The organism is Citrifermentans bremense, assembly GCF_014218275.1.
In the GTDB taxonomy this organism is placed as follows: Bacteria; Desulfobacterota; Desulfuromonadia; order Geobacterales; family Geobacteraceae; genus Geomonas; species Geomonas pelophila.
The window spans coordinates 3,942,844-3,998,264 of the sequence record NZ_AP023213.1 but is presented as its reverse complement, the minus strand read 5'-3'; the positions used below and the strand labels follow the sequence as shown (position 1 = coordinate 3,998,264).

At 62.7% G+C, this 55,421-nt stretch carries 54 protein-coding genes (2 of these 54 only partly in view); 32 read left to right on the top strand and 22 right to left on the bottom strand.

Annotation, left to right across the window (positions count from 1 at the left end; genetic code table 11):
• Both GEOBRER4_RS17715 and GEOBRER4_RS17710 read right to left on the bottom strand, forming a co-directional pair.
• Positions 1 to 1,588, bottom strand: the 5' portion of a protein-coding gene (locus GEOBRER4_RS17715) for a methyl-accepting chemotaxis protein (protein WP_185243369.1). It extends 53 nt beyond the left edge of the window; 1,588 of the gene's 1,641 nt are visible here — the first part of the coding sequence; its start codon is at positions 1,586 to 1,588; its stop codon lies beyond the left edge, outside the window.
• The gene (locus GEOBRER4_RS17710; protein ID WP_185243368.1) at positions 1,585 to 1,824 is read right to left on the bottom strand and encodes a hypothetical protein; all 240 of its coding nucleotides are present in this window, start codon (positions 1,822 to 1,824) and stop codon (positions 1,585 to 1,587) included. The genes GEOBRER4_RS17715 and GEOBRER4_RS17710 overlap by 4 nt, the downstream gene beginning before the upstream one ends.
• 203 nt (positions 1,825 to 2,027) lie before the next feature.
• On the opposite strand from GEOBRER4_RS17710, the gene GEOBRER4_RS17705 reads away from it, so the two are divergent.
• Both GEOBRER4_RS17705 and GEOBRER4_RS17700 read left to right on the top strand, forming a co-directional pair.
• Entirely contained in the window at positions 2,028 to 2,498 is a 471-nt protein-coding gene (locus GEOBRER4_RS17705) for a flavodoxin family protein (protein WP_085814926.1), read from the top strand.
• Between the two features lie 80 nt (positions 2,499 to 2,578).
• Positions 2,579 to 2,911 (top strand): DUF2845 domain-containing protein, encoded by a 333-nt coding sequence (locus GEOBRER4_RS17700; RefSeq protein WP_185243367.1) that lies wholly within the window; start codon positions 2,579 to 2,581, stop codon positions 2,909 to 2,911.
• Here GEOBRER4_RS17700 and GEOBRER4_RS17695 read toward each other — a convergent pair.
• Positions 2,908 to 4,176, bottom strand: coding sequence for a glycerate kinase type-2 family protein (locus GEOBRER4_RS17695; RefSeq protein ID WP_185243366.1), 1,269 nt, complete (start codon positions 4,174 to 4,176; stop codon positions 2,908 to 2,910). The genes GEOBRER4_RS17700 and GEOBRER4_RS17695 overlap by 4 nt on opposite strands.
• Before the next feature lie 107 nt (positions 4,177 to 4,283).
• Positions 4,284 to 4,682: a hypothetical protein gene (locus GEOBRER4_RS17690; protein WP_185243365.1), complete on the bottom strand. Its 399-nt coding sequence runs from the start codon at positions 4,680 to 4,682 to the stop codon at positions 4,284 to 4,286.
• Positions 4,683 to 5,050: 368 nt separating this feature from the next.
• Here GEOBRER4_RS17690 and GEOBRER4_RS20170 point away from each other — a divergent pair, with 368 nt between their 5' ends.
• The 4 genes from GEOBRER4_RS20170 to GEOBRER4_RS17670 all read left to right on the top strand — a co-directional run bounded on the left by GEOBRER4_RS20170 (position 5,051) and on the right by GEOBRER4_RS17670 (position 10,166).
• Positions 5,051 to 5,416, top strand: a complete 366-nt coding sequence (locus tag GEOBRER4_RS20170; protein WP_226377830.1) for an MCP four helix bundle domain-containing protein — start codon at positions 5,051 to 5,053, stop codon at positions 5,414 to 5,416.
• Between the two features lie 22 nt (positions 5,417 to 5,438).
• Positions 5,439 to 6,113, top strand: coding sequence for a heavy metal response regulator transcription factor (locus GEOBRER4_RS17680; protein ID WP_085814931.1), 675 nt, complete (start codon positions 5,439 to 5,441; stop codon positions 6,111 to 6,113).
• Positions 6,091 to 7,536 carry a heavy metal sensor histidine kinase gene (locus GEOBRER4_RS17675; RefSeq protein ID WP_185243364.1) on the top strand — a complete coding sequence of 482 codons (1,446 nt, stop codon included), beginning with the start codon at positions 6,091 to 6,093 and terminating at the stop codon, positions 7,534 to 7,536. Before GEOBRER4_RS17680 ends, GEOBRER4_RS17675 begins: the two co-directional genes overlap by 23 nt.
• Positions 7,537 to 7,628: 92 nt before the next feature.
• On the top strand, positions 7,629 to 10,166 hold the full coding sequence (locus GEOBRER4_RS17670; protein WP_185243363.1) for a PAS domain S-box protein: 2,538 nt from the start codon (positions 7,629 to 7,631) through the stop codon (positions 10,164 to 10,166).
• A gap of 172 nt (positions 10,167 to 10,338) precedes the next feature.
• Here GEOBRER4_RS17670 and aroF read toward each other — a convergent pair whose 3' ends face one another.
• Positions 10,339 to 11,364, bottom strand: a complete 1,026-nt coding sequence (gene aroF / locus GEOBRER4_RS17665; protein WP_185243362.1) for a 3-deoxy-7-phosphoheptulonate synthase — start codon at positions 11,362 to 11,364, stop codon at positions 10,339 to 10,341.
• Positions 11,365 to 11,713: 349 nt separating this feature from the next.
• Between aroF and GEOBRER4_RS17660 the strand changes: the two genes are divergently transcribed.
• The 12 genes from GEOBRER4_RS17660 to cobD all read left to right on the top strand — a co-directional run bounded on the left by GEOBRER4_RS17660 (position 11,714) and on the right by cobD (position 24,422).
• Positions 11,714 to 12,163, top strand: coding sequence for a YqaA family protein (locus tag GEOBRER4_RS17660; protein WP_085814935.1), 450 nt, complete (start codon positions 11,714 to 11,716; stop codon positions 12,161 to 12,163).
• 14 nt (positions 12,164 to 12,177) lie between these two features.
• Complete coding sequence (locus GEOBRER4_RS17655) at positions 12,178 to 13,494, top strand: M16 family metallopeptidase (RefSeq protein WP_185243361.1); 1,317 nt, start codon at positions 12,178 to 12,180, stop codon at positions 13,492 to 13,494.
• 16 nt (positions 13,495 to 13,510) lie between these two features.
• Positions 13,511 to 13,894, top strand: coding sequence for a sirohydrochlorin chelatase (locus GEOBRER4_RS17650; RefSeq protein WP_085814937.1), 384 nt, complete (start codon positions 13,511 to 13,513; stop codon positions 13,892 to 13,894).
• Entirely contained in the window at positions 13,894 to 14,544 is a 651-nt protein-coding gene (locus tag GEOBRER4_RS17645; RefSeq protein WP_185243360.1) for a precorrin-8X methylmutase, read from the top strand. Before GEOBRER4_RS17650 ends, GEOBRER4_RS17645 begins: the two co-directional genes overlap by 1 nt.
• An 88-nt stretch (positions 14,545 to 14,632) precedes the next feature.
• Complete coding sequence (gene cbiD, locus GEOBRER4_RS17640) at positions 14,633 to 15,703, top strand: cobalt-precorrin-5B (C(1))-methyltransferase CbiD (protein ID WP_185243359.1); 1,071 nt, start codon at positions 14,633 to 14,635, stop codon at positions 15,701 to 15,703.
• Between the two features lie 124 nt (positions 15,704 to 15,827).
• Positions 15,828 to 17,045: a precorrin-6y C5,15-methyltransferase (decarboxylating) subunit CbiE gene (gene cbiE / locus GEOBRER4_RS17635; protein WP_185243358.1), complete on the top strand. Its 1,218-nt coding sequence runs from the start codon at positions 15,828 to 15,830 to the stop codon at positions 17,043 to 17,045.
• Positions 17,045 to 17,755 (top strand): precorrin-2 C(20)-methyltransferase, encoded by a 711-nt coding sequence (cobI, locus tag GEOBRER4_RS17630; RefSeq protein WP_185243357.1) that lies wholly within the window; start codon positions 17,045 to 17,047, stop codon positions 17,753 to 17,755. The genes cbiE and cobI overlap by 1 nt, the downstream gene beginning before the upstream one ends.
• A gap of 184 nt (positions 17,756 to 17,939) precedes the next feature.
• Positions 17,940 to 18,725, top strand: a complete 786-nt coding sequence (gene cobM, locus GEOBRER4_RS17625; protein WP_185243356.1) for a precorrin-4 C(11)-methyltransferase — start codon at positions 17,940 to 17,942, stop codon at positions 18,723 to 18,725.
• A 15-nt stretch (positions 18,726 to 18,740) separates the two neighbouring features.
• Positions 18,741 to 19,841 (top strand): cobalt-precorrin 5A hydrolase, encoded by a 1,101-nt coding sequence (locus GEOBRER4_RS17620; RefSeq protein WP_185243355.1) that lies wholly within the window; start codon positions 18,741 to 18,743, stop codon positions 19,839 to 19,841.
• 125 nt (positions 19,842 to 19,966) lie between these two features.
• On the top strand, positions 19,967 to 22,282 hold the full coding sequence (locus GEOBRER4_RS17615; protein WP_185243354.1) for a cobyric acid synthase: 2,316 nt from the start codon (positions 19,967 to 19,969) through the stop codon (positions 22,280 to 22,282).
• Entirely contained in the window at positions 22,279 to 23,232 is a 954-nt protein-coding gene (gene cbiB / locus GEOBRER4_RS17610) for an adenosylcobinamide-phosphate synthase CbiB (protein WP_185243353.1), read from the top strand. The genes GEOBRER4_RS17615 and cbiB overlap by 4 nt, the downstream gene beginning before the upstream one ends.
• Before the next feature lie 119 nt (positions 23,233 to 23,351).
• A complete protein-coding gene (gene cobD, locus GEOBRER4_RS17605) occupies positions 23,352 to 24,422 on the top strand; it encodes a threonine-phosphate decarboxylase CobD (protein ID WP_185243352.1) in 1,071 nt (356 codons plus the stop codon).
• 93 nt (positions 24,423 to 24,515) lie between these two features.
• Here cobD and GEOBRER4_RS17600 read toward each other — a convergent pair whose 3' ends face one another.
• Positions 24,516 to 25,241, bottom strand: a complete 726-nt coding sequence (locus GEOBRER4_RS17600; RefSeq protein WP_185243351.1) for a PilZ-like domain-containing protein — start codon at positions 25,239 to 25,241, stop codon at positions 24,516 to 24,518.
• Between the two features lie 304 nt (positions 25,242 to 25,545).
• On the opposite strand from GEOBRER4_RS17600, the gene GEOBRER4_RS17595 reads away from it, so the two are divergent.
• The 5 genes from GEOBRER4_RS17595 (at position 25,546) to GEOBRER4_RS17575 (ending at position 29,895) form a co-directional block, all read left to right on the top strand.
• Positions 25,546 to 25,980 (top strand): Fur family transcriptional regulator, encoded by a 435-nt coding sequence (locus GEOBRER4_RS17595; RefSeq protein ID WP_185243350.1) that lies wholly within the window; start codon positions 25,546 to 25,548, stop codon positions 25,978 to 25,980.
• Positions 25,977 to 26,891 (top strand): metal ABC transporter substrate-binding protein, encoded by a 915-nt coding sequence (locus GEOBRER4_RS17590; protein WP_185243349.1) that lies wholly within the window; start codon positions 25,977 to 25,979, stop codon positions 26,889 to 26,891. The genes GEOBRER4_RS17595 and GEOBRER4_RS17590 overlap by 4 nt, the downstream gene beginning before the upstream one ends.
• Positions 26,888 to 27,640, top strand: a complete 753-nt coding sequence (locus GEOBRER4_RS17585; protein WP_185243348.1) for a metal ABC transporter ATP-binding protein — start codon at positions 26,888 to 26,890, stop codon at positions 27,638 to 27,640. The genes GEOBRER4_RS17590 and GEOBRER4_RS17585 overlap by 4 nt, the downstream gene beginning before the upstream one ends.
• A gap of 180 nt (positions 27,641 to 27,820) precedes the next feature.
• A complete protein-coding gene (locus GEOBRER4_RS17580) occupies positions 27,821 to 28,645 on the top strand; it encodes a metal ABC transporter permease (RefSeq protein WP_185243347.1) in 825 nt (274 codons plus the stop codon).
• Between the two features lie 92 nt (positions 28,646 to 28,737).
• Positions 28,738 to 29,895, top strand: a complete 1,158-nt coding sequence (locus GEOBRER4_RS17575; protein WP_185243346.1) for a GGDEF domain-containing protein — start codon at positions 28,738 to 28,740, stop codon at positions 29,893 to 29,895.
• On the opposite strand, the gene GEOBRER4_RS17570 is transcribed toward GEOBRER4_RS17575, so the two are convergent.
• Both GEOBRER4_RS17570 and GEOBRER4_RS17565 read right to left on the bottom strand, forming a co-directional pair.
• Positions 29,800 to 31,224: a phospholipase D-like domain-containing protein gene (locus GEOBRER4_RS17570; RefSeq protein ID WP_185243345.1), complete on the bottom strand. Its 1,425-nt coding sequence runs from the start codon at positions 31,222 to 31,224 to the stop codon at positions 29,800 to 29,802. The genes GEOBRER4_RS17575 and GEOBRER4_RS17570 overlap by 96 nt on opposite strands.
• Positions 31,225 to 31,350: 126 nt before the next feature.
• Complete coding sequence (locus GEOBRER4_RS17565; RefSeq protein WP_185243344.1) at positions 31,351 to 31,911, bottom strand: thioredoxin fold domain-containing protein; 561 nt, start codon at positions 31,909 to 31,911, stop codon at positions 31,351 to 31,353.
• A 154-nt stretch (positions 31,912 to 32,065) separates the two neighbouring features.
• Between GEOBRER4_RS17565 and rsmB the strand changes: the two genes are divergently transcribed.
• The 3 genes from rsmB (at position 32,066) to GEOBRER4_RS17550 (ending at position 34,748) form a co-directional block, all read left to right on the top strand.
• A complete protein-coding gene (gene rsmB, locus GEOBRER4_RS17560; RefSeq protein WP_185243343.1) occupies positions 32,066 to 33,412 on the top strand; it encodes a 16S rRNA (cytosine(967)-C(5))-methyltransferase RsmB in 1,347 nt (448 codons plus the stop codon).
• Positions 33,413 to 33,459: 47 nt separating this feature from the next.
• On the top strand, positions 33,460 to 34,125 hold the full coding sequence (gene rpe / locus GEOBRER4_RS17555) for a ribulose-phosphate 3-epimerase (RefSeq protein WP_185243342.1): 666 nt from the start codon (positions 33,460 to 33,462) through the stop codon (positions 34,123 to 34,125).
• Positions 34,126 to 34,196: 71 nt separating this feature from the next.
• A complete protein-coding gene (locus GEOBRER4_RS17550; protein WP_226377829.1) occupies positions 34,197 to 34,748 on the top strand; it encodes an NUDIX hydrolase in 552 nt (183 codons plus the stop codon).
• A gap of 41 nt (positions 34,749 to 34,789) precedes the next feature.
• Here GEOBRER4_RS17550 and GEOBRER4_RS17545 read toward each other — a convergent pair whose 3' ends face one another.
• The 6 genes from GEOBRER4_RS17545 to nadA all read right to left on the bottom strand — a co-directional run bounded on the left by GEOBRER4_RS17545 (position 34,790) and on the right by nadA (position 43,805).
• The gene (locus GEOBRER4_RS17545; RefSeq protein ID WP_185243341.1) at positions 34,790 to 36,694 is read right to left on the bottom strand and encodes a beta strand repeat-containing protein; all 1,905 of its coding nucleotides are present in this window, start codon (positions 36,692 to 36,694) and stop codon (positions 34,790 to 34,792) included.
• Positions 36,695 to 36,928: 234 nt separating this feature from the next.
• Entirely contained in the window at positions 36,929 to 40,126 is a 3,198-nt protein-coding gene (locus GEOBRER4_RS17540; protein ID WP_185243340.1) for a BTAD domain-containing putative transcriptional regulator, read from the bottom strand.
• 198 nt (positions 40,127 to 40,324) lie between these two features.
• The gene (locus tag GEOBRER4_RS17535; protein ID WP_185243339.1) at positions 40,325 to 41,551 is read right to left on the bottom strand and encodes a TraB/GumN family protein; all 1,227 of its coding nucleotides are present in this window, start codon (positions 41,549 to 41,551) and stop codon (positions 40,325 to 40,327) included.
• 31 nt (positions 41,552 to 41,582) lie between these two features.
• Positions 41,583 to 42,260, bottom strand: coding sequence for an endonuclease III domain-containing protein (locus GEOBRER4_RS17530; RefSeq protein ID WP_185245363.1), 678 nt, complete (start codon positions 42,258 to 42,260; stop codon positions 41,583 to 41,585).
• 48 nt (positions 42,261 to 42,308) lie between these two features.
• Positions 42,309 to 42,842 (bottom strand): gamma carbonic anhydrase family protein, encoded by a 534-nt coding sequence (locus tag GEOBRER4_RS17525; protein ID WP_085814959.1) that lies wholly within the window; start codon positions 42,840 to 42,842, stop codon positions 42,309 to 42,311.
• Positions 42,843 to 42,890: 48 nt separating this feature from the next.
• Positions 42,891 to 43,805, bottom strand: a complete 915-nt coding sequence (gene nadA, locus GEOBRER4_RS17520; RefSeq protein WP_085815208.1) for a quinolinate synthase NadA — start codon at positions 43,803 to 43,805, stop codon at positions 42,891 to 42,893.
• Positions 43,806 to 44,005: 200 nt separating this feature from the next.
• On the opposite strand from nadA, the gene tatB reads away from it, so the two are divergent.
• Both tatB and GEOBRER4_RS17510 read left to right on the top strand, forming a co-directional pair.
• Complete coding sequence (gene tatB / locus GEOBRER4_RS17515) at positions 44,006 to 44,338, top strand: Sec-independent protein translocase protein TatB (RefSeq protein ID WP_185243338.1); 333 nt, start codon at positions 44,006 to 44,008, stop codon at positions 44,336 to 44,338.
• 175 nt (positions 44,339 to 44,513) lie between these two features.
• Positions 44,514 to 44,933, top strand: a complete 420-nt coding sequence (locus tag GEOBRER4_RS17510; protein WP_185243337.1) for a hypothetical protein — start codon at positions 44,514 to 44,516, stop codon at positions 44,931 to 44,933.
• A gap of 32 nt (positions 44,934 to 44,965) precedes the next feature.
• Here the strand turns inward: GEOBRER4_RS17510 and GEOBRER4_RS17505 are convergent, their stop codons facing one another.
• The 8 genes from GEOBRER4_RS17505 to GEOBRER4_RS17470 all read right to left on the bottom strand — a co-directional run bounded on the left by GEOBRER4_RS17505 (position 44,966) and on the right by GEOBRER4_RS17470 (position 50,913).
• Positions 44,966 to 45,154 carry a hypothetical protein gene (locus tag GEOBRER4_RS17505; RefSeq protein ID WP_185243336.1) on the bottom strand — a complete coding sequence of 63 codons (189 nt, stop codon included), beginning with the start codon at positions 45,152 to 45,154 and terminating at the stop codon, positions 44,966 to 44,968.
• 105 nt (positions 45,155 to 45,259) lie between these two features.
• Positions 45,260 to 46,111, bottom strand: coding sequence for a tol-pal system protein YbgF (gene ybgF / locus GEOBRER4_RS17500; RefSeq protein WP_085814963.1), 852 nt, complete (start codon positions 46,109 to 46,111; stop codon positions 45,260 to 45,262).
• A gap of 74 nt (positions 46,112 to 46,185) precedes the next feature.
• On the bottom strand, positions 46,186 to 46,806 hold the full coding sequence (pal, locus tag GEOBRER4_RS17495; protein ID WP_085814964.1) for a peptidoglycan-associated lipoprotein Pal: 621 nt from the start codon (positions 46,804 to 46,806) through the stop codon (positions 46,186 to 46,188).
• Between the two features lie 120 nt (positions 46,807 to 46,926).
• Positions 46,927 to 48,150, bottom strand: coding sequence for a Tol-Pal system beta propeller repeat protein TolB (gene tolB / locus GEOBRER4_RS17490; RefSeq protein ID WP_185243335.1), 1,224 nt, complete (start codon positions 48,148 to 48,150; stop codon positions 46,927 to 46,929).
• Positions 48,147 to 48,917, bottom strand: coding sequence for an energy transducer TonB (locus tag GEOBRER4_RS17485; protein WP_185243334.1), 771 nt, complete (start codon positions 48,915 to 48,917; stop codon positions 48,147 to 48,149). The genes tolB and GEOBRER4_RS17485 overlap by 4 nt, the downstream gene beginning before the upstream one ends.
• A complete protein-coding gene (gene tolR, locus GEOBRER4_RS17480) occupies positions 48,914 to 49,333 on the bottom strand; it encodes a protein TolR (protein WP_085814967.1) in 420 nt (139 codons plus the stop codon). Before tolR ends, GEOBRER4_RS17485 begins: the two co-directional genes overlap by 4 nt.
• A gap of 3 nt (positions 49,334 to 49,336) precedes the next feature.
• Entirely contained in the window at positions 49,337 to 50,011 is a 675-nt protein-coding gene (gene tolQ, locus GEOBRER4_RS17475) for a protein TolQ (RefSeq protein WP_085814968.1), read from the bottom strand.
• Between the two features lie 122 nt (positions 50,012 to 50,133).
• A complete protein-coding gene (locus tag GEOBRER4_RS17470) occupies positions 50,134 to 50,913 on the bottom strand; it encodes a carbon-nitrogen family hydrolase (RefSeq protein ID WP_185243333.1) in 780 nt (259 codons plus the stop codon).
• 193 nt (positions 50,914 to 51,106) lie between these two features.
• On the opposite strand from GEOBRER4_RS17470, the gene hemW reads away from it, so the two are divergent.
• The 4 genes from hemW to dnaK form a co-directional block, all read left to right on the top strand.
• Positions 51,107 to 52,252, top strand: a complete 1,146-nt coding sequence (gene hemW, locus GEOBRER4_RS17465; protein ID WP_185243332.1) for a radical SAM family heme chaperone HemW — start codon at positions 51,107 to 51,109, stop codon at positions 52,250 to 52,252.
• Positions 52,253 to 52,362: 110 nt separating this feature from the next.
• On the top strand, positions 52,363 to 53,394 hold the full coding sequence (gene hrcA / locus GEOBRER4_RS17460; RefSeq protein ID WP_185243331.1) for a heat-inducible transcriptional repressor HrcA: 1,032 nt from the start codon (positions 52,363 to 52,365) through the stop codon (positions 53,392 to 53,394).
• A 24-nt stretch (positions 53,395 to 53,418) separates the two neighbouring features.
• Entirely contained in the window at positions 53,419 to 53,985 is a 567-nt protein-coding gene (grpE, locus tag GEOBRER4_RS17455) for a nucleotide exchange factor GrpE (RefSeq protein WP_185243330.1), read from the top strand.
• Between the two features lie 164 nt (positions 53,986 to 54,149).
• Positions 54,150 to 55,421, top strand: the 5' portion of a protein-coding gene (gene dnaK, locus GEOBRER4_RS17450) for a molecular chaperone DnaK (protein WP_185243329.1). 651 nt of this gene lie beyond the right edge of the window; only the first 1,272 of its 1,923 coding nucleotides appear in the window; it begins with the start codon at positions 54,150 to 54,152; its stop codon lies beyond the right edge, outside the window.

The following is a 55,421-nucleotide window of genomic DNA, read 5'->3' as shown; positions in this document are numbered from 1 at the left end:
CCCCGGTGGCGGCTTTGGCGGCCTCGTCGATGGCGCTGCTGTTCTGGTGAGCAAGCTCGTTCAGGCTCAGGACGTTGTGGCTGATTTCACGGGTGGTTGAGGTCTGCTCCTCTGCGGCAGTGGCGATCTGGCTTATCTGTTCGGTGACGGCGGTGATGATCTCCAAGATCTCCTGCAGGGACCTGCCGGAAGCGGCTGCGTGGCTGCTTCCCTGCTCCACCTCCACCACGCTCTCTTCCATCGTCTGCACCGCGTCTTTGGTTTCCTTCTGGATCGACTTTATCATCTCCCCTATCTCCTTGGTGGCGCGAGTGGTCCGCTCCGCAAGGGCCCGCACTTCGTCGGCGACCACAGCGAAGCCGCGCCCCTGCTCACCGGCACGGGCCGCTTCGATGGCGGCGTTCAGTGCCAGGAGGTTCGTCTGATCGGCGATGTCTTCAATGGTTCCCACGATGGCACCGATCTGGTCCGAGCGGCTCCCCAGCTGCCCCACGCTGTCGGCGGCGCTCTTGACGCGAGTGGCAATGGCCTGCATCACCGAGATCGACTGTCCGACGATCTCCGCCCCTGCCGAAGCCTTGCTCGACGCCCCTGCCGCGTTGTCGGCGGCGAGGTGGCAGTTGCCGGCGATGTCGGAAGAGGTGGCGGACATCTCCTCGCCGGCTGTCGCCAGAGAGGTCGATTGCGAGGAGAGCGTCGCGATGCTCTCCGACATCCCCCTGGAACTTGCCTGCAGTTCGACGGAAGACGAGGAGAGTTGAACGGCGCTGTCGGACACCTGCGAGATGACGCCGTGCAGCTTGCCGACGAAGGTGTTGAACCACCGGCACAGTTCGCCTATCTCGTTGTCGCCGTGGACGGGGAGGCGCTTGGTCAGATCTCCGTCCCCCTGTGCGATGTCCTTGATGCTGTCCACCACCTCCTTGATCGGCCCGGTGATGGTGCGCGAAACCATGAGGGCCAGCATGACCCCCAGGCCCAGGACCCCCAGCAGGCCGAGCCCGATCGCCAGCCGGACCCTCCCCATGTCTTCGTCCACCTTGTTGATGTAGATGCCGGTCCCGACCACCCATCCCCAGGGCTTGAAGAGCTTGGTGTAGCTCAGCTTCGGTTGCGGCTCGGACTCTTTCGGCTTGAGCTGGCGGTACTCGACGAAGCCGGCACCTTTATCCCCCGAAGCCGCCTTGGTGAACTCGCGGTAGATCAGTTTCCCGTCAGCGTCCTTGAACGAGCTCATGTCCTTCCCTTCGTTCTCGGGGCGGAGAGGGTGTGCTATCAGGCGGTTGTTGAGGTCGCTGATGAAGAAGTATTCCTTGCCGTCGTAGCGCAGGGCCTTGACGTCCAGGGCAGCCCGCTTCTGGGCTTCTTCCTGGGAAAGCGCACCGGCATCGACCTGTTTCTGGTAGTTGGTGAGGATGGTGGAAGCCTCTTCCACAAGGAACCGGACCGAGTCCTTTTTCTCGGTGATCAGCAGCTCCCTGATATAGGGAACCAGGACGAACGTGGCAGCCAGTGCCAGTACCACCCATGACAGCAGAGAAAGGCTCACGATCTTGGAAAATATCCCCCAGTCCTTATAGCTCTTCATGCACAACTCCTTACCCTTCGGTTTTCATTGACGTCAAAGTGTTCGAAACCTCTCTCATCGGAACCTTGCCTCAAAAGTTTAGTCTCAAAAAACAAAGTTGTACTGGGAACCGGCAGGGAAGCTTTGCAGGGATCCTCGGTGCAGGCTACCGCAGCGATTGAGGTCGCCTCCGCGATCTTTTCCTCTTCTTCGGGAGAGGTCTCGACCGTCCTCTCCGTCTTTTCGTCTGCGCTCATGACGCCTCCCGATGGTCGATGGCGGCAGCGAGGGGGGGGCAGCTCCCGTCCGGAACCGGCCGGCGCTGTAGAAGTAACGGCAAGTTACCGGTTACCCTCGCCGGCTCGGCTATCAAGGAAGTTTTGGCTTTTCTTGGGGGAGATTTGCAGGTAAAGTTAGCATCCGTTCAAATAACTATCTCTCGGCAAACAATGGAGGCGACATGAAAAAGGCGCTGGTGACGTACCATTCGCAGTCTGGGAACACGCGCAAGATGGCGCAGCTGATAGCCCACTACCTCCAGTCCCACGGCGTTCAGGCGGACCTGATCCCGGTTCAGGAGGTGGACATCGATACCTTACCCTCCTACGACGGCTTCGTGGTCGGATCTCCCAACTACTTCGGGACCATGGCGTGGCCGGTCAAGAAGTTCATCGACGACAGCATCAAATACTACAAGAAGCTCAACGGCAAGGCGGCGGCCGCCTTCACCTCGGAAGGGATGATCGGCGGCGGCGGCGACCTGGTGGTGCTGGACATCCTGAAGGCGTTCCTGATTCACGGCTGCGTGGTGCAGGGGTTGACCGGCGCCGGTCACTTCGGTCCGGTTTCGATCGGCGCGCCCGACGAGCGCATAGAGAAGGAAGTGGCGGTTTTGTGCGACGCCTTCAGTTCCTTGCTGAACAGGGTGTAACCCGTACACCTGGGCTCCGCGGCAAGCGGAGCCCTTTTCGCGGCCACGGGTGTGACCCAAGGCGAAGGAGGCCCCGATAGATGAGATTTTTCACCCTGATGGTGTTGTCCCTTCTGTTCACCGTCCCGGCATGGGGGACGGAAAACCCGACCATGATCTGCCCCAGCGGGATCGCCTCGATCGGCGACTACCAGGCGGAGGTGCTGGGGAAGTGCGGGGAGCCGGCGGTGAAGACGCAGAGGGAGGAACGGCGCTTCGAGAAGGTGCGCGAGGGGGGGAGGGAAAAGACGCTCTCCACCACGGTGACGGTGGACGAATGGACCTTCAACTTCGGGCCGCGTGAGTTCATGCAACTGGTGCTTTTCGAGAACGGCCGGGTAAAAAGGATCGAGAGTCTCGGCTACGGCTACTAAGTTTCGCCGGTAACGAGAAGGGCGCGGAAATCGTTGACGTTGGTAAAGGTGGGTCCGGTCACCAGGGAGTCCCCGAGCGTCTGGAAGAACCCGTGCCCGTCGTTGTCGTCCAGGGTGAGCTTCGGGTTCAACCCCGACTGCCACCCCCTTTGCAGGGAATCGGGCGCAAGAAAGGCGCCCGCTATCTCCTCCCGTCCGTCGACCCCGTCCGTGTCGGCGGCAAGCGCATGGATTCCCGCTGCGCCGTTCAACGCTATCCCCAGCGCCAGCAGGAACTCCACGTTGCGCCCACCCCGGCCGTTGCCGCGCACGGTCACCGTGGTCTCGCCGCCGGAAAGAAGAACGCAAGGGGTGGCAAAAGGCTCACCGCGCCCAGCCACCTGCAGGGCGATACCCGCCATGACCTTTGCCACTTCCCTCGCCTCCCCCTCGATGCGGTCGCTCAGTATGTGCGCCGCCACGCCATGCCCAGCCGCCACCTGAGCCGCCGCTTCCAGCGCCTTTTGCGGCGTCGCCACCAGCCGGTAATCCTCCTCGCAAAGCCTCGGGTCTCCGGGCTTAACCGATTCCCCCGTCCCGGAGGCAAGGGCCTCCAGCACATGCGCGGGAAGCGGTATCCCAAACCGGCGGACTATGGCGAGGGCGTCGGCGCAGGTGGTTAGGTCGGCGACGGTAGGGCCGGAGGCGATGTCGACGGGGGAGTCGCCGGGGACGTCCGAGATGGCGAGGGTGACCACCCGCGCCGGGTGGCAGGCCGCGGCGAGCCTTCCCCCCTTGATGGCGGAGAGGTGCCGGCGCACGCAGTTGATCTCGCTTATGCTCGCCCCCGAATCCAACAGCTTGCGGCTCAACTGCTGTTTTTGGGCAAGGGTGATGCCCGGAAGGGGAAGCGGTAGCAGCGCGGAGCCTCCGCCTGAGATGAGGGCTACAACCAGGTCCTCCGGCGCAAGCCCCGCGACCATTTCCAGCATCCGCGCTGCCGCGGCGCAACCGGCCGCGTCGGGAACGGGATGCGCCGCCTGCACGATCTCGATCCGGCGGCAGGGGACTTGGTACCCGTAGCGGGTGACCACGAGGCCAGCGTCGATCTCTGCAGGCCAGGCGTCCTCGAAGGCGCGGGCCATGGCGGCGGAGGCCTTTCCCGCTCCGATCACCACGGTCTTCCCTGCAGGGGGGGAGGGTAGGTGCCTGCGGATGCACTCTTCGGGGCAGGCCGAAGCGACGGCGGCTTCAAACATCTGCTGCAGCAGGGCACGGGGTTCCATGAATCTCCTCTTGTCGCGATCGGCAGCGCACGGGGGCAGGCACTTAAAAAGGGCCCCAGTTTAGCACCGTGAGCCCTCGTTGTTAAAGCTCGAAAAAGAAGCGCGTTTCAGTATCGCCCCTTCCTGATCCAGCCGTGCTTCTCCCCGGCATAGAAGTAGCCGTGGCAGAGGTAGGGGCCGCTGTTGTAGATGGTTACCGTCTGCACCTCGCCGCACTCGGGGCAGGGAAGGGTCGGGATTTCCCGCCGGACGGCCTCCTGCCTCAGGTTGTCGAGCTGGGCGTCGAGGGTCTCGATGCGCGCTACAAGTTCGCGGTCGAGCAGATGTTCCAGACACCCCCGCACCCCGCACTTCCGCTCCCCACCGTCCATGACCACCGGGTGTTCGCACTCGGTGCAGCTGCAGTCCATGTTGAGGTTGCCGCAAAGGGCGCAGCGGCTCTCCTTGAGCTCCGGCAATCCGAAGCATCCTGCAGGATAGATGTAGCTGAAGATCGATCGCGGCATCGCCTTTGCTCCTCTTAGGGAAGATGGTGTAGACACCTGAGCTCGGGGTGTTGAAGATAACGATTAAAATCCTGCCATAAAAAAAGAGCAATGCAAAACCCCGTCGTGCCTAAGCACACCCTCTTGCCGGCACCTTGCTCCGCAGACTCCCGCCCGCGAGGCGATGCAAGCGTCAGCAGTAGCCACTTCTGAAGTTCGGTTCAACGCTGCTTGTTAAAGCTAAAAAATATCGCTTCTCCATAAAGTAAATGATGAACCAACCGATATCCCTGTAACAAACAAACGGGACCATATTGGTCTTCGTCGCGGCTACGATACGCGCATCGCCTGCCATCTAGGTATCTCTCGCAAAAACGATTGAGGAAGTGATGTTCAAGAACTTGAGTATCGGAACGAAATTGCTGGTGGGATTTGTCGCGATAGCCATAATCAGCGCCGGAGTAGGTTCGGTGGGAGTGATAAAGATAGGGCACATAGCGGAAGACGACGCTGCCATGTACCGGGGGGTGACCGTGCCGCTGGCGGACCTGGCCAACATGTCGACCTACTTCCAGCGCCTTCTCGGTGAGCCCCACGTACGCGCGCGGGCCGTCGCCTCCCCGGAATTCACGGAAGAAGCTTGCGAAGGGGGAGAAGGCAAGCCGCTTGCCGCGGAGAGGGTCCGAGAGGGGGGCAATTTAAACTTCGCACTTGCCGCGTCGATACGTTATACTGCCGGGGCGTACCGCTCATGAAACCAAGCAGTTGAAGGAACACATGCGTATCCTGATCGTCGAGGACGAACAAAAGGCCGCCAACTACCTGAAGAAGGGGCTCACCGAAAACGGCTTCAGCGTCGACATCGCCAACGACGGCGAGGACGGGCTGCACCTCGCCCTGACCGAGGTGTACAGCCTGATCATCCTCGACGTGATGCTCCCGCTGCGCGGGGGGTGGTCTATCATCAAGGAACTGCGCGCGGCGGGAAACGACGTCCCGGTCATCTTCCTGTCGGCGCGCGACGAGGTGCATGACCGGGTGCACGGCCTTGAGCTTGGCGCCGACGACTACCTGGTGAAGCCCTACGCCTTCTCGGAGCTTCTGGCCCGCATCCGCATCATCCTGCGCCGCCACCCGCTGCAGCAGTCCGAGTCGCTGAGGCTTGCCGACCTGGAACTGGACCTGATCCGGCACAAGGCCCGGCGCGGCGGCCGATCGCTCGACCTCACCGTGAAGGAGTTCCAGCTTCTTGCCCTGATGCTGCGCCGGCGCGGCGAGGTCCTAAGCCGCACCACCATCTCCGAGCAGGTCTGGGGCATCAACTTCGACACCGACACCAACGTGGTGGACGTGGCGATAAGGAGGCTCAGGAAGAAGGTCGACGACCCCTTCCCGGTCAAGCTCATTCAGACCATCAGGGGGGTCGGCTATGTCCTCGACGAGACCGCCTGAGTTTCGCCGCGCCCCCTCCATCACCGCGCGCCTGGTCGCCTTCTACCTGGTCAGCACCCTGTTGATACTCCTTTGCACCAACTGGTTCCAGTTCAAGGCGCTCTCCAAGGACCTCGATTACGAGGACAACGACTTCGTGCTGGAGAGGATCAACTCGCTGCGCGACATCGTGGCGCGGCACCCGGACGCGCTGAGGGACCAGGTCCCGGTCGACAAGCCGGGGCAGCCCGCCAGGCACCTGATCCGGATCCAGGACGCCGAGGGGCATACCCTCTTGCAATCGCCGCAGATGTCGGCGCTTACGTTGGGGCTTTTCCCGCCGGCGGTGACGGCGGACGAGAAAATCGGGCGCAGCATCAAGTACCGCACCCCCGACCACAGGCACTACCTGCTGAACTCGGCCTGGGCAGGCAGGGGGGGCGACCCGCACTTCCGCCTGGTGCAGGTGGCGCTGGACATAACCGACGAGGATGCGCTGATGTCGAAGTACCTGCTGCGCACCTCGACCGCGGTGGCCATAGGGCTGCTGCTCGCCGCCGGGCTCGGGGTCGTCATCACACGGCGCGGGCTGAAGCCTTTGCAGGAGATGGCGGGGAAACTGGCCCAGATCAACGAGGCGGGCCTGCACCAGCGGGTCAGGAGTGCGGCGGTCTGGCCCCAAGAGCTGGACCAGTTGACGGCGGCGCTCGACGCCATGCTGGCCCGGCTGGAGGAGTCTTTTGCGCGCCTTTCCGAGTTCTCGGCGAACCTGGCCCACGAGCTGCGCACCCCGATCAACAACCTGCGCGGGGAGGCAGAGGTCGCCCTGTCGCGGGCGCGCTCCGAGGAGGAGTACCGCCACATCATCGAGTCGAGCATCGAGGAGTACGAGCGCCTGGCCCGCATGGTGGGGGACATCCTGTTCCTGGCGCGGCCGGACCGCCCCCGCGAGGCGCGGCTGATCGACGCGAGGCAGGCCCTGGAAACGCTGGCGGAGTACTACAGCAACGTGGCGGAGGAGCAGCAGACCTCGATCACGGTTGAGGGAGAGGGGAGCGTTTGCGTCGACCCCAACCTGTTCCAGCGCGCCGTGGGAAACCTCATCTCCAACGCGCTGCACTACACCCCGAAGCCGGGGCGCATCTCGCTGAAGATCGAGCCGGAGCTCGACGGCTCCGTCGCCGTCGCCGTCGCGGACAACGGCATGGGGGTGGAAGAATCCGAGCTGCCGCGCGTTTTCGACCGCTTCTACCGCTCGCCGCAGGCCCGGCTGGTGTACAACCAGGGGAGCGGGCTCGGGCTCGCCATCGTCCGCTCCATCATGACACTGCACGGCGGGAGCGTCTCGGTGGCCAGCACCCCGGGTGCGGGGACCACCGTCATGTTGCGTTTCCCCCCTCTGGCGCCGGACCCTCCCGACTCTCCGGCGACGGGAAAGAGCTGACGTCATACATCTTTTAACGAGACTTTTCATCAGAATTTGGCTAGCATAGCCCACTTCGGGCTGTGAAAAACGACCGTCAGCACAGGGAGAGCATGAAACAGGCGGACGCCAACAAAAGAAGGTTGGAGACGGCGAGGATCGTCGGCATCTACGCCGTTTTCGGTCTGGCCTGGATCTACGGCTCAGACCAGGTAGTGGACTGGATGTTCGAGGACCGCAAACTGCTGGTCCAGATCGCCGTCGCCAAAGGCTTTCTCTTCATATTCTGCACCGCGGCACTGCTCTACTTTCTGATCTCCCGCTATCTGGACAGGCTCGGCGCCGCCGAAACGGAGCGGCTCGAGATCCTGGACAATTACCGCACCATCTTCAACGCCACCAACGAAGCCATCTTCCTCCACGACATCGAGACAGGGCGCGTCCTCGACGTGAACCAGCGGGTGCTGGATATGTACGGCTATACCCGCGAGGAGGCCCTTTGCGGCGACCTGTCACTTTTTTCCTCCGGCCTTGCCCCCTATTCCCCGTCCGATGCGCTCGCCAAGGTGCGCCAGACGGTCAACGACGGACCGCAGGTCTTCCAATGGCTCGCCAGAAGGAAAAACGGCGAGCAGTTCTGGGCCGAGGTGTCGCTTAGGAGGATCACCACCCTGGGGAGGCTCGCCATCATCGCAGTGGTCAGGGACGTGACCGAACGCAAGAGGCAGGAAGACGCCATCAAGGAGAAAAACGCCCACCTGCGCTTTTTCTTCGAGTACGCGCCGGCTTCCCTGGCGATGTTCGACACGAAGATGCGCTACCTGCAGGTGAGCCGCCGCTGGCAGAGCATGTACGGACTTGGCGACCGCAACCTGATCGGGCTGTCGCACTACGACGTGTTCCCCGAGATGCCCGAGCGCTGGAAGGAGCTGCACCGGCGCGGCCTTGCGGGGGAGGTGCTCCGGGAGGAGGCGGACCGTTTCGTGCGTGCCGACGGCACCGTGCAGTGGGTGCGCTGGGAAATCCGCCCCTGGTACGAGGCGGTGGACCGGGTGGGGGGGATCGTCATCTTCACCGAGGACATAACCCAGAGAAAGCAGATCGAGGACGCGCTTTCCGCCAACGAGCGCTTCCTGCGCATGCTCACCGACCAGGTCCCCGGCATGGTGGGGTACTGGGACAGCGAGCTGCGCTGCGGCTTCGCCAACAAGGCCTACCAGGAGTGGTTCGGCAAGAGCACGGAGCAGATGATAGGCATCACCCTGCAGGATCTCTTGGGGGAAGAGCTATTCGCGCAGAACGAGCCGTACGTCCGGAAGGCCCTCTCGGGCGAGCCGCAGCGCTTCGAAAGGACCCTGGTGAAGCCCGGCGGAGAGGTCGGCTACACCTGGGCGCACTACATCCCGGACCGGGTGGGGGGCGTGACCAGGGGGTTCTACGTCCTGGTCTCCGACGTCACCGAATTGAAGCTGGCCGAGGCAGAGAAGGTCCGGCTGGAATCCCAGCTCCAGCAGGCGCAGAAACTGGAATCGGTGGGACGGCTGGCTGGGGGGGTGGCGCACGATTTCAACAACCTGCTGACCGTGATACTCGGGCTGGCGCAACTGGGGATGCGGGAACTGGATCCCCAGGACCCGGTCCGCAACCGGCTGGAGGGGATCCGCCAGGCGGCCGAGAAGTCCGCCGCGCTGACGCAGCAACTCCTTGGGTTCGCCAGGAAGCAGACCATAGCCCCGAAGGTGCTGGAGCTGAACCAGACCGTGGAGCAGATGCTGGGCATGCTCAGGCGCCTGGTGGGGGAGAACATCGAGGTGGTCTGGCGCCCGGCGCCGAAGTTGTGGGCCGTCAAGATGGACCCTTCCCAGCTGGATCAGGTCCTGGCCAACCTCTGCGTCAACGCCCGCGACGCGATCGCCGACGTCGGCAGGATCACCATAGAGACAGCAAACGCCAGGCTAGACAAGGATTACTGCGCCTCCCACTTCGGGTTCGTCCCCGGGGATTACGTGCAGCTGACGGTGAGCGACGACGGCTGCGGCATCGACAAGGAGACGATGGCGCGCATCTTCGAGCCTTTCTTCACCACCAAGGAACTCGGCAAGGGGACCGGGCTGGGGCTCGCCACCTTGTACGGCATCGTGAAGCAGAACAGCGGCTTCATCAACACCTACAGCGAGCCCGGCGCAGGGACCAGCTTCAAGATCTACCTCCCCCGCTACGACGCGGCGAGGGCCGACTCTTTGCCCGAACCTGAAGAAAAGCCCGCCTCCCGCGGCCACGAAACCATCCTCGTGGTGGAGGACGAGCCGACCATCCGGGAGGTGGCGATCTCCCTGCTGCAGCTGCAGGGGTACCGGGTGCTGGCGGCGGGGCTCCCCCGCGAGGCGATCGAGCTGGCCCGCGCGCACGCCGACGAGATCGACCTGCTGATGACCGACGTGGTGATGCCCGAGATGAACGGCAGGGAGCTTGCGCGGAGCCTCCTCGCCATCTGCCCCAGGATGAAGGCCCTCTTCATGTCGGGGTACACCGCCAACGTGATAGCGCACCACGGCGTGCTGGACGACGGGGTGAACTTCATCTCCAAACCCTTTTCCCTGACGGACCTGGCGGAAAAGGTGCGCGAGGCGCTGGACGAAAAGACGCGGTAACGCCGGTCGCGGCGGACGCCAAAGCCCATCGCCGAACTCCCAAACGAATCCCTGCGCAAAGCTCTTCCCGCATTTACTGGGACGACACTCCTCCCCGCCTTCAAGGAGGGGGACCGGGAGGGGATGTCCCCTCCCTCCCCCTTTTCCCTGCTTACCGTGCCGAAAGCTCCGGCTAGGCGCCGAGCGTCTTGTCGGCGGCTTCGGCGAAGAGCCGCAGCTTGTCCATCAACGCTTGGAACTTCTTCGGCTTGAGCGACTGCGGCCCGTCGGAAGATGCCTTTTCCGGATCCGGGTGCACCTCGATGATGAGGCCGTCGGCGCCGGCTGCAACCGCCGCGAAGGACATGGGCGCTATGTAGCGGTAATTGCCGGTGCCGTGGGAGGGGTCGATCACGACCGGAAGATGGGTCTTCGACTTTAGGACCGGAATCGCGGAGAGGTCGAGGGTGTTCCTGGTGGCGGTCTCGAAGGTCCGGATGCCGCGCTCGCAGAGGATGACCGACTGGTTCCCCTCGCTCATGATGTACTCGGCGCTCATCAGGAACTCCTGGATGGTCATGGACATGCCGCGCTTCAAAAGGATCGGCTTGTCGATCTGTCCGACCTTCTTCAAAAGGGCGAAGTTCTGGGAGTTGCGCGCCCCGATCTGGAGCATGTCGGAGTAGGAGGCGACGAGGTCCACGGAATCGGGATCGATGACCTCGGTGACGAAGGGAAGGCCGGTCGTCTCGCGGGCCTTGGCCAAAAGCTTCAGCCCCTCTTCCTCCAACCCCTGGAAGGAGTAGGGGGAGGTGCGCGGCTTGAAGGCGCCGCCGCGAAGCATCTGGGCGCCGGCCGCCTTGACGGCTATGGCCGACTCGATGATCTGCTCCTCGTTCTCCACGGAGCAGGGGCCCGCCATGACCACCAGCTCCTTGCCGCCGATGGCGAGGGTGTCGGAGATGCGCACGATGCTCGCCTCTTTCTTCACTTCCTTGGAGGCGAGCTTGTAGGGCTGCAGGATGGGGACGACGCTTTCCACCCCCTGCATCGACTCAAGCGTCTGCAAGACGCTCTTTCCACGCTCGTCACCCACGGCGCCGATCACGTCGCGGGTGGTGCCGTGGATGATGTGCGGGGTGTACCCGAGTTCCTTGATCCTCCTGGTTACCGCATCACGTTCCTTCTTCGCCGCTCCTGCCTTCATGACTACGATCATACTCGCTCTCCTTTTGGTCCCCGAAAGCGAAAGGGCCGGAAGGATTTCTCCCCCGGCCCTTGATGTATTCGTAGAATGCTGCTGCGAACCGTAAAGTAGGGGGAGGATCCAGTCCACCCCGGCTTTCGGTTCGAAATTTAGTACCAGCTACCTAAACTTACACCTCTACCCGGGGCGACGGCCTAAAATAGAAGCCGTACCAAAAGTAAAAGTTAGTAAAGGTAAAGTAGCCGGTGTTGATCATGTTTGCCTAAATGCCATCTCACGCCTTTAATGTCAAGAAAAAAGTTGGCTCGGTTGCGGCTCAAGTTATTTGACAATCCGCAGCCTTTCCGCTAATTTGACCGGAATGCACGACTGGCTGGTCCATTACGGGCTCTATTCCCTGTTTCTACTGAGCTTTCTCGCCTCGACCTTGTTGCCGCTGGGCTCCGAGTGGATGGTGGCGACCATGCTACTGGCAGGAAAAGATGCCTGGGCGGTCGTCGCCGTCGCCACGGCGGGCAACTACCTGGGAGCGCTCAGCACCTACTGGATCGGGCTCTACGGCGGGGACTTCCTCAAGCGGCGCGTGCTCCGCATGGACGACTCCAGCACGGAAAAGGCGGAGAGGTTCTACCAACGCTTCGGCTCCATCTCCCTTCTCTTCAGCTTCTTGCCTGTGATAGGCGATCCGCTCTGCCTGGTGGGGGGCGTGTTGAGGATAAGCTTCATCCGCTTCACCCTCCTGGTTGCCTCCGGCAAGCTGGCCCGCTACGCGGCGGTTGCCTGGCTTACCCAGAAGGGGGCGGCACTCTGACTAGCGGAGGTTTGATGCTCAGTTGCACCAAGAAGGTTCTCCCCAACGGATTGCGCCTAGTCTCCGTCGAGATGCCGCATCTGCACAGCGCGGAGATCGCCATCTACATCAAGGCCGGCGGCCGCAACGACACCCCTGGCAAAGCCGGCATCTCGCACTTCCTGGAGCACATGCTGTTTCGCGGTTCAAGCGAATTCGCCACGAGCCTTGAGCTCGAGATCGCCTTCGAAGCGATCGGCGGCAGCGTCAACGCCGCCACCGACGAAGAGACCACCTGCTACTTTTCCCGTGTGCACCCGGACCAGGTGCCGGAAGGGATCCGCCTTTTTTCTTCCATGCTCCTGACCCCGAGGCTCGAGGGGATCGAGATCGAGAAGCGGATCATCACCGAGGAGGCGCTGGAGGACATCAACGAGCGCGGCGAGGAGACCAACACCAGCAACCTCTGCTCGAAGCTCCTTTGGCCCGGGCATCCGCTGGGAACGCCGACCATCGGGTACCTGGAGAGCATCAAGGGGCTGACCGAGGAGGACCTGCGGGGGTACCTGTCGGATCATTACGTCCCGGGCAACGCGGTGATAGTCGCCGCCGGAAGGCACGACGCGCAAACCTTCTTCGCCGCCTGCGAGAAGCACTTCGCCGGGTGGGGAGGAGCTCAGCCCCCGGCGCCGGAGCCGGTGAGCGAGCTGCAGGAAGAGCCGCGCTCGGTTTTCGTCAAGGATTCGGACAGCCAGGTGAACCTGCAGATAGCCTTCCGCGGCTTCGCCAGGCAGGACAAAAGGATCATGGCGCTGAGACTGATGCGCCGCATCCTCTGCGGCGGCGGGAGTTCGAGGCTGCACCTCTCCCTGAGGGAAAAGCTCGGCATCGTCTACTCGGTAGACGCCTCCCTTTCCGCCTACGAGGAAACCGGCGCCTTCGCCATCGAACTCGCCACGGCGCCGGAGAACCTGGTGCTCGCGGTCTCCGAGGTGCTGCACGAGGTGAAGAGCCTCGCCTTCGAGGAGGTCGGGGAGGCGGAGCTCACCAGGGTGAAGGAAGGGTACTTCTACGACCTCGAGTACAGCTCCGATTCCACCTACGAGATGCAGGTCCGCTACGGCTGGGGCGAACTGATGACCCTGGTGCGGACCATCGACGAGGACCGGGCGGAGGTGGCCTCTATCGCCCCGGCGCAGATCAGGGAGACGGCGCAGGTCCTGTTCGACCCCTGCAACCTGACCCTGGCGGCCGTCGGCCCCTGGAAGGCCCCCTCCAAAAGGGTGGTGGAGAAGCTGATCCGGGAGTACCGGAAAGGGTGGGGGAAGGCTCCACCGCAACAAAGAGACTAGAACTTTCGGAGACACGATGAGCACAGCTTTATTGATCATGGCGCACGGCAGCAGGATCGCCGAGGCAAACGACGCGGTACACCAGATAGCGGCACGGGTGCAGAGGATGACCAAGTTCGACATCGTCGAGGTCTCTTTCCGCGAGCAGCATCTCCCCAACATCCAGCAGGGGGTGGACGCCTGCGTGGCCAAGGGGGCTGACCGCATCCTCCTGGTGCCGTACTTCCTCTACATGGGCGCCCACGTCCTTGAGGACCTCCCCGAGGAGCTGGACGAGGCGAGAAGGCGCCACCCCGGCATCGAGATGGTCCTGGGGAAGCACTTGGGGGTGCACGACAAGCTGGCCGAGGTGGTGGTGGAGAGGATAGCCGAGACCCTCACCGAGGAGAGGTGGCACTGATGTCGGTGCACATGCGCCCCGAGGAGATCGAGGCGGAGTCCTTCCGGATCATCGAAGAGGAGCTGGGGCCCCACGACTGGTCGGCGCAGGATTGGCCGCTGGTCAGGCGCGCCATCCACACCAGCGCCGACTTCGACTACGCCCGCAGCATGTTCATCGCCAAGGGGGCCGTTGACAGCGGCATCGCGGCCCTGAAGGCGGGGTGCGGCATCGTCACCGACACCACGATGATCATCTCCGGGATGAGCAAGGAGCGCCTGAAGCAGTTCGGCGTGCTGGTGTCGTGCTACGTTGCCGACCCGCAGGTCGCAAAAGACGCCAAGGCGCAGCTCATCACCCGCTCCATCGTCGCCATGCGCAAGGGGGCGCGGGATCCCAAAAACGGCATCTTCGTGATCGGCAACGCACCGACCGCCCTCTACGAGTTGATCCGCCTCATCCGCGAGGAAAGGGTGCGCCCCAAACTGATCGTGGCGCTTCCGGTCGGTTTCGTCGGCGCGGCCGAGAGCAAGGAAGCGCTGAAGGAGCTGGCCAAGGAGTTCCCGGACCTCCCCTTCATCACCAACACCGGCCGCAAAGGGGGCTCCAACGTCGCCGCGGCAGTGATGAACGCTATTTTGATCCAGGCGCAATCCTCTCCCGCCTTCTAGAAGGGGAGCCGACACGAGGTGTCGGCGTTGTGCTGTTCGTTTCTTTGAAATGAAATTAAATTCCACCCCGTGTTCCATTGGATGACGTATGAGCGGGAAAGAACTCAGATACGGTTTCACCACCGGTGCATGCGCCGCTGCGGCCGTCAAGGCGGCTGCGCAGATGCTGCGCGACCAGGGGATGGTTCGCGAGGTTGAACTGATGCTTCCCTGCGGCATCGGCGCGAAGTTCCAGGTGCACGGCGGGGTGCTGCGCGACAACACGGCTTCGTGCTATGTCGTCAAGGATGCCGGCGACGACCCGGACGTCACCAACGGAGCCGAGATCCACGTCACCGCCCGCGTCGAGTTCTTCTCCAAAAACCAGATCGTCATCGAGGGCGGGACCGGCATCGGCCGGGTCACCAAGCCTGGTCTCGCGGTCCCGGTGGGCGAGTGGGCGATAAATCCGGTGCCGCGCAGCATGATCCTCGAGGTGGTGAAGGAGGTGTTCGCGGTGCGCTGCATCCCGGCGACGCTCACCTTCACAATCAGCATCCCCAACGGAGAGGAGCTAGCGAAGAAGACCTTGAACGAGCGGCTCGGGATCGTCGGCGGGCTCTCAATACTTGGGACCACCGGCGTGGTGAAGCCGATCTCGGCCAAGGCGTGGACCGACACGGTTGACGCCTCGGTCGACGTGGCGCTTGCCTGCGGCGCGCGCACCGTTGTCCTTGCCACCGGGAGGAGTTCCGAGATCGTGGCGCAAAAGCACCTTTCCCTGAGCGAGGAGGCCTTCGTCATGATGGGGGACCACTTCGGCTACGCGATGAGGAGTTGCGCTACCAAGGAGGTGCCGGAAGTCGTGGTCGCCGGGCAGTTCGCCAAACTGGTGAAGATCGCCTGCGGTCACGAGCAGACCCACGTGACCTCGTCCCAGATGGACCTGGACGCGCTCGCCTGGTGGCTAAGGGAGTCGCCGGCCACGTCGCACCTGGAGCAGATGGCGCGGGAGGCGAACACCGCGCGGCACCTGCTGGAGGCTTCCGGGTACCACCCGCCTCTCATGGAGCTGGTCTGCTCCCGGGTGCTCAAGGTCTGCGCCGAGGTGGCGCCCTGGGTGAAGACGCGGGTCATGCTGGCGGGTTACCACGGCGAGCTCCTGTACTTCACCCCGTAGCGTGCTGCGCTCATTGAGAAAGGGAGCAAACTGCAAATCCCCCTAAATCCCCCTTCGCAAAGGGGGACTTCTGGATGTTTTTTATTCGCCATTTATCGCGTGCATTGATCAAAAGGAGCGGGCCATGCCACAACAAAAGATCTACCTTGTCGGGGCGGGAATAGAGGGATGGGAAGGTTTCGGGAAGCAGGCGCTCGAGGTGATCGAAAGCGCCCAGGTCCTGATCGGGCACAAGCGGCTCCTGGACATCTTCCCCGAGTTCAAGGGTGAGAAGCGCCAGTTGGACGACCTCTCCATCACGCTCGAATACCTGAAGACCACCGACAAGAGGGCCGTTGTCCTCGGCTCGGGCGACCCCAACTTCTTCGGGATCGCCCGCTTCCTGCTGCGCAACCTCCCCAAAGACCGGGTCGAGATCTACCCCAACGTCACCAGCGTCCAGTATGCCTTTGCCCGCATCAAGGAGCCCTGGGACGACGCCACCTTCGTTTCGGTGCACGGCCGCGGGATCAAGCCGGCGCTGGACCGCATCATCGCCTCCGAGAAAATCGCCATCCTCACCGACAGCGTCAACACCCCGGCGGTACTTGCCCGCGAACTGATCGCACGCGGCGCCGAAGGTTACGAAGCCTGGGTCTGCGAGGACCTGGGGCTATCCTCCGAGAAGTTCACCAAGACCGACGTGAAGGGGCTTGCCGAGCTTTCCTGCTCGCCGCTCAACATCCTGATCCTGATCAAGACCTGGGAGCCGAACCTGCAGAACTACCCGATGATCGGCATCCGCGACGAGGAGTTCGCCACCGCCAAGAAGCTGATCACCAAGGAAGAGGTCCGGGCCATAACCCTTGGCAAGCTGCAGTTGCAGGACGACCTGGTGATGTGGGACATCGGCGCCGGCAGCGGTTCCGTCTCCATCGAGGCCGCGAACCTGATGCCCAACGGGCGCATCTTCGCGCTGGAGAAGAACCCGCAGTACCTGGTCTTTCTAAAGGAGAACCTGAAGAAGTTCGCCGCCCGCAACGTGCTGGTGGTCGAGACCTTCGCTCCCGAGGGGCTGGAGGAGCTTCCGGACGCGGACCGCGTCTTCATAGGGGGCTCAGGCGGGATGCTTGAGGAGATCATCGACGCGGTCGACAAGCGCCTGAAACCCGACGGCTTCATCGTGATCAACGCTGTGACGCTCGACACGCTGACCAAGTCGGTGGAGTTTTTGGAGGATCACGGCTACACGGTAGAGGTCACCTGCGTCAACATCTCCAAGACCCGCACCCTCACCGAGTACAAGATGTTCGCCGCCCACAACCCGGTCTACGTCATCGCGGCCTGGAAAGGGGAGGAGTAGTGGCCGTTGTCTATGCAGTAGGCGTCGGACCGGGCGATCCGGAACTCTTGACCCGCAAGGCCGAGCGCATCCTTAGGAGCGTGGACGTGATCTGCGCGCCCACCGGGGCCGCCGAGGGAGGAAGCTACGCGCTCTCCATCGTGGAGCAGTTTATCGACCGGGAGCGCCAGGAGGTGCTGGTCCAGCTCTTTCCCATGGTCAAGGACCAGCAGGGGCTCGATCCCTTCTGGGAGGAGGCGGCCGACCAGGTGGCACAGCGGATCGCCGCCGGGAAGGACGTCGCCTTCATCACCATCGGCGATCCGTTCCTGTATTCCACCTACCTTTACATCCACCGGATTTTCCTGGCCAAATACCCCGAGATCAAGATCGAGGTGGTTCCCGGCATTTCCAGCATCCTCGCCTCCTCGGCGGTCTCAGGGCTCCCCCTGGGGCTCGCGGCGGAGCGGATCGCCATCCTTCCCGCCACCTACGAGCACGACGAGCTCAAAAAGACCCTGGAAGAGTTCGATACCGTGGTGCTGATGAAGGTGAGCCGCGTCTTCGACACCGTCTACGCCGTGTTGAAGGAGCTCGGGCGCGAGCGGGGGGGCGTCTTCGTGCGCCGCGTAGGTTCCAGCGAGGAAGAGGTGCACCACGACCTGGAGGCGCTGGTGGGGCAGAAGCTCGATTACCTTTCCATGCTGATCGTGAGGAAGAACCCGCTGTAACCGATGCCGGCCTCCTCCGCTTACCGGGGATGAGAACTCAAACTCCTCCCCCCGGAGGGGGAGGCAGGGAGGGGGGAGCCGGCTCGAAAACCTGAATTCCCCCTCCCTGACCCTCCCCCTCCAGGGGAGGGAACTCTGTCCACCTGGAACTCCTGCAAATCCCACTGAACCTGGAAGGTATCTCGTGAACGAGCAGCATATAGTACATTTCGTCGGCGCAGGCCCCGGCGATGCCGAGTTGATCACCGTGAAGGGCGCACGCCTTTTGCGGGAGGCGGACGTTGTCGTCTACGCGGGGAGCCTGGTCGACCGCGAACTGGTCCGCACCTACGCCCCCGACGCCCGTGTCTTCGACTCTGCCGGGATGGACCTGGAGCAGACAACGAAGGTTCTGGCCCAAGCCGTCGTGGACGGCGAGAAGGCGGTCCGCCTGCACACCGGCGACCCGTCTATCTACGGCGCCATCCAGGAGCAGATGGAGGAGCTGGACCGGCTCGGGATCGGCTATGAGGTGGTTCCGGGTGTGACCAGCGCCTTTGCCGCGGCTGCCGCCTTGAAGCAGGAGCTGACCCTCCCCGAGGTTTCCCAGACCGTGGTGATTACGCGGCTGGCGGGAAGGACCCCGGTCCCCGAGCGGGAGCAGCTGGCGAACATCGCGGCGATCGGCGCCACCTTGGTGATCTACCTTTCCATCTCCATGATCGAGAAGGTCGTGGAGGAGCTTTTGAGCGGGGCCTATGAGCCCGACACGCCGGTCGCCGTGGTCGCCAAGGCTAGCTGGGCCGACGAGCAGGTGATCCGCGGGAGGCTTTCCGACATAGCCGTGAAGGTCAGGGAGGCGGGGATCGGGAAGCAGGCGCTCATCGTGGTGGGCGACGTGCTGCGCGCCAGAAGCGAGGGGCTGAAAGCGAAGTCGCTGCTCTACGACAAGGGGTTCACCCACGGCTGCCGGGAAGGGATCGTCAGCTAAAGAAGCCGAGGTTCGATGCAAGTAGCGATCATCGCCATAACCGGAAACGGCGCCCGGCTGGGGGAAGTGCTGCAACAGGGGATCCCCGGGAGCCGGCTCTTCGTGATCGAAAAGCATGCCGGACCCGCCTGCGAATCCTTTTCGGAGCCGGTGCCGGCTCTGATCTCGCGCCTTTGGCCGGAATTAGGCGGCTTCATCTGCATCATGGCGACGGGGATCGTGGTCCGCTGCATTGCGCCACTTCTGCAGGCCAAGGACCGGGACCCCGCGGTGGTGGCGCTCGACGACGCAGGCAAGTTCGCGGTCTCGCTTCTCTCCGGCCACTTGGGGGGCGCCAACGCTCTGGCAAAAAGCTGCGCTTCCCTTGCCGGGTGCACCCCCGTCATCACCACTGCGACCGACGCCAACGACCTCCCCTCGTTCGACCTGCTGGCAAAGGAGAACGGGTGGGTCATAGACGACCTTTCGCGGGTGAAGGTTTTGAACGCTCTGCTCCTGGAGGGTAAGGAAATCGCGGTGGCGGACCCGACCGGATGGGTGAAGAGTTATTGCGCCGGGAGGGGGAACCTCACCTTCGTGGCCGATGCGGAAGAGGCCGCCGCCTCCGGCGCGGCAGGGGTGCTCCTGGTTACGAACCGGACGGTTGGTCCCAACCTCGACCCGCAGCGGACCCTGGTGCTGCGCCCGGTCGACCTTCATCTTGGGGTCGGCTGCAACAGGGGGACCGCCGCGGAAGAGATCGAAGCGGTTGTCATCCGGAACCTTGAGCGGCTGGGGCTTTCCCTGAAGAGCGTGAAGTGCCTCGCTTCGGCAAGGGCCAAGGAGGACGAGGCCGGGCTCCTGGCGTTCGCCGCGAAGCTGGGAGTGCCCTTGCTCTTTTTCGACAACGAGGAACTGAACGCCGTTTCCGTCCCGTCTCCACCCTCGGCACACGCCATGGCCGCCATCGGCGCGCGCGGGGTCGCAGAGCCAGCGGCGCTCCTGGCATCCGGCGGCGGGACGCTGATCATGAAGAAGGTGAAAGACGGCAACGTCACACTGGCTGTAGCACAGGATAAAACCAAAGACTCGCACACGGATGACGCGGATGAAGCGGATAACCGCGGATTGATCTGAGGTGAGAAACAAGAACAAGGTGCAGGACTTTTGAGGTTTTACAGTTTTATGGGGTTGGTTGATCTGAAGTTATCGTTTTTGTATCCACGTCATCCGCGTGCGATGCATTTAAGAGGTTCTTTTTGATGTCTAAGCTTTACGTAGTGGGAATCGGCCCTGGCGGCCTGAATCATATGACCTTCGAGGCGCGCGAGGCGATCGAGAAGGCCGATGTCATCGTTGGCTACAAGACTTACCTGGAATTCATCGAGCCGCTACTCTCCGGTAAAGAGGTCGTCTCCTCGGGGATGATGCGGGAGGTGGAACGCTGCTCTGAAGCCCTCGCCATCGCCGCCACCGGGAAAACGGTGGCCCTTGTCTCCAGCGGCGACGCGGGGATCTACGGCATGGCCGGCCTCGCGCTGGAACTTGCGGACGCACCCGGCGAGGGCGCGCCCTCCCCCTATCCCGGGGTGGAGATCTTGATCGTCCCCGGCGTCTCCGCAGTACAGGCGGCGGCTTCGGTTTTGGGCGCTCCCCTCATGCACGACTTCGCCGTGATCTCGCTCTCGGACCTCTTGACCCCGCTCGACACCATAAGGCAGAGGCTGAAGGCCGCGGCCGCGGCGGACTTCGTCGTCGCCCTCTACAACCCGCGCAGCAAGGGGCGGGTCACCCAGATCGAGGAGGCCCAGGCCATCCTCATCGCCGCGCGCGGCCCGAAGACCCCGGTGGGGATCGTCAGGAACGCCTGCCGCGAGGGGGAGGAGCGCATCGTCACCACGCTCGGCGAGATGCTCACGCACCCGATCGACATGTTCTCCATCGTCATCATCGGCAACGCCTCGACCCGGCTCTCGGACGACGGACGCATCGTGACCCCCCGCGGCTACGCGACCCGGGGCGAGGAAAGGAAAGGGGGGGGCAAGCGGCAGGAAAGCGCCGCGGCGACTCCTGCCAACCCGCAGGCGGTGATGTTCTGCGGCACAGGTTCGGATGTCGGCAAGTCCGTAATCACCGCGGGGTTCTGCCGCATCCTGAAGCGCCGCGGCATCTCGGTCGCCCCCTTCAAGTCTCAGAACATGGCGCTCAATTCGGCGGTGACGCCCGAAGGGGGTGAGATCGGCCGCGCCCAGGGGGTGCAGGCGGAAGCCTGCGGCATCGCGCCGCACACCGACATGAACCCGATCCTCCTGAAGCCGAACTCGGACACCGGGAGCCAGGTGATCGTGCAGGGGCGGGTGGTGCGCAACATGGGGGTGAAGGAGTACAACGCCTACAAGCCCGAGGCTTTCGTGAAGGTGCAGGAGAGCTTCCAAAGGCTCAAGGAGCGTTTCGACTTCATCGTCATGGAGGGGGCGGGTAGCATCGCCGAGATCAACCTGCGCGCCCACGACATCGCCAACCTGAAGGTTGCGGCCATGGCGGGGGCGCCGGCCATCCTCGTGGCAGACATCGACCGCGGGGGCGTTTTCGCGCAGATCGTGGGGACCCTGGAACTCTTGACGCCGGAAGAAAAGGCACTGGTCAAGGGGGTCATCATCAACAAGTTCCGCGGCGACGCCTCCCTCCTCGCTTCGGGGATCGAGTACGTGGAAGAGCGAACCGGGGTCCCCATCCTCGGGGTGCTTCCCTGGTTCAAGGGGCTCTCGCTCCCTGAGGAGGACAGCGTCGCGCTGCAAAGGCGCGCCAACCCCGTGGCGAACGAGGGGGCTAAGCTCATGGTCGGGGTGGTCCGCCTCTCCAGGATCTCCAACTACACTGACTTCAGCGCGCTGGAGGCCGAGCCCGACGTCGAGCTCCACTACATCGACTCGCCGCGGCAGGTCGATTCGCTGGACCTCCTGATCCTCCCGGGGACCAAGTCGACCCTGGCGGACCTGGCCCATATCAAGGAAAACGGGATGTTCACCGCGGTCGCCCAGTTCAAGGGGCCGGTGGTGGGGATCTGCGGCGGGTACCAGATGCTGGGGAAAACGGTGCTCGACCCGGAGCGGGTGGAATCGGCGCACGACAGCGCGGCGGGGCTTGGGCTGCTGGACGTGGTGACCACCATGCTCAAGGAGAAGCAGACCCACCTGGTCGAGGCGACGCTGCTGGCGGCGGGGCAGGGGGTGGCAGCGGGAGTTGCCGCCGCGCTCACCGGTTACGAGATCCACCTGGGAGAAAGCGTCCTGGGAGAGGGCGCGCTCCCCTTCGCCAGGATCGCGAGGCGCTCCGGCGCCGCCGGGATCGAGGACGGCGCGGTGTCGCAGGACGGGCGGGTTTTCGGCACCTATCTGCACGGCATCTTCGACAACCACGGTTTCCGGACCGCTTTCCTGAACCGGATCCGCCGCGCGAAGGAGATGCCGGAACTGGCGGAGACGGCGCCGGCCGCGGATCCCTTCGACCAGCTGGCGGACCATATGGAAGAGCACCTGGATCTGGAGCGGATCTTCAGGATCTGCAACTTTGAATGAACCATCTCGCTGACCATACCGCGGTAGTCCTGGCGGCGGTTGCTCTCGACCTGCTCCTGGGGGACCCGCGCCGGCTGCCGCATCCGGTGGTCGGCATGGGGAGGATGATCAACTTTCTGGAGAGGGTGCTGCGCCGGGTTTTCGGCAACCTCCGCGTGGCGGGAATGGTTCTCCTTGTCGTCACGGTCGGCGTTAGCTATGGCGCGGCGGCGCTCCTTCTGTACGTCGCCGGGCACGTCTCCCCAGCCGCCGGGTTCGCCGCCGGGGTTTATCTTGCCTGGGTCTCCCTCGCCGCGCGCTCGCTGCACCTGGAGTCGGCCAAGGTGGCCAAGGCGCTCGCACGGGGAGACCTGCCGGGAGCCCGGCTGGCGCTTTCCTACATCGTCGGCCGCGAGACTGCCGATCTGGACGAACAGGAAATCGTCCGCGGGGCGGTGGAGACCGTGGCCGAGAACACCGGGGACGGCGTGATCGCGCCGCTTTTCTACCTGATGCTCGGCGGCCCCGCGCTCGCCATCGCCTACAAGGCGGTGAACACGCTCGACTCCATGGTGGGGTACAAGAACGAGCGCTATCTCGAGTTCGGTTGGGCCTCGGCCCGCTTCGACGACGTCGCGAACTACGTTCCGGCCCGGCTGACCGCGCTGCTCATGGTCCTTGCCGCCCCCATCTGGGCCTTAAGCGGCGGCGACGCCTGGCGCATCATGCGCCGCGACGGACGCAACCACTCTTCCCCCAACAGCGGTTACCCGGAGGCTGCGGCCGCAGGCGCCCTGGGGGTGAGGCTCGGGGGCGCCAACCGCTACTTCGGCAGGATCGTGGAAAAACCGACCATCGGGGACCCGGTGAGGCCCCTCACGCTCGCCGCCTACAGCGGGGTGGTGCGGCTCATGTACGCAAGCGAGCTCATCCTGGTCGCAGCGTGGTGCGTCGCTATGGTCTTCGGCTAAGAAGTCAAAGGCGTCGCACGCGGATCTGACGGAAAAAACGCGGAAAAGGCAAAATTAAAAACCGGCGTTGCTGCTGCTCGGTATTTAAAGCCTCCCGCTACTGGGCAAGGATCCCCTTTATGTCTAAAAAACACGAACATGGCGGCAACGTCTTCGCCGTCGCCAGGATGCTGGGAGTAGCGCCTGAGCAGATCCTCGACTTCTCGGCGAGCATCAACCCGCTAGGCATGTCGCCGGGGGTGCGCGATGCACTGACCGGCTGCCTGGACCGCCTGCTACATTACCCCGACAAGGGCGCTGCCGAATTGAGGGAGAGAATCGCGGCCTACCACGGGATCCGCGCCGAGGAGATCCTCCCGGCCAGCGGTTCCACAGAGTTGATACACCTCCTTCCCCGGGTAGTGGGCGGGAGAAAGGGACTCATAGTGGCGCCCGCTTTCGCCGAGTACGCCGAGGCGCTCGATCGCGCCGGATGGGAGATCGACTACCTGACCCTGTCCAGCGCCGACAACTTCGCACTGCCGCTCCCCCTTTTATGGGAAAAGCTCGGGGAGGGGGTCGACATGGTCTTCATCTGCAACCCGGGGAACCCCACCGGGGCCCTGGTGCCTCGACGCGAGATGGAGACGGTGGTGGAGCTCTGCCGCGAGCACGGCACTTTCCTGGTGCTGGACGAGGCGTTCATGGACTTCTGCGAGGAGGAGTCGGCGAAAGAGCTGATTCGCCACTCTCCGCGGGCGGTCCTGCTGCGCTCCATGACCAAGTTCTTCGCCATCCCGGGGCTGCGCCTGGGGTACGCCATCGCCGCGCCCGAAACCGTCGAGGCCATCGCCGCGCTGCAGGACCCGTGGAGCGTCAATACTGCGGCCCAGGTCGCAGGCGTCGCGGCGCTTATGGATGCAGGTTATTGCGCGCGCACCAGGGAGTACGTGGACGCCGAACGGGAGCGGCTGGCAAGGGGCCTTTCAGCCATCCCCGGACTCCGGGTTTTCCCTTCCCGGGCGAACTACCTGCTGGTGGAGATCTGCGACGGACGGAGCGCGCGCGAGCTGCGTGAAAGGCTCACTCCAGAAGGGGTGCTGGTGAGGGATTGCGGAAACTTCGAGGGACTGGACGGGCGGTTTTTCAGGGTGGCGGTGCGGCTCAGGGAGGAGAATGAGCGCCTGCTGGAATTGCTTGGAAAAAAATAAAGCCCTTTCGGATCACCGAAGGGGCATTACATCTCAAAACAGTCAATTTATTCACTTCTCGGGGAGTTCTGAGCCACCGCCGCAAAGCCTCTTTTAGCCGCCGAGGGAGTAGAAATCCTTCCTGCTGATCCTGATCCTCTTGATCTCCTCGTTGCAGACGAACCGTACTATCGCGTCGCGGTCCCTCTCGTTGATGTGCATGAAGCGGAGCCCGGCGCTGTAGATGACGCCGCTGCCGCGCTTGATGTTCTCGCTGTGCATGACCTGCGCTACCACTGGGATCACCTTCGGCTCGGAAAGGGGGAGATGGAAGGTGGCGTAGACGATGTCGTCCCGGGTCATGGCCATCTCCGTCTCCGTCTTCAACCCTCCGCCGCTGATGTTGACGATGCGCGGCAGGCTGTCCTGCGCCGCGACCCTCAGCCCGCCCGAGCCGCTCTCCTCCGCGGTGCCGGCGGTGACGTTGAACAGTATCACCGGGATCTCGGTGTTAAGCCGGAAGTATTCCCGTTGGTCCTCGGGGGTTACGCGGTCGACGAACTCGACCCGGAGTTCCTCTTCCGTCAAGTCGCCCAGTACCACGCCATTACAGCGGTAGCTGTTGCCGCTTGCCCCGACCCGCACCACAAGCGGCGCCTGGTGCAGATGCACGTCTGCGGGGAGCCTTTCCCGGAAAAGACGCAGGCGTATCTCGGTGTCGTGTACCGAAGTGACTATGGCGCCGTCATTGAACACCCGGTCCCCGGCAAGCGCCATCTCTACCCTTGCCTTTTGCCCTGCATGGAAATAGTCCCTGTAGTTGCAGGTCTCGTTTTGCATGTGCCCCGCCCATTTAATAACATCACAGTCTGATATTCGTTTAATGATGCAAGTCGGGAGCCAATATTCCGGGGCTACACCGTAATGAAAGCAAGTAGTTAATATCGTTGTAGCCCGAAGTTTCAATATTCTAATATGTCTGCGCCCGTCTACGTCAAAGCCCGGAGTCGCGGAGTGATATGACGGAGATGCCACCGGAAAATACGCGAAAAAACCTTTAATTACAATGAATAGAACTTTTGCCTTGACATAGCGAGGCGGGTGGCTATCCTAAAGCGAAATCATTTCCATTTAGAGGAAGGCCATGGAGCAGCGTCACGCAGTGGCACTGAAGCAGTTCAACATGAAGGCCACACCGAAACGGCTGGCAATACTGGCGTTGCTTGAGGCGGAGCACGGTTACGCGAGCCCCGAGGAACTCTGGAAGCGGCTGCGCGACAGGTTCGACCGCGTGGGGCTTCCCACGGTCTACCGGATCCTGGAGGAACTGGCGGCCAGCGGCATCCTTTCCAAGGTGATCCATCCCAACCGTCAACTCTATTACTACTTTTGCAGCAACCAGGAGCATCATCATCACTTCGTCTGCCTCTCCTGCCGCAAGGTGGAGGACATCCCCTCCTGCGGGATCGAGGCGCTGGAGCGCGAGGTGAGCCTGAAAAACGGAGGAAAAGTGCTTTCCCACATTCTGCAGCTGAACGGCCTTTGCCGCGGCTGCGCCGACAAGGGGGTGGCCGCGTGAAACGCTTATTGATGCTGATGCTACTTCTGGCCCTGGTCGCTGCCGGCTGCAGCAGGCAGCAAGAAAGTGACGACAGGCTCCAGGTCGTGACCACGCTGTTTCCGCTCTACGACTTCGCCAAGAGGATCGGCGGGGAAAAGGCGCAGGTCACCCTGCTGCTCCCCCCGGGCACGGAGCCGCACAGCTTCGAACCCCGCCCGGAGGACGTGGTGCGTGTCAACCGCGCCGACCTCTTCATCTACACCAACCCGGTGATGGAGCCGTGGGCCTCGTCGATCGTCAACGCCATAGACCGGGGGAAGGTCGGGATCGTGGAGGGGAGCAAGGGAATCGCGCTGCAGCCCCCCGAACCGGACCCGTACGACCCCCACCACGAGGCGCACGCCCAGGCCGACCCCCACGTCTGGCTCGATTTCGGCAACGCCCAGGTGATCGCGCGCAACATCCAGGACGCATTCATCGGGCGGGACCCGGCCAACAAGGCGTACTACCAGCAGAACGCGGCGAAGCTCATCGCGGATCTCTCCGCGCTCGACGAGCGTTTCCGGCAGACCCTGGCGCAATGCCCCAAGAAGGTCCTCTTGCATGGCGGCCACTACGCCTTCGGCTACCTGGCGAGGCATTACGGGCTGAAATACATCTCCGCCTCGGCGGTGAACGCCGACGCCGAGCCGACCCCGGCGAAACTTGCGGAACTGGTGCAGATCATGCGCCGCGAAAACCTGCACTACGTCTACACCGAGGAGCTGTTGAGCCCGAGGGTGGCCGAAACCATCGCTCGCGAGACCGGAGCGAAGGTGCTCATGCTGCGGGCGGGGCACAACGTCACCAGGGACGACCTGGCGCGCGGCGTCAGCTTCATCTCGCTCATGGATGAGAACCTGAAGAACCTGAAGACGGGGCTGCAATGAGGGACAAGGCACTGAGCGTACAGAATCTCTGCGCCGGCTATCACGGCAGCGAGGCCCTCCAGGACGTCTGCTTCAGCGTCAACCGCGGAGACTACCTTGGCATCTGCGGGCCGAACGGCTCGGGGAAGAGCACACTGATCAAGGTGATCCTGGGGCTTATCACCCCGACCTCCGGGGAGGTGAACCTACTCGGGACCCCGAAGTCGAATTTCCATCGCTGGGACCGCATCGGCTACCTGCCGCAGGGGCTGCAGTTCTTCAACCCGCATTTTCCGGCCACCGTCGACGAGGTGATCCGGTTGGGAAGGCTCTCTGCGAAGAAGTTCCCCAGGCGCTTCAGTCGCGAGGACACCGTGGCCGTGGAGAGGACCATGGAATGGATGGGTATCTCGCACATCCGCGGCTCCATGATCGGCGAGCTTTCGGGGGGGCTCAGGCAGCGCGTGCTCCTGGCCCGGGCGCTGGTGAACGACCCGGAGCTCCTGATCCTGGACGAGCCTACCACCGCCCTCGACCCCGAAACCCGCGAAAGCTTCTACAAGCTCACCTTCGAGATGAACAGAGAGCGGAAGTCGACCGTGCTGCTGGTGACCCACGACACGGCCACCATAGGGAAGTACGCCTCCCACCTGCTCTACCTGGACAAGAAGGTGATCTTCTACGGCGATTTCGACGACTTCTGCAACTCGAGCGAGATGACGGGGTTCTTCGGGGAGCACGGCCAACACCTGGTCTGCCACAGGCATTAAGGCAGGGGCTAGGGGGGAAGGCAGGGGCTAGGGGCTAGGGACTGGGGGCTGGCAAGCACAAGTCCGGCGCCACGGCTGTAGATGAACGAACGAGTGATGAGAACTCGGGCAACAGGATGGGCGGACTTGGGTTTCAGCCCCTGGCCCCCAGCCCCTGGCCCCTGATTCTCCGAGGTTTTGATGCTAATAACGGAAATGCTCAGCTACGGCTTCATGCAGAGGGCGCTTATCGGCGGCTCGCTGATCGCCATCCTCTGCTCGGTGCTCGGGGTCTTCCTCGTGCTGCGCCGCCTGTCCCTGATCGGCGACGGCCTGGCCCACGTCACCTTCGGCAGCGTGGCGCTGGCGCTGCTTTTCAGGCTGCAGTCGGTCTACCTTACCCTTGCCATCATCCCGGTGGTGCTCGCCTCGTCCATGGGGATCCTGAAACTGGCGCAAAAGGCGAGGATTTACGGCGACGCCGCCATCGGCATCGTCTCGGCCATCGGTATCGCCACCGGCGTCATGCTGGCAAGCGTCGCCGGGGGCTTCAACGTCGACCTCTTCAGCTACCTGTTCGGGAACATCCTCTCCATCAGCACCAGCGAACTGGTGATAGCCGCTTTGCTCTTCGTCATCGTCATCGCCTCCGTGGTGATGTTCTACAACGAACTCTTCGCCAGCACCTTCGACGAGGACCTCGCCAAGAGTTCCGGCCTCAACACGGAACGGATCAACTCGGTTTTGGTGCTGATGACGGCCCTGACCGTGGTCCTCGCCATGAAGGTGGTCGGGATCATGCTCATTTCGGCGCTCCTGATAATCCCGGCGGTGTCCGCGCTGCAGATCGCCAAGGGGTTCAAGGCGGCCATCGTCACCGCGGCGGTGATCGGCGTGGTGACCGTGATCGTCGGGATTTCGCTTTCCTTCGCGCTGAACCTCCCCGCCGGTGCGACCATCGTGCTGGTCAACTTCCTGGTTCTGCTCGGCGCCTTCGGCGGGCGCACACTCCGGGGGCATAAATGATCAGGAAAGACATTTAGTTTTCTTGATATCCGCCGATACGCTTCAAAGGTCAGGAGAATCTCCTGTCTAATGATCGGTAAGAGGCGGCCTGGATGATCGAGAAAAAGGAGTGGGTCAGTGCAGATACGATGGCCAGGTACGCAGGCCATGACCGGGTCCTGGGTGTCATAACCTGGCTCCTGGTAGCGCTGGTGCTGCTCGATATCTCGCTGCTCCACGTCGATCACAAGACCCCTGTCGTGGTGCTTTTCTGCTCCCTTGGGCTTGTCCTCTACAAGGCGGCTGCGCGGTTCCTGTTGCGGCAGGGAGAAACGAAGATCCTCCTGGACCTGATCCTGCTGCTTCTCTACGCCGTCGCCATCAGCTGGTTCACCGGCAAGACCTCCAGTCCCTTCATATCCGTTCTCTACCTGATCCTGATGGCGACCTCGCTCACCCTGGGGCGCGGGATCACCTTCATCATGACCGGTCTCACCATCGCCCTCTACACCTTGCTCGCCGCCTTTGATTCCCCGAGCTTTTGGTACGACATCGGCGGGCACGTCATCAAGGTGTTCCCCTTCATCCTCATCGCCCACCTGGGGGCGCTCCTGCGGGGCGAGGCGGAGAGCGCGCGCGCCGAGGTGGAGCGGCTCTCCTTGACCGACGACCTCACCCAGCTCAACAACATGCGCAGTTTCGAGGCGCTTGCGCTGCAGCAGGAGAAGATCTCCAAGCGCTACGGCACCCCCTTCTCCATCTGTATGCTGGACGCGGACAACCTGAAGCAGATAAACGACCGGCACGGGCATCTGGCGGGGACGGAGCTGATCAAATGGACGGCGCGCATCATAGCCTCCAACATCAGGGAGAGCGACGTGGCGGCGCGGTTCGGCGGCGACGAGTTCATCATCATGTTCGCTGGGCAGGAGCAGCAAAAGATCGTGGGTGCCGTGGAGAGGATCGTCCGCGCCATGAGCACCACCCCCTTTTCCTTCGAGGGGGAGCTGGTCCAGGGGACGCTCTCGGCAGGTGTGGCTTCGTTTCCGTGCGACGGCGAGGACCTGCGGACCGTGGTGAAGAAGGCGGACCAGGCGATGTACCGCAGCAAGAGGCTGGGCAAGGACCGGGTCTCGCTGTTCGACGACGAGGAGGGGGAAACGGTCCCTTTGGAGTTACAGGTAAGGGGAGAAAAGCTTCGCGGCAGCGTCCCGCAGCTTGATGGCCAGCGGCCGCCCATCCATCTCGGCGAGTGTGATCTCCCGGGATAGTTCGAGGGTCGCCTGGCAGTGCTCCTCCAGAAGCCGGGCGAACTGGAGGTCGTACACCTCGAGGTTGAACTCGAAGTTGAGCCTCAAGCTCCTAGGGTCGAGGTTTGCGCTTCCGATCAGGCTCCAGCTCCGGTCAACCACCATGAACTTGGTGTGGACGAAGGGTGGGGGCTGGGCGAAGATGCGTACACCCTGCTGCAGCAGCTCCCAAAGGTAGGAGCGGCTGGCCCACTGCACGTAAGGGAGGTTGTTGACCTCGGGAAGGACCAGGGTGATGGCCACCCCCCTGAGCGCTGCGGTGACCAGCGCCGAGATCAGCGGCCGGTCGGGGATGAAGTAGGGGGTTACGATGGTGACCCTTCTCCTGGCACAGGAAAGCGCCCCCAGGATGATCCAGTTGAGCTTTCTGAATTCCTTGTCCGGCCCGTCGCTCACCGCCCGGACCAGCGCGCTCCCTGTCGGCACCAGCTCGGGGTAGTAGCGCGGCCCGGTGAGCTGTGCACCGCCGGCGAAGCTCCAATCCTCCAGAAAGGTCCGTTGCAGGTCGGCCACCACCGGCCCGGTCACCTGGAAGTGCAGGTCCTTCACCACTGGGGGGCGGCTGGAGACGAGGTGCCTGCTGCCGATGTTCATCCCGCCGGTGAAGGCGATCTTCCCGTCCACCACCAGCAGCTTGCGGTGGATCCTGAGGTTCAGGTATCCCCCCGGCCTAAGCGGCAGGAAGCGGCGGAACCTGACCCCCGAACCCTTGAGCAGTTCCCGCGCCGTCGGTTTCGAATACTTCTCCCCCAGGCTGTCCACGATGACCCGCACCTCGACCCCCCGATCGGCAGCCCTGGAGAGCGCCATCACGAAGCGCTTGCCGGTATCGTCCCCGTCGAAGATGTAGGTGCAAAGGTGTACCGAGCCTTCCGCCCTGTCGATGGCGGCCAGCATGGCGGGGTAGGCCTCCTCGCCGTTTTCCAGCGGCGTCAGGTTGTTGCCGGGGAGAAGCCTGGTGCTGACCACGTGCTCGGAGAGGTTGCGCAGCTCCTTCAGGTAGGAAAGCTCTGGGGGAAGCGGCGCCGAAGGTTGGGAGCCTGGCGGGAGCGGCTGGAGCGGTGCCCCGGCCTCTTCGTGCCAGCGCCTGGCCCTGCTGTAGATGCGGTTGACCCCCATGCCCCAGTAAAAGAGCGGGCCCAGAAGCGGGATGGCCAGGCTGGCGAGGATCCACCCGAGAGCCGAGCGCGGGTCGCGCTTGTTGATCAGCGCGTGCCCTGCGGAGACCATGGCAAGAAGGATCAGAAAAAGTAGCAACAGCCCCCAGAGGATGTGGTCCAGGAATCTCAAGATCTCTCCATCGAAAAATGCCGCCAAAGGCGAGGCTTTTTTCGCCTCACCGCCAGTTGATGCAGAAAGGGGGCGGCATGGCTGCCGCCCCCCAAGGAGATAACGCTCCAGCTTTGGAGGAAAGGATCAAAGCAGCGTGAAGGGCTGGGCCCTCTTGGTCCACTCGCTGTCGGGGTACTGCGCCAGGAGCTGCTGGTATATCTCTTTGAGCGCCGACGGCGACTGGCTCGTCTTGTAGCGCGCCACTCCGCGCAGGTAGACCGCTTCGGGAGCGGAGGCGCAATCCGGGCAGCCGTTCAAAAGTGTGTTGAACTGGATCACGGCCTCGCTGAACTGTCCGTAGTCGAGGCTCACCTTCCCCATCCCCAGAAGGGTGGAGCCCACCATCTCGTCGGGGGGGAGGTAGCCCAAGGTGCGCTGGTGCTCCCTGCCGTAGTAATCCATGGTGATGATGGTGGGGGTCCAGATGACCCGGTAGTCGGAGGTATGCGCCGCGTTGGTTACCGGGATGCGCAACGGGACCACGTGGTCGGAAATGAAGTTAGCGACAGCCGGGTCGGCGAAGGTCACCTCTTCCATCTGCTTGCACCCGATGCACTCTGAGCTGAAAAACTCAACCAGCACGCTCTTTTGCTCGGCCTTCCCCCGCGCGAGCGCTTTTGCCATGTCCGATTCCCAGGCTATCATGGTAGACCCTCCTCCCGGTTATCATTAAACGACAAGCTAAAGGGTAGCCCCTCCTTTTACTATGTCAAGTCCCCTAACCGCTTGCAGTTTTGGGCGAAATGCATATAATGAAGACCGGCTTCGCCCAGACCTCACGCCTGAAAGGAAGTACTCTTTGTCCAGCAAAAACCCGCGCCGCGCCGCCTTCGATATCCTGCTCCGGATCGAGAAAGAAAAGTCCTTCGCGGACATCCTGATTGACCACGAACTCTCCAAGGACATCATCAAGGGAGCCGACCGCGGCCTGCTCACCGAGCTGGTCTACGGCGTGCTGCGCAGACAGGGGACGCTCGATTACATAATCTCCCAGTTCTCCAAGCAAAGGCCGGAGAAGCTGGAGCTCTTCGTGCGGCTTTTGTTGCGCCTGGGTATCTACCAGTGCTTCTTCCTGGACCGGGTGCCGGTGTCGGCCGCCGTCAACGAGACGGTGAACCTGGCCAAGGAACTCGCGCCGCGGGCGTCGGGCTTCATCAACGCCGTGCTCAGAAACGCCGACCGCGGCCGCGACTCCATACGCTACCCAGACCGCGCCGAGCGCCCCGCCGACTACCTCGCCGCCCGCTACTCCCACCCCGCCTGGCTCGCCCGGCAGTGGTGCGACCAGCTTGGTCTCGAAGCCGCGGAGGAACTGGCCGCGGCCATGTCCGAGCCCCCCCCCTTGACCGTGAGGGTGAACACGCTGCGTATCACCCGCGACGAGCTGATCCGCAGGCTCAACGACGAGGGGGTGAGCTGCAGCGCCACCTCCTGGTCCCCCGACGGCATCCGGCTGAACCAGTCCGGCCAGATCACCAGGCTTCCCTCCTTCCGGGAGGGGCTCTTCACGGTGCAGGACGAGTCCTCGCAGCTGGCCCCCCTGTTCCTCGCGCCGGGCAAGGGTGAGCGGGTGCTGGACGCATGCGCCGCCCCGGGAGGCAAGAGCACCCAGGTAGCGCAGCTGATGCAGGACTCCGGAGAGATCTACGCCTGCGACGTGAACCAAAAGAAGCTCAGGATGATCAAGGAGACCTGCGACCGCCTGGGGATCAACTCGGTGCGCACCTTCACCATGGACGCCACCGCCCCCTCCAACGCCATCAAGGGGGTCACCTTCCACCGCATCCTGGTGGACGCGCCCTGCTCGGGGCTCGGGGTGATCAGGCGCAACCCCGAGGGTAAGTGGAGCAAGTCAGGAGACGACCTTTTGTCTCTGGCGCGCACCCAGGTGAGCATCCTGGAAAACCTCTGCAGGTACCTGGAGCCGAAGGGGACCATCCTCTACGCCACCTGCTCGACCAGCATCCAGGAAAACGAGTACGTGGTGGACAGCTTCCTCGCGCAGCACCCGGAGTTCATGGTCGAGGACCTGCGCCCGCTCTTCCCGCAGTTCGCGCCGCTTTTCACCGAGCGGGGCTTCTTCAGGAGCTGGCCGCACAGAGACGGCATGGACGGATTCTTCTCGGCGCGCCTGAAGAGGAAGTAGGCGCCGGGTAAAAGACGCAAAGCGCAGAAAAAAACGCAGGAGACCCTATGAAAAAGATCGCTCCATCCATCCTTTCAGCAGACTTCGCCCGGCTGGGCGAGGAGATCAAGGCCATCGAGGCCGGCGGCGCCGACTACGTCCACATCGACGTCATGGACGGGCAGTTCGTCCCCAACATCACCATCGGGCCGCTGATCGTGGAAGCGGCGCGCCGGGTCACCACGCTGCCGCTCGACGTGCACCTGATGATCGACGCGCCGGACCGCTACATCCCGGATTTCGCCAAGGCGGGTTCCGACATCATCGTGGTCCACGCCGAGGCGACCAACCACCTGCACCGCACCGTGCAGCTGATCAAGTCGCTGGGCAAAAAGGCCGGCGTCTCGCTGAACCCGGCGACCCCTTTGAACCTCCTGGATTACGTGATGGAGGACCTCGACCTGATCCTCCTGATGACGGTGAACCCCGGTTTCGGCGGCCAGTCCTTCATCGAGGCCTGCATCCCCAAGATCCAGGCCCTGCGCGCCACGATGGATAGGCGCGGCATCGAGGCGGAGCTCGAGGTGGACGGCGGCGTCAAGACCGACAACATAGCCCGCATCTCCCACGCAGGCGCCGACGTCTTCGTGGCCGGCAGCGCCGTCTTCAACAGCCCGGACTACGCGGCGACCATTGCCGAGCTGAAGAAAAAGGCCAAGGAGCCGGTGCTCTGATCGGGCGGCGCGCAGAGGAGCTGCCGGGGGACCCCGGAGAGCTGAAGCAGAGGCTGAAGGTCTCCCTCGCCTTGCGCCGTCGCGTTCCCATGGAGGCGGGGCCCGTCCCCGCCGCCGTGCTCCTGCCGCTTTTTCCCAAGGAGGGGGAGTACCATCTCCTCTTCACCAAGAGAACCCCGCATCTGACCCACCACAGCGGCGAGATCTCCTTTCCCGGCGGCGTCTGCGACCCTGGCGATCTGGACAGCGCCGACACCGCGCGCCGCGAGGCGTGGGAGGAGGTCGGCATCGCCCCGTCCGACGTCGAGATCCTGGGCGAGCTCGACGACTGCCACTCCATCCACAACTACCTGGTGACCCCCGTGGTCGGCGTCTTCCCCGCGAACTACCCCCTCACCGTCAACGATGCCGAGATCGAGCGCCTGATTGAGGTGCCGCTTTCCCATTTCGTGAAGCCGGAGATCTACCGGATGGAGTACTGGGACTACAAGGGGAGGAAGGACTACCCCATGTACTTCTACCGGTACGGCGAGGACGAGATCTGGGGGCTCACGGCGCGGATCCTGAAGAACTTCCTTGATGTGCTCTGGGGGGTGGAGGACGAAAAAGCCGCCCCCCGGTAAGAGGGACGGCTGGTACTGCACTACTGTACGCCCGACCGGTGTCAGGGCCGGAGGGTGAGGGTGCTGTACTCGGTCGTGCCATCCGAGTGCGCCAGGGAAATTGCCAGGCCGGTGGAGATGTTGCCGGAGACTGCGGTGACCGTGGTGTTGCTGTTTTCGGTGGCGTCGTGCACCAGGACCTGCCCGGAGGAGTTGACCGACCAGGTCAAGGCGTCGGTGGTGTCGCTGGCGCTGAGGGTCCCGTTGGCGTTGAAGGTCAGCGTGTTCGCGGTCCCTTCGGTGAAGGTCTTACCGGAGAGCATGGCGGTGGTGAAGGGGCTGGCCGGAGTCGGGGCAACGTAGAGGGTGAGGGTGCTCGACTCGCTTGTGCCGTCGGAGTGAGCCAGAGAGATGGTCAGCACGGTGGCGATGCTCCCCGAGACCGCGGTAACCGTGGTGTTGCTGTTTTCGGTGGCGTCATGCACCAGGACCTGCCCGGAGGAGTTGACGGACCAGGTCAGGGTGTCTGTGGTGTCGCTGGCGCTGAGGGTACCGTTGGCGTTGAAGGTCAGCGTGTTGGAGGTCCCCTCGATAAAGGTCTTGCCGGAGAGCATGGCCGTGGTGAAGCCGCTGGCGGGAGCCGGCGCCTGATACTGGGTGAGCGTGGTGGATTCGGTCGTGCCGTCGGAGTGAGCCAGGCTAACAGTCATGCCGGTAGAGATGTTGCCGGAGACCGCGGTAACCGTGGTGTTGCTGTTTTCGGTGGCGTCGTGCACCAGGATCTGCCCGGAGGAATTGACAGACCAGGTCAGTGTGTCGGTGGTGTCGCTTGCAGTAAGGGTTCCGTTGGCGTTGAACAGCAGGGTGTTCACCGTCCCCTCGGTAAAGGTCTTGCCGGAAAGCATGGCTGTCGTGAAGGCGAGGGACGAAGGAATCGGGTTGACTGTGAGGGTGAACGCCTGTGTCGCGGTGAGGCTGTTGCTGGTGGCGGTGACCGTAAGATGGTAGGCCCCGGTGCTTCCTGCGGCCGGCGTGCCGCTCAAAAGCCCGGTGGCAGCATCAAAAGTGACCCCGGAAGGGAGTGTGCCCGAGACGCTCATGGTGCCGGTCCCGGTGACGGCGAAGCTGCCGGCGGAACCGATGGTGAAGGACGTGGTGCTGGCGCTGGAAATGCTCGGCAGGATCTCGGCTGCAACTGCGGCGAAGCTGCCGGCAGTATTGCTGGAGACCGGGGCGGCGGAACTGGCGGTCGTAGTGGTGCCGGAAACCGTGTAGGTGACGGCGTCGACAGTAGTGACGGTTGAAGTGCCTGCCACGAAGGAGCTGGGATCGACATTGCTGCTGACGGCAGCGGTCACGATGCTGGCAAGGGAAGCCAGTTGCGCTTGAGCCGCATTCGCGGTCCCCGTGGTCGAGGTGCATGCGGCTATCGCCGCAGTTATGTTGCTCTCGATGGTTGCGGGGGGGGAGGTAAGGGCCAGGGCGGCCGATGCCGTCTGTACCTGGCTTGCCGTAGCCGTCTCGCCCAAGGTTCCTGCGGTTAGGTTCAGCGCCTTTTCCACCACGATGAGCGCCGTCGTGGTGACGTTGTTCACGTTCCTGGTCGCCGTCGGGCTGGCGAGGGCGGCCTTGTCCACCAGGGCGCGCAGCACCCTTTGGCCGTCGACAGCTTTGAGGACATAGTCCTTACCGGGCTCCACATCTATTGCCGGATAGCTGTAGGTATCGCCGCTCTGGAGGGTCAAAGGAACGCTCTTTATCAGCGCTCCGCTCAGGTCCCTCACTTCCAAGGTCGGAGTTGCCGCAGCGGCTGCGACAAGCTTTGCTGCGCCAGTTGCCGGGGGAAAGGTCACCGTCCCTGAAATGGTCGTCTTCTGAGGTGGGGTGCTCCCTCCGCCACCGCATCCCGTCAAGTTGAACATAAAGACAAAACACAACGCCAGCATGATGAACCAACTTCTTCTCATTTCACTCTCCTGTAACTGAATAGTAGCCCTTCACCCGGTTCGAAGTCGCTCTTAGAAAGAACTGCCATAGAGGCAGCGTTCTCCACACGAGCATCTTCTTACCTATGTCATATTGAGGGGCATGATAAAGGAGAGTGGCTTACAGAAGACTTACAGAAAAAGGGGGCAGGGCACTTTTTTAAAAAGTAGCCTGTCCCCTTTTATGTCGAGAGGGTCGAGCGGCGGCTCTGGCGACTAGGACATCACGGTAAAGCTTCGATACAGTTCTTCAGTGTGTGCCGATGGCGCTATCCCCAGCTCGGTGGACAGTATCGAGCGGCAGTTGAGATAGGTCTTGATCGCCAGAGCCATCATTCCCTGCTGCCTGTAGCAGACCATGAGCCTTTGGTGCAATTGTTCGGCGACTGGATCGAGCCTGATCCCTTTGCCGTACCAAGTGGCAGCCTGATCCCATTGCTCAAGCGCCTCGAAATACCCCCCGGCTCTGCTGATAAGCCTGAGCAGCCTGTTGTGCATCTGGTCCCGCATCGGTACGGTCCAGGCCAGGGCTGCATCGTCGGGGAGGAAGCTCCCCTGGTACAAGGCCGCACCTTTCTCGAAAGCAAGGGGGAGCTTCGCCTGGTCCACTTCCCCTTCTTTGGCATGCAATGAGGCATCTATCTCGCCGCACCGACGCTCGAAGGCCCAGGTGTCAATCCAGCAGTACCTTGGGTTGATTGAGAGCTTCCCGGCCTGGAGCTGGAGCACCTTTTCGTCTGCCAGCAACTTTCGCAGCCGATGCAGGGTCGTATCGAAGGAGCGCTGGGCCAGGTCGCCGTCGGCGTCGGGCCACAGCGCGTCGGTAAGCCGCTCCAGGGGGACGTTGCTGCCACCGAAAGCCACCACCGCTTTCAAGAGTTCCAGCGGCTTTTTGGCTTTTCCGGTAAGAGCCAGGAGCTCGTTTCCCCGTAGCAGCTGAAAGCCGCCCAGGGTGAAGATCCTGAACTGCCAGGGCCACTCGTCCAGATGCTGGGGCGGCTTCTCCGGCGCCAGCGCCCAGTGGCGCACCAACCTGGTCACGTAAGCGGTCTCTATGTCGTTCTCCAACGCCTTGGTGCATAGCTGCACCAGGGCATCGGGGCGCCAGCACCAGCCGTTCAAGTATCCTCCGGCGCTGCCAAGGGTCATCGCCTGGCGCAGCAGCATGTCGCCCTGCACCTCGTCGGCAGCATCCAGCGCGAGCGCAGCGCTGTTCAAAAGGCAAAGGAACTCAAGGTAACCGCTCCCCATGCCGCGGGCGATGTCGTAGGCACGGCTGAGGCACGCCCTTGCCCGCGTAGCGTTTCCGGTCATCCCGAGGTTGTCAGCCAGAGTGATCAACATCACCACTTCGGTGGCCATAAAACCAGTCCCCTGGAGGGATTCCAAGGAGTGCTCCAGGTGCGGGATCGCTGCCTGGAAACGTCTTCCAAGACTCTCCTGCCATCCGCGCAGCCCATGGTACTGGCCGATGTCGAGCCTCATGCCCCATTGCAGACGGTCCCGCATCGCGTTGAGCAGTTCATCCGCCGCGGCGGAGTCTCCCATGCAGAGCGCGCAGCCGGCCCCGGTCCCCATGAGCTGGCTATCCCAGACGTGGACCCCCGACTCGTTAGCCATCTTCAGTGCATCGGAAACGATGGCGACCCCCGATGCCCATGCCCCGGTGAAGTAGCAGTAGAGCACCTGCGCGTTCATTATGGTGATCCGGGTCATGGGGGAGGGCTTCCCTGAGCTTGCCATAGCCAAGGTCTGTTCCAGCAGCACGGTCGCCCTGCCAAAGTTCCCGTTCCAGAGATCGTGGACCACCAGGTGGATTGCGGACTGCAGACGCAGATTGAGGTCAGCGCTGCCGCGCACGAGGGAAAGGGCGCGTTCGCGCCACTTGGAGATGTCACGGTGGTGCGGCTGTCTGAAAGCCATGGCGTTGAAGATGCTCATGGCGATCTGTTCTTCAAGCTGGCGCGTGGGAAATTCGATCTCCTCGATCCGCATCTCTTCCAGCAGGGCGAGCCACTGGTCAAGGGGGGTGAACTCCCTGTCGTACAGCGATGCTTCCGCGCCGCCGGACCAGGACAGGAGCATGCCGACCCGGTCGCCGGCCAGGCGGTAGAGATCGTAGGCCTCACGGAAACAGGCCCTGCTTGCAGGAGGCGAATGCAGCAGCAGGCAGACCCCTTTCCAGTAGAGCAGGCCGGGGTTTCGTTCCACGCACCCGGCAGGAAGGTTCTCAAGCCAGCACCGCACCGTCTCGCTTCTTCCTTCCGCCGCAAGCAGCGGCGCCGAATCGAGAATGAGCTCCGCTATGCCGTCCCAGTCCGAGGCCTCGATGAGAAGGCCTGCCGCGTCCTCGGCCCGGTCCCCCCCCTTAAGCAGGGAGGCGGCTTGCCGCCTGATTTCCCTCAGCTCGGAGGGAGGAAGCGTTTTCTCCGCACGCGAAACGAGGAACTCTCTGAATAGCGGATGGTACTGGTAGACGGGATCCGCCGGTGAGATCTTCGCGGTAAAGAAACGGTTGCGGCAGAGCCGGGAGAGGATCTGTTCGGAACTGCCGATGCCGGTCAGACGCTCTGCCATCTGCGCCGTGATCCCAGGGACCAGCGCGGTCTTCAGCAGGAAGTTTTGCAGCTCGCCGTCTCGCGCTTCGAAGATCTTGTCGGCGAAATATCCGAATACCTTGTCCAAGGGAAGGTCCTGCAGCAGCTTTTCGTCGAGGGCGCCGCCGTTGAGACTCTCCAGTATCAGGAACAGTCCGGCGATCCAGCCGTCGGTCTTGGTGTAAAGCCTGGTGAGCGCTTCGGACTCCATGGGGCTTGCCGACTGCGTTGCGGCGAACTCCTTGGCCTCGTCGAAGGAAAAACGGAGGTCGTTCCAGCCGAGGAAGTCGAAACGTGCTGCTGTTTCGTCCGCGGTCAACACCGCAGGTGGCTCTTCCCTGCTTATGGCTAGCACGCAGATCCCTTCCGGACCTTCCGCCAGTCCCTCTGCAATCAGTTCGTGAAACGGCGAGGTCGCCGGGATCTCCTGGTAGTTATCGATGACTATGGCGAAAGGTGCAGGCAGTTGAGTGAACAGTTGCCGGAAGTAACGGCGAGCGAAGGTCTTGAGTCCTGCGAGGTATTCTGGGGTGAGAAGCGGCAGCGGTTCGCAATCGGGTGAAACAGAGTCCTGGAACGCCAGACCCATATAATAGAAGAAGGTGGCGGGGTCGGCATCCGTTTGGTCCGCCTGGTACCAGATGGCGGGGATGTCGCGGGCTTCGAGGTAGCTGGAGACCAGGGTGGTCTTGCCGGAGCCGCCGGGACCGGAAATCCATCGCACCGGTTTGTCGGTATGGTCCAAAAGCCGGAACAGCCGTTCCCTGCGCACGATGCCGGCAGCAAGACCGGGTGCGGTTATCTTGTGTCTCGCCATGCAACCTCCGCGGCCTTGCATCCGTTGATGAGAACGTTACGCATAGGAAAAGAGGTCATGCAATTAGCATTGTTTTGTTTACAAAGTCAAGTGTAAAGGCAGTAATACTGACAGAGCAACTGACAGGACTTAAGGAATCAGTATTTGGCGGCCGGGATCTGCTTGATCATGCGGGAGAATACTTGTTGCTCCAGTTGCTTACTTTGAATCTCCACTGTTGTGTGACAGTACTCGCTTGAAATCCACGCTCAGCCGCTTCTTTTCCTCCTGCAGCACGAACCCCCTCTTGAGAAGCTCCGCCTCGATCCCCTTCATGTGCAGGGCGCCCCAGGGGATTACCACTGTCCGGTAGCTCTTCAGCGCCCGGTCCAGGTACCCGACCACAACCTGATTCCTGCGCTGCAGGATGTCGTCCATGATCACCGCGTACATCGCGGGCGTTATGTTCTGCTCCGCCCAACGGTTCAGCTTCAGCAGCCCGTCGACGGTGGAGGGGTTCCCGCGCAGCTCTTTCCCCATGGCGTCCAGGAGCATCATGGTCTCCTGGCGGAAGACGCTCACATCCACGTCCGCCCTGAGGATGTCCGGCGCAGCAGGCTCCTTTCCCCCGCTCTTTCCGGCAGTTTCCAGATCTTTCGGTTCGATCAACCTACCCTTGAAGAGGAGCTTCTCCTGCGAGGCGAGCCCCAGGAGGTTCGCCACATTCTTGTAATCGAACTTGTTCTTGAGCTTCCCCTTCTCGTCGGTGACCCCTTCGGCGAGCACCACGGTATTGCCGGGAGGGACCAGCCGCGCCACTTCGTCGTAGTACTCCTTCTCGCCGATGTGGATCATGCCGGCGAGTTTCACGGTGCGGTCGCCACGGCGGTAGGTCCGCTCCGCCATGTAGAGCCCCCGTGGCGCAATGTTCATGAACCCGCCGGTCGCCTCGGTCGCGTACGAGTTGGCGAAGAAGAGCGACGCCGTCGCCAGCGCAGCCGGGAGGACCAGGACGTTGACGCCGACAAAGGCCAGGGTGTTGCGCAGGTCGAAGCAGGGTCCTTCGAAGAGCGCCGGCGGGAGGGTGAGGGGCGCTTGCGGGTTGTCGTAGAAGCGGGAGACGAGGAAGGTGCCGAGCCCGAGCTGCAGCGCCGCCATGAACGGGCCGTAGAGCTTCAGCGTGCCGAGGACGGGAAAGATCCAGACGGAGAGGGGGCACCAGAAGACGAACAGGATCAGGGGGAGGAAGAGCCGTTTCGGCAGCCGTCGGTCGATGCCGAGGCTCAGGTAGAGCGGTACGGCCGCAAGGATCACCGCATTGGCCAAAAGGCCGCGCAGCCCGGAGATGGGGACCAGCGGGAAAAAGAGCGAGGCGAGCTCGTCCAAAAGCGAAAGGCTCCCGTCGGCGAGAAACAGGAGCAGGAACAGGTTGGCGAAGAATCTCATCTATTTAGGTCCTGTGGCTATGTGGTAAGGATCAGGGAGCGCCTGCCGCGGGGAGGGTGCAAAAGTGGGAGAGGGGGCACCCTTCGCAGGAGGGCTTCTTGCGGCAGTGCCGCTTGCACTGCTCCACGATCAGGGCGTGGTACTCGTTGAAAAGGGGGACCTCGGCGGGGAGGTGGTCCATGAAAAGGGCGCGCACCCGGTGGTAGTCGTCCGTCTCGCGCACGAGCCCTAGCCTTGAGAACAGGCGCCTGGTGTAGGCGTCGACCACGAAGGAGGGCTTCTCCCCCGCGTAGAGGAGGATGGAGTCGCAGGTCTCAGGCCCGATCCCCCGCACGGCGCAGAGTTCTTCCCTCAGAAGCCTCCAGTCCCCCCCGAACATCGCCTCCAGCGAGCCGTGGCGCTGCAAAATCCAGACGACGAACTCCTTCAGCCGCGCGCTCTTAACGTTGAAAAAGCCAGAGGGGCGTATCAACTCGGCCAGTCGCTCCTCATCGATCTCCCGGAGCGCCTGCACCGAGAGGAGCCCCTCTCGTTTCAGGTTCACTATTACTTTTTCGACGTTACCCCAGTTGGTGTTCTGGGTCAGGATGGCGCCGACGCAGACCTCGAATGGGGTGTCGGCGGGCCACCAGTTGAGCGCGCCGTAGCGGCTAAGGAGCGTCTCGAAGAGCTCCATGAGCGCCGTTTGCGTCTGTTCCTTGTCCAGCATTCCTTTCACGGATTCCTTGCTTGCGCCGGGAGGCCGGCGGCTCGACCCCTAACCGAGTTCTTCCATGAACTCGCGGGAGTACCTGACGTAGTTCCCCGCGGAGCGGGAGAGCCAGGCGATCTCGCTCTCGGTCAGGTCGCGCTTGTACTTTGCGGGGGAGCCGACCCAGAGCGTGCCCGGCGGGATGACGGTCCCCTCGGTGACCAGGGCGCGCGCGCCGACGAGGGCCCCCTTGCCGACCACGACCTTGTCCATGATGATCGCCTGCATCCCGACGAAGGCGCCGTCCTCGATGGTGCAGCCGTGCAGGGTAACGCTGTGGCCGACGGTGACGTCGTTGCCGATGACAAGCGGCGCCCCGGGGTCTTCCGGGTTCTTCTTGTGCGTTACGTGCAGCATGGAGAGGTCCTGGATGTTGGTCCGGTCCCCGATGCTGATGAAGTTGACGTCGCCGCGCACCACGCAGTTGTACCAGATGCTCGCTTCCTTGCCGATGCTGACCTCGCCGATGATGACGGCGGTCTCGGCGATGAACGCGGAAGGATCTATCTTCGGGGCGATACCCTTGAACGGTCGGATCATGATGGCCTCCTGTCGCTTGTGCGTTCCGGTGCTTCTCCGGGTTGCAGCCTAGTCCCTGGGGATGGCGAGCATCCGGTCCAGGGCGCGCTTGGCCGGGATGCGGATCTCTTCCGGGACCTTGACCACGGGCTTCATCTGCTGCAGCGCCTCGAAGACGTCCTCCAGGGAGGTGAGCTTCATGTTGGGGCAGATGAGCGCCGGGGAGGCGAGGATGAATTCCTTGTCCGGGTTCTCGCGCTTAAGCCGCCACAAGATCCCCGCCTCGGTGCCGATGATGAAGCGCTTGGCGCTGCTCTTCTTGCAGTAGTCGTACATCCCGGTGGTGGAGCAGACGTGGTCCGCCAGCTCGACCACCTTCGGGTTGCATTCGGGATGGCAGACAAATGGTGCGTCGGGGTTCGCCGCTTTCAGCTCCTTGACCACCTCGGGCCTGAGCCGCTCGTGGGTCGGGCAGTACCCTTCCCAGAGGTGGAACTTCTTGTCGGTGAAGCGGGCTATGTAGCTACCGAGGTTTCGGTCCGGGGCGAAGATGATCTCCTTTTCGCTCATCGACTGGACCACCTTCACCGCGTTCGCGGAGGTGCAGCAGATGTCGCTCTCTGCCTTGACCGCCGCGGAGGAGTTCACGTAGGTGACCACCGGCACGCCGGGAAGCTTCGCTTTCATCTCCTTCAGGGCCTCGACCGAAACCATGTCGGCCATGGGGCATCCCGCGTCGAGGCGGGGGAGGAGCACCGTTTTTTCAGGCGCCAGGATGGAGGCGGATTCCGCCATGAAGTGGACGCCGCAGAATACGATTACCTCCGCATCGGTCTTGGCCGCTTCTATGGAAAGAGCCAGCGAGTCGCCGGTTATGTCTGCTATCTCCTGCACCTCGTCGCGCATGTAGTTGTGCGCGAGAAGTACTGCTTTGCGCTCTTTCAGAAGCGCTTTAATATCGGCTTTTAAAGATTCCTGCGTCATGTTCGTCACCACCAAAACCAGTTCGTTGGGTAATACATATGGTAAACAGGAGCGATAGTAGACAATGTTAAGGTGCATGTCAAACCAATTAAGGGTCGGGATTAGCACGCTTGACACCGGAAGGTAAAACCTCTATTATTTTTTCAAATTTTCCTAAGTACAGCGCGTGTTTAAACCGCAAACCAAGCGAGGTAGATAGAATGTTCGGAATAGGGATGCCTGAACTCGTCATTATTTTGGTTATCGCCCTGATAGTCATTGGCCCCCAGAAGCTCCCCGACCTTGCCAAGTCTCTCGGCAAAGGGCTTGCCGAGTTCAAGAAGGCGACCGACGACTTCAAGCAGACCCTCGAGACTGACGGCAGGACCGAAGAGGAGAAGGAGCACCTGGCCAAGCTAGCCGAGGCGAAGCGCAAGGCGGAAGAGGAGCAGGCGAAGTCCGCCGAGGAGCTGAGGGTCAAGGTGGAGGGGACGGAAGCAGCGCCGGCCGCACCGGCGGCCAAGGCCAAGGCCGAGGCGGAGAAAACGGCCTAGCCTCTTTCGGACCTCACGCTGCTGCAAGAAAAAAGGGAAAGACGGGTCAACTCGCCTTTCCCTTTTTAGTTTGCGCTTTCGGCTTTCCGGGAGTCCGCGGCGATGGATTGTTGCCGCTGCGACAGGGGGAGAAAAACTGGTATAGTCTTGCATTCCATTCAAGGGGGGGGACCCCATGTTCAACTGGTTTCGCAAAAAGCAGGAAAATCTCGTCTTCGAGGACAACGCCTCCGCGTTCGCGCACGCCTGCTCCATCGGCTACACCCCCCTCATAGGGGGATTGGTCCCCGCGCTGGTGGAGGAAGACGCGGGGCTTGGGCGCGACGGGGAACACTCCTTCCTGATCAGCATCGCCGGACCGAAAGGGGCCATGAAGCTCTGGAGCTGCACCTTGAAGGAATCGAAGTCCTATCCCAAAGAGGGGGACTTCGTCGGCTTTCGCATCGTCACCATCGCCCCGGACGTACCCGAGCCCAGCAACCTGATCGGGTACATAGCCTGCCGGCTGCAGCCCGTGCTGGTACCGGGGAAGGGGTGGGCGATGGCTGTGAGCTACACCCCCGACAACATCAAGCCCGCCATCCGGCTCGGTTGAGCTTCAGGCAGCCAGCCTCAGCTCCTATCGTACTACCCCTTCGACAGCACCAGTTCCGCCGCTACAGGTTCGCTCTCCCAGGTGATTTCAGGGTACAGAGACTTGTCGAGGCGCAGGTAGGTCCCGTCCACGCCGGTCTCGGCCCACCAGCACTCTGAACCCTTGATGGGAAGCTTGTCGAACAGGTAGAGATCGTTATTTTTGTCTCGGGCGAGGAACATGAGCGACTCCTTCTCTATGGGAAAATGGTATGGGATGACTTGAGAAACGGCACGGCCCCCCTGCTGCGGCAGGAGGGCCGTGTTACCGTCAGGCTGCTGCGGGCGTCACTTTATCTTGTACTTCTCTCTGGCGATCTTCGCCTCTTCCGACTTGGGATGCTCTTCCACCAACTTCTTCATTATGTAGTTGGCGCTCTTGGTGTCGCCCAGTTCCCTGAAGGCCATCCCCTGCTTGAGCATGGCGGCGGGTGCCTTGTCCTTGTCCGGGTAGTTCTTGATCACGTTCTCGAACTCGAGCACCGCGTCCTCGAACCTCTTCTCGGAGTAGTAGCTCTCGCCGATCCAGTATTGCGCGTTGGCGGCGAGGTTGTGCTTCGGGTGATGCTCCAGGAAGCTGGAGAAGAGCTCGCGCGCCTTGGGGAGGTTTCCCTCCTTCATCGCCTCGTAACCCTTCTGGTACAGGTACTCGGGCGCCTGCTGCAGTTGGGCCGCCTTTTTCGCCTGCTCATCGACCCCCTTCTCCAGCTTGGCCATCCGCTCTTCGAGGGAGGCCAGGCGCTTGGTCAGGTCTTCCTTCAAGAGGGCGATGTCGTCCGCCGGCTTCTGGGCCAGGATGCGCACGTCGTCGACCTTCCCGGTCAGAAGCTGCATGTCGACCCGGGCGCTCTCCAGGGTCGCCTGAAGGTCGGCGCCTCCCTTCCTGATCGACGCCATCTCCTTCTGGAACCCCGACATGTCCGCCTGCAGCGACTCGAGGCTCTGGCGGTAACCGGCGAGCGATTTCTCCACCCCTTCCCTCACCTCGGCGCGCACCTCGTTCAACCCCTTCTCCATGGTGAAGAGGCGGTTCTTCATCTCGTCCGAGTCGCGGCGCACCGATTCGAGTTCACCCTGGCTGGCGCAGCCGAATAAGGCGAGCAGTAGCAGTGAGCCCAGTGCCACTCTCTTTGCCTGCATGGAAACCTCCTGTGATCCCGCTCTGCTATAAAAAAAGGAGCCCTGAGGCTCCTTTTGGGCAGGAACTGCTTGAGTTACTTGACGATGACGAATTCATCCCTTCTGTTCTTGGCCCAGGCCGCCTCGTCGTGACCCTGAACGGCCGGCTTCTCTTCGCCGTAGCTGATGGTGGAGAGGCGGTCGGAGGCGATTCCCAGGTTGACCAGGTAGTCCTTGGCCGATTTGGCCCTTCTTTCGCCCAGCGCCATGTTGTAGTCGTCGGAGCCGCGCTCGTCGCAGTTACCCTCGATGCGCACCTTGACCCCGGCCTGGCGGCTCAGGTACTCGGCGTTCTTCGAGAGGCTCGCGCGGGCCTCTTCCGAAAGATCGGAGGAGTCGAAGTTGAAGTAGACCTTCTGGAGCTCGGCCTGGACTTCCTGCGCTGTGCCCTGGCCCGCTTCTTTGGCGGTTTCCTGGGCGACCGCCGGCTCGCGGCTTGGGGTGGTTTCCGTTATCGGCTGCTGTGCTGCGCCCGATTCGGCCTCCGGCCGTGCCTGCTGCATCGGCGCAGTCTGGGTGGAAGGCGTTTGGGCTGGGGCGGGCTGGGCAGCCGAAATCGGCTCCTCTGTTCTCACGACGTCTTTTTTGGCGCAGCCGGCCGAAAGAAGTGCTCCGAAAGACAGAACAACCAGGGAACCGAGAATCATCTTGCGCATTATCCCACTCCTTTTATCGATAGAATACGTGCAGCGCCTCATGAGCGTGCCGTCTTTAAAAAACGAATGGAAGTATACCCACCTTTTACAAGTTAATCAACGATTCAAATGCCGATAGCTTTACCAATTTACCGACCAGGTGGGACTGGAATTCTGGGCCTTGTTGGGCGAGATCCTGGTCTGGCTGCTCCCGTCGACGCGCATCAGGTAGATCGCCTCGGCGCCGTCGCGGGTGGAGCTGAAGACGACGAAGCGGCCGTCCGGGGAGAAGCGGGGGTGCTCGTTGCTCCCGGCGCTGGTGAGCTGGGTGTCCTGGGTGCCGTCGGTGTTGATGGCGTGAATCTGGAACCCGCCTCCTTCCTGGCGCGCGTAGACGATCCGGTCCCCCTTGGGTGACCAGCGCGGCGTGACGTTGTAGCCGCCGTTGGTGGTGAGCCGGCGCTGGTTGCCGCCATCGGCGTCCATAACGAAGATCTGGGGCTTGCCGAGGCGGTCGGAAACGAAGACGATGCGGGAGCCGTCGGGCGACCAGGCCGGGGAAACGTCGATGGCGTGGTTGTTGGTGAGCCGCGCCAGTTCCTTTCCTTCCCGCGAGACCAGGTAGATCTCGGAGTTGCCGTCCTTACTCATCACCATGGCGATCCTGCTGCCGTCGGGGGAGTAGGCACCCATGGCGTTCAGGCCGCTCCTGGAGGAGATGCGCGCTTCGAGACCGGTGAAGAGTTCGCGGCGGTACAGGTCCGGGTTCCCCTTCTTGTAGGAGGTGTAGATGATCTCCTTGCCGGAGGGGGCGAAGTCGGGCTTGAGGTTGATGGAGCCGTTGTTGGTGAGCCGCTGCGGGTTGTGCCCGTCGTAGTCCATGACGAAGATCTCCTTGTTGCCGGAGATCTTGGTCACGTAGGCGATCTTGCCGGTGAAGGGACCTTTCTCACCGGTCAAGGCGCGCAGCACCTCGTCGGAGAAGGCATGCCCCATGCGGCGCAGCTCCTTTGCTGAGCCGCTGTAGCGCTTGGCGGTCACCTCGCGGTTCAGCACCCGGTCCACCAGCCGGCACTCCAGGGTGATGTTACCCCCCTGCGTGCTGTAGGAGCTTTTCAGGATCAGGTCGGCGTCGGCGCCGTTGCCGGAGATTTCGAACGGGCCGGCGAGCCCCAGGTCCATCCCGAACAGCTCGGAGAGCTCCCTGGACACCTCCGGGGTCACCTGTCCGACGAGGCCGGTGGTGGGCGCAGGATAAAGTTTCAGCTTGCGGCTCACCGGGGCCGTTACGTCTATGTATCCCTCTGCCGCCTGTGCCATTTGAGGCGCCAGGAGCAGCAAGGCCAACAGTATGATTATTCTCATCTTATACCGACCCCTTCCGGTCTGAAGCGGAACAAGCGCTTGAAGGTAGCGCCGCCGGGCGGTGGAACCAGAGACTTGCCGGCGAGCGTCACGGCCCGGTGGACCGCGTCGTCAAAAAGCGGGTCACCTGAACCCTTTTCCACATGGTAATCGGCGATCCTGCCGTCGCCCGAAACGGTGATGGTTGCGATCACCTGCGGCGACTTGCTCTGCGATACCATGACTTCCTTGAGTGCGTCTTTCAGGCGGGACTGGAGGTAGGAGGGGTAGTCGCTTCCCGCCTCGCTCCCCTTCCCACCTGGCATCCCCGTTGGCTGGCTCCCCCTTTTCCGAAGCCTTTCCAGGACCTCGGACTGCCGTTTCTCCTGGGCGACGCGCTCCAGTTTCGCCAGTCGTTCGTTGAAGGCCTGCTCCTGGGCCGCGGTGCTCGCAGGATTGTTCTTGGCCGTGGGGGAGGGTGCAGGTGCTTTGGCTGCCGGCTTGGCCGGTTTGACGGGCGCGGCCGGCTGCACCATGGCCGGCGCGGCAGGTGTGGCGGGCGGGGGAGGGACCGCCTCCTTTTCGGCCTCGGCTGCCGGCGTGCCGGCCTGCGGCGAGGCGACGGGGAGGGTGACCATGTCCACGTAGGTGACGGGGGTTTCGTCCGGATGGAACTCCGGGTAGAACTGCCACTTTGCTATGATCAGGAACACGACCAGGTGGCAGACGAAGGAGAGGGCGAACATCCCCTCCGGCCCCGGGTATCGACGTGTCGGCTGCTTTCTCATCGCCGCTGCGGGGACTCCGTTACCATGCCCAGCCGCTCGACTCCCGCCCCCTTGATCTGGGCCATCACCTTGACGACCTCGCCATAGGGTACCGACTGGTCAGCCTTGAGGAAGACCTCGCGCTTCTCCCTGCCGGCCAGCATCGAGGTGAGCTTCTCTTTGAGCTGGTCCTGGGAGATCTCCGAGGAATTGATGAAGGTCCTGCCCGACTGCTCCAAAGAGACCACCAGCGTGTCCTCCTTGGGCGCAAGCGCCTTCGTGTCCGCCTTGGGGAGGTTCACCTGGACCCCCTGCTGCATCATCGGTGCGGTGACCATGAAGATGATCAAGAGCACCAGCATGACGTCGACCAACGGCGTCACGTTGATCTGCGACATTGTGCCGCGGTTGCCGTTGTCCCTGTTGCCGAACTCCATGGCTTATCTCCCCGCGAAGTTGCGCTGCACGATGTTGAGGAACTCGGTGGAGAAGCTGTCCATCTCCGAGATGAGCACCTTGATCTTGTGCTGGAAGTGGTTGTACCCCATGACGGCGGGAATCGCGGCCACCAGGCCGATGGCGGTGGCGATGAGCGCCTCCGCGATCCCCGGGGCGACGACGGCGAGCGAGGCCGAGCCGGTCTGGCCTATCTTCTCGAACGCGGTCATGATCCCCCAGACGGTGCCGAAGAGGCCGATGAAGGGGGCGGTGGCGCCGGTCGTGGCGAGGAAGGTCAGGTACTTCTCCAGGCGGGTGATCTCCGAGGTGGTGGCGCGGCGCAGGGCGCGGGCGATGTTGTCGATCCCCCCCAGGTCGGTGCTGATGCTGTTGGGATCCGCCTTCTCCTCCACCTTCTCCTGGAGCTTCTTAAGCTCCCCGTACCCTTCCTGGAAAAGCACCGTGAGCGGCGAATTCGTGAAGCGGTCCAGCTGGCCGCTGATGGCGTCGAAGCGCTTTGCCTTCCAGAAGAACTCGAGGAAGCGCTCTGAGGCGCCGTTGGCGCGCGAGACCTGCAGCAGCTTGTAGAAGATGATGCCCCAGGAAACGACGGAGAAATAGAGCAAGAGGAAAAGAACCAGTTTTACGACCAGGCCGGTCGAAGCAAACATGCCCACGGAAGGTACCTCCGGTTAGATGTGATCAGACAGGAAAAATATGCTTTACGCAAAACTAAGTCAACAGTAAAGAAACCGCGCGCCGGGTCGGGGAAGCGGGCCCCAAGCCCGGGATTTAGCATTCAATAGCACTCGGGGCGCCGGTCCTTGAAGCAGGTGATGCTCTGGCGCCACTTTTCCATCTCTGCGGGGTCAAGGAGAGCGGTCGGCTCCGCGTTCTCGTACCCCGCCTCCGCGAGCAGTTCTCCCTTCGGCCCGAGGATCATGCTGGAGCCGAAGAAGTCGAGCTTGCCGATGACGCCGCAGGCGTTGGCCGCGATCACGAAGAGCTGGTTCTCGATGGCGCGCCCCTTCAAGAGGCCGCGCCAGTGTTCCTCGCGCGGCTTGGGCCATTCCCCGGGGACCACGATTACGTCGGCGCCGTCGAGAGCAAGCCTGCGCGCCAGCTCCGGGAAGCGGAGGTCGTAGCAGATCATGACGCCGATCCTTCCCACGCTGGTCTGGGCGACGAGGGCCGAATCCCCGCGGTCCAGGTGGCGGTCCTCCCCCATCAGCGAGAAGAGGTGCATCTTGCGGTAGCTCCCCGCGACCTTCCCGCGGTCGACGACGTAGGCGGTGTTGAAGACCTTCTCCCCGTGAGGCTCGGGGAGGCTCCCGACGATGGTCATCGAGAGCTCTGCAGAAAGGGCCTCGAGTCGCTCCACGATCGCAGGGGTGCGCGTGGCCAGCTGGTTCAGCTCCCGGTAGGCGAAGCCGCAGCTCCACATCTCGGGCAATACGGCCAGCTCGACCCCCTGGGCGGCCAGCCGGCGCAGTGCGTTTTCGGCATAGGCCACGTTTGAGTCCACGTCGCCGAGCTCTATGTTGAACTGGACCGCTGCCGCCTTGATGGTTTTTTGCATGTTCCCCCCCATCGAGAAAAGAATTGAACTGACACCGTCGTCCTCCGGACAGCGGAACCCGCGCCAGCGAATTCCGGAGTTTAATCCGACTCCAAGCGGATTTCAAGCAAGTTCCTGCAGTTGGCGCCTGTTTTGCGTGACAAAAAGGGTGGCGATCTGCTAGATGTTGACCTAGAACCAAAAGGAGCCCCCGATGCGTGCCGGCATTTATATACATTTTCCCTTCTGCCTGAAAAAGTGCCTCTACTGCGACTTCAACTCGACTCCCGCTACAGGCTCCGACCACCGGGGGTACGTGGAGCTGCTGCTGAAGGAGGTGGAGCTAAGACAGGCGGCACTCCCCGAACCGGTCAGCGCCCCGACCCTGTACTTCGGGGGGGGCACGCCGTCCCTGATGGGGCCGGAACTGGTGGGGCTCGTCGTCGCATCGGCGCGGGAGAGGTTTTCCCTGGAGCCGGACGCGGAGGTTACGCTAGAGGCAAATCCGGGTACGCTCACTCGGGAGCGCCTGGACGGGTACCTGGCGGCGGGGGTGAACCGCCTGTCGCTGGGGGTCCAGTCCTTCGAGGACCGCCTGCTCAAACGGCTGGGGCGCGTGCACAGCTCGGCTGAAGCGCTCTCAGCCTTCCAGGATGCGCGCCGCGCCGGCTTCGACAACATCAGCATCGACCTGATGCACTCCCTGCCGGGGCAGTCGCTTTCCCAGTGGCGCGAGGCGCTGGAGCTTGCCGTCTCGCTTGTGCCCGAGCACGTCTCCGCCTACGCGCTCTCCATCGAGGAGGGGACCCCCTTCGAGCGGCTCCACGACGAGGGGGCGCTCCCGCTTCCCGCCGAAGAGGAGGCCGCGGCCATGTTCGAGGCGACCACTGCCGTTCTCTCCAAGGCCGGCTACCGTCACTACGAGATCTCCAACTACGCGCTTCCCGGCCGCCATTCCCGCCACAACTCCGCCTACTGGAACAGGCTTAGCTACTTAGGCTTTGGCGCCGGCGCGCACTCCTTCTGGAACCCCGACGGGCTCGGGCGCCGCTGGAAGAACCCCGGCGACGTCGCGGCGTATGCCGGGGGAATCGAAGCAGGTCTTCCCGTGGATGAGGAGCCGGAGCAGCTGACGCTCAAAGACGCCCTCTCCGAGTCCTTCTTCCTGGGGCTTAGGATGCTCGATGGGCTCGACCTCGCGCCGCTTTTGCAGCGCTACGGCGAAGCTGCCCTCGCGCCTTACCTCGAGCAGGCCGCGGCATGGGAAAAAAGGGGCGCCCTCATCCGGGAGGGAAGCCTCATCCGCGTCTCCCCTGGCGCCGTCATCCTCGCCAACGGCATCTTCTCCAGCTTCGTCTAAATTCCCCTTCATTTCCCACTGCCCCCTTGACAAAGCAGAGGGGCGTTGCTAACTTGAAGCGCGTTAGCACTCGAACTTTTTGAGTGCTAATCGCTTTTGAGGTAAGAGACATGGAAGAACAACTTTCCGAGCGCGGCAAAAGGATCCTCGAGGCGGTGATCGAGGATTACATCGCAACAGCCGAACCGGTGGGGAGCAGGACCATCACGCGCAGCCATGCGCTGGCTCTTTCCCCGGCTACGGTGAGAAACGTCATGTCGGACCTGGAGGAGATGGGGCTTTTGACCTCCCCGCATACCTCCGCCGGGCGCATCCCGACCGACAAGGCCTACCGCCTGTACGTCAACTCGATCCTCGAGGTGAAGAACCTCGCCCGCGACAACCGGGAGGAGATCCGCAGGCGCTGCCGGATGGCGGGAAGGGACCCGGCCGAGGTGCTCAGGGAAACGAGCCGCCTTTTGTCCTCGACCTCTAGCTACATGGGGGTGGTGATGGCGCCCCACCTGTCGGCGAACGTCTTCCACCAGATGGAATTCGTGAAGCTCTCCAGCCGCAGGGTGCTCGCCATACTGGTCTCGCAAAACGGGACGGTGCAGAACCGGCTTTTGGAGACCGACGAGGAGATCCCGCAGGAAGACCTGGTCCGGATGGCCAACTACCTGAACGGGATGCTGCAGGGGCTCACCATAGCCCAGGTTCGCGAACGGTTGTTGAGCGAGATGCAAAACGAGAAGGTGCGTTACGACTTGATGATGGCACGGGCGCTCGCCCTTTCACAGCAGACGATACAGGCCGACGGCGCCGAGATCTTCCTGGAAGGGCAGGCGAACATCCTGGAACAGCCCGAGTTCGCCGATGCCGCCAAGATGCGGGAGATCTTCCGGACCTTCGAGAAAAAGAGCATGCTCCTGGACCTTTTGGACCGCTCGCTGTCGGCGGAGGGGGTGCAGATCTTCATAGGCTCGGAGTCGAACCTCCTCAAGATGGAGGGGATGAGCCTGGTAACCTCCACCTACATGACCGGGAAGGACACGGTAGGCGTCCTCGGGGTGATCGGCCCCACAAGGATGGGGTACGGCAGGGTTATTCCGATCGTCGATTACACAGCCAAGCTGATCAGCCGTCTGCTCGAAGCGGAGTAGCGGAATAAAGGAGATAAGAAAGGGATGGACAAGAAAAAACACGATTCGCACCAGCACGATAAGACGCCGGACGCTCCGCAGGATAAAGTGGAAGTGACGCAGCCGCTTTCGGATGCGGATCGCATCAAGGAACTCGAAGAGGCGCTGGCCGCCAAGGGCCTTGAATCCGTAGCCAACTGGGACAAGTACCTGCGCGAGCGGGCCGACCTGGAGAACTACAGGAAGCGGGTGCAAAAGGAGAAGGAAGAGATCCTCAAGTACGGCAAAGAGGAACTCATCGTGGAGATCCTCCCGGCGCTGGACAACCTGGAGCGCGCCATCGACCATGCCAACGAGGAATCGGCCATCGTCGAGGGGGTGAAGCTCACCCTCACCATGCTCCTCTCCGCGCTGAAGAAGTTCGGGGTGACCCCGGTAGAGACACCGCAGGGTACCCCCTTCAACCCCGAGTTCCACCAGGCCATGGGGCAGGTGGCGAGCGCGGACCAGGAGCCCAACACCGTAGTCGCCGTGTTCCAGAAGGGGTACCTCTTGAACGAGCGCCTGCTCCGCCCGGCCATGGTCACCGTTGCCGTCAAGCCTGCGGCTTAAGGCAGGGACTAGGTGCTAGGGACTAGGGGCTAGTGAAGACCGAGAGGTTTTGCCAGCCCCCAGTCCCCAGTCCCCAGCCCCGATTTTTTTTACACCCGCCCCTTGTTTTTCCAACGGGCGATGACTAGCTTGCAGGTACAGTTAAAAAACTAGGAGGCATACACATGAGCAGAGTAATCGGAATAGACCTCGGGACCACCAACTCCTGCGTGGCAGTGATGGAAGGTGGGGAACCGGTTGTCATAGCGAACGCAGAAGGTAGCCGCACCACTCCTTCCATGATCGCCTTCGCCGAAAGCGGCGAGCGTCTGGTGGGGCAGCAGGCCAAGCGCCAGGCGGTCACCAACCCGGAGAATACCCTTTACGCGATCAAGCGCCTGATCGGGCGCAAGTTCGACACCGACGCGGTGAAGAAGGACATCGCCATCTCCCCGTTCAAGATCGTGAAGGCCGACAACTCCGACGCCTGGGTCGAGGTGCGGGGGCAGAAGTACTCTCCCCCCGAGATCTCTGCAATGGTGCTGCAGAAGATGAAGAAGACCGCCGAGGACTACCTGGGCGAGACCGTCACCGACGCCGTCATCACCGTCCCCGCGTACTTCGACGACTCCCAGCGCCAGGCGACCAAGGACGCCGGTAAGATCGCCGGCTTGAACGTGCTCCGCATCATCAACGAGCCGACCGCGGCAGCGCTTGCCTACGGCCTGGACAAGAAGAAGGACGAGAAGATCGCCGTATTCGACCTGGGCGGCGGCACCTTCGACGTCTCCATCCTGGAGCTCGGCGAGGGGGTCTTCGAGGTCAAGTCCACCAACGGCGACACCTTCCTGGGCGGCGAGGACTTCGACCAGAAGATCATCGACTACATAGCCGACGAGTTCAAGAAGGACCAGGGGATCGACCTGAGGGGCGACAAGATGGCCCTGCAGAGGCTGAAAGAGGCGGGCGAGAAGGCGAAGTGCGAGCTCTCCACCTCGCTTGAGACCGACATCAACCTCCCGTTTATCACCGCCGACGCCTCGGGTCCGAAGCACCTGACCATGAAGCTCACCCGCGCGAAGCTCGAGTCCATCTGCGCCGAGCTGATCGCTAAGCTGGAAGGCCCCTGCCGCACCGCGCTGAAAGACGCAGGTCTCTCTGCCTCCGACATCGACGAGGTGATCCTCGTCGGCGGCATGACCCGCATGCCGATCGTGCAGAAGAAGGTGCAGGACATCTTCGGCAAGGTCCCCAACCGCGGCGTCAACCCGGACGAGGTGGTCGCCATCGGTGCAGCCATTCAGGGTGGCGTTCTGCGCGGCGACGTGAAGGACGTGCTCCTGCTCGACGTCACCCCGCTTTCCCTCGGCATCGAGACCCTGGGCGGCGTGATGACCAAGCTGATCGACAAGAACTCCACCATCCCCTGCAGGAAGAGCCAGGTGTTCTCCACCGCA

Bases quoted from the DNA above. Each gene is read 5' to 3' on its own strand.
- GEOBRER4_RS17710 (WP_185243368.1), bottom strand. From the start codon at position 1,824: ATGAGCGCAGACGAAAAGACGGAGAGGACGGTCGAGACCTCTCCCGAA.
- GEOBRER4_RS17705 (WP_085814926.1), top strand. From the start codon at position 2,028: ATGAAAAAGGCGCTGGTGACGTACCATTCGCAGTCTGGGAACACGCGC.
- GEOBRER4_RS17700 (WP_185243367.1), top strand. From the start codon at position 2,579: ATGAGATTTTTCACCCTGATGGTGTTGTCCCTTCTGTTCACCGTCCCG.
- GEOBRER4_RS17695 (WP_185243366.1), bottom strand. From the start codon at position 4,176: ATGGAACCCCGTGCCCTGCTGCAGCAGATGTTTGAAGCCGCCGTCGCT.
- GEOBRER4_RS17690 (WP_185243365.1), bottom strand. From the start codon at position 4,682: ATGCCGCGATCGATCTTCAGCTACATCTATCCTGCAGGATGCTTCGGA.
- GEOBRER4_RS20170 (WP_226377830.1), top strand. From the start codon at position 5,051: ATGTTCAAGAACTTGAGTATCGGAACGAAATTGCTGGTGGGATTTGTC.
- GEOBRER4_RS17680 (WP_085814931.1), top strand. From the start codon at position 5,439: ATGCGTATCCTGATCGTCGAGGACGAACAAAAGGCCGCCAACTACCTG.
- GEOBRER4_RS17675 (WP_185243364.1), top strand. From the start codon at position 6,091: ATGTCCTCGACGAGACCGCCTGAGTTTCGCCGCGCCCCCTCCATCACC.
- GEOBRER4_RS17670 (WP_185243363.1), top strand. From the start codon at position 7,629: ATGAAACAGGCGGACGCCAACAAAAGAAGGTTGGAGACGGCGAGGATC.
- aroF (WP_185243362.1), bottom strand. From the start codon at position 11,364: ATGATCGTAGTCATGAAGGCAGGAGCGGCGAAGAAGGAACGTGATGCG.
- GEOBRER4_RS17660 (WP_085814935.1), top strand. From the start codon at position 11,714: ATGCACGACTGGCTGGTCCATTACGGGCTCTATTCCCTGTTTCTACTG.
- GEOBRER4_RS17655 (WP_185243361.1), top strand. From the start codon at position 12,178: ATGCTCAGTTGCACCAAGAAGGTTCTCCCCAACGGATTGCGCCTAGTC.
- GEOBRER4_RS17650 (WP_085814937.1), top strand. From the start codon at position 13,511: ATGAGCACAGCTTTATTGATCATGGCGCACGGCAGCAGGATCGCCGAG.
- GEOBRER4_RS17645 (WP_185243360.1), top strand. From the start codon at position 13,894: ATGTCGGTGCACATGCGCCCCGAGGAGATCGAGGCGGAGTCCTTCCGG.
- cbiD (WP_185243359.1), top strand. From the start codon at position 14,633: ATGAGCGGGAAAGAACTCAGATACGGTTTCACCACCGGTGCATGCGCC.
- cbiE (WP_185243358.1), top strand. From the start codon at position 15,828: ATGCCACAACAAAAGATCTACCTTGTCGGGGCGGGAATAGAGGGATGG.
- GEOBRER4_RS17620 (WP_185243355.1), top strand. From the start codon at position 18,741: ATGCAAGTAGCGATCATCGCCATAACCGGAAACGGCGCCCGGCTGGGG.
- GEOBRER4_RS17615 (WP_185243354.1), top strand. From the start codon at position 19,967: ATGTCTAAGCTTTACGTAGTGGGAATCGGCCCTGGCGGCCTGAATCAT.
- cbiB (WP_185243353.1), top strand. From the start codon at position 22,279: ATGAACCATCTCGCTGACCATACCGCGGTAGTCCTGGCGGCGGTTGCT.
- cobD (WP_185243352.1), top strand. From the start codon at position 23,352: ATGTCTAAAAAACACGAACATGGCGGCAACGTCTTCGCCGTCGCCAGG.
- GEOBRER4_RS17600 (WP_185243351.1), bottom strand. From the start codon at position 25,241: ATGCAAAACGAGACCTGCAACTACAGGGACTATTTCCATGCAGGGCAA.
- GEOBRER4_RS17595 (WP_185243350.1), top strand. From the start codon at position 25,546: ATGGAGCAGCGTCACGCAGTGGCACTGAAGCAGTTCAACATGAAGGCC.
- GEOBRER4_RS17585 (WP_185243348.1), top strand. From the start codon at position 26,888: ATGAGGGACAAGGCACTGAGCGTACAGAATCTCTGCGCCGGCTATCAC.
- GEOBRER4_RS17580 (WP_185243347.1), top strand. From the start codon at position 27,821: ATGCTAATAACGGAAATGCTCAGCTACGGCTTCATGCAGAGGGCGCTT.
- GEOBRER4_RS17575 (WP_185243346.1), top strand. From the start codon at position 28,738: ATGATCGAGAAAAAGGAGTGGGTCAGTGCAGATACGATGGCCAGGTAC.
- GEOBRER4_RS17565 (WP_185243344.1), bottom strand. From the start codon at position 31,911: ATGATAGCCTGGGAATCGGACATGGCAAAAGCGCTCGCGCGGGGGAAG.
- rpe (WP_185243342.1), top strand. From the start codon at position 33,460: ATGAAAAAGATCGCTCCATCCATCCTTTCAGCAGACTTCGCCCGGCTG.
- GEOBRER4_RS17545 (WP_185243341.1), bottom strand. From the start codon at position 36,694: ATGAGAAGAAGTTGGTTCATCATGCTGGCGTTGTGTTTTGTCTTTATG.
- GEOBRER4_RS17540 (WP_185243340.1), bottom strand. From the start codon at position 40,126: ATGGCGAGACACAAGATAACCGCACCCGGTCTTGCTGCCGGCATCGTG.
- GEOBRER4_RS17535 (WP_185243339.1), bottom strand. From the start codon at position 41,551: ATGAGATTCTTCGCCAACCTGTTCCTGCTCCTGTTTCTCGCCGACGGG.
- GEOBRER4_RS17530 (WP_185245363.1), bottom strand. From the start codon at position 42,260: ATGCTGGACAAGGAACAGACGCAAACGGCGCTCATGGAGCTCTTCGAG.
- GEOBRER4_RS17525 (WP_085814959.1), bottom strand. From the start codon at position 42,842: ATGATCCGACCGTTCAAGGGTATCGCCCCGAAGATAGATCCTTCCGCG.
- nadA (WP_085815208.1), bottom strand. From the start codon at position 43,805: ATGACGCAGGAATCTTTAAAAGCCGATATTAAAGCGCTTCTGAAAGAG.
- tatB (WP_185243338.1), top strand. From the start codon at position 44,006: ATGTTCGGAATAGGGATGCCTGAACTCGTCATTATTTTGGTTATCGCC.
- GEOBRER4_RS17510 (WP_185243337.1), top strand. From the start codon at position 44,514: ATGTTCAACTGGTTTCGCAAAAAGCAGGAAAATCTCGTCTTCGAGGAC.
- GEOBRER4_RS17505 (WP_185243336.1), bottom strand. From the start codon at position 45,154: ATGTTCCTCGCCCGAGACAAAAATAACGATCTCTACCTGTTCGACAAG.
- ybgF (WP_085814963.1), bottom strand. From the start codon at position 46,111: ATGCAGGCAAAGAGAGTGGCACTGGGCTCACTGCTACTGCTCGCCTTA.
- pal (WP_085814964.1), bottom strand. From the start codon at position 46,806: ATGCGCAAGATGATTCTCGGTTCCCTGGTTGTTCTGTCTTTCGGAGCA.
- tolB (WP_185243335.1), bottom strand. From the start codon at position 48,150: ATGAGAATAATCATACTGTTGGCCTTGCTGCTCCTGGCGCCTCAAATG.
- GEOBRER4_RS17485 (WP_185243334.1), bottom strand. From the start codon at position 48,917: ATGAGAAAGCAGCCGACACGTCGATACCCGGGGCCGGAGGGGATGTTC.
- tolR (WP_085814967.1), bottom strand. From the start codon at position 49,333: ATGGAGTTCGGCAACAGGGACAACGGCAACCGCGGCACAATGTCGCAG.
- GEOBRER4_RS17470 (WP_185243333.1), bottom strand. From the start codon at position 50,913: ATGCAAAAAACCATCAAGGCGGCAGCGGTCCAGTTCAACATAGAGCTC.
- hemW (WP_185243332.1), top strand. From the start codon at position 51,107: ATGCGTGCCGGCATTTATATACATTTTCCCTTCTGCCTGAAAAAGTGC.
- hrcA (WP_185243331.1), top strand. From the start codon at position 52,363: ATGGAAGAACAACTTTCCGAGCGCGGCAAAAGGATCCTCGAGGCGGTG.
- grpE (WP_185243330.1), top strand. From the start codon at position 53,419: ATGGACAAGAAAAAACACGATTCGCACCAGCACGATAAGACGCCGGAC.